Here is a 56,057-nt window from a genome sequence, read left to right as displayed (position 1 = left end):
GGATGATCAGGCCCCTGCGCCTGTTCGCTCTCGGCAAGGGTTCGCTCGAACAGGGGGATCGCCCGCTCCAGGTCACCCGCGGCCTTGTAGGCGACAGCGAGATCGTTGCGGGAGCGCAGAATGGCGGGGTGGTCGGGGTCCAGCACCCGTTCACTGGCGGCGAGAGTCTGCTCGTGCAAGAGGATCGCCTTCCCCAGGTCACCCGCGAGCCGATAAGCGATGGCGAGACTGTTGCGGGAACGCAGGGTGAGGGGATGATCGGCGCCCTGCACTCGCTCCCTGTCGATGACGGTGCGCTCAAACAGAACGATCGCCTGTTCCAGATCGCCCGCGTCTCGATAGGCGACGGCGAGGTTGTGCTGGATGGCCAACGTGGCGGGGTGATCGCTACTTAGATCCCGTTCGTTGAAGGCGAGAGTCTGCTCGAACAGACGGATCGCCTGGCCGATGTCACCCGCAGATCGGTAGGCAGTGGCGAGCCAGCTTCGGGAGGCCAGCGTTACGGGGTGGTCGGTACCCAGCGCCCGTTCGCTGGCGGCGAGGCTCTGCTCTATCAAGGGGATCGCCCGGTCCAGGTCCCCCGTGTGGAGGAACGCACCGGCGAGGCTCGTTCGAGAGATCAGAGTGTCGGGATGATCGGTGCCCCGGACCCGCTCGCTGGCGGCGAGAGTCTGTTCGTACAAGGAGATCGCCTGGGCCAGATCACCTGCCTCTTGGTAGGTGCCGGCAAGGTGGTTGCGACACGTCAAGGTGTCGGGGTGGTGGTCGCCATGCAGGCGTTGAGTTGAGGCTATTGCGCGTTGACGGTAGATGATGGCGCGGGCCAGGGCTCCCTGGTCTTCCAGGAAGTCGGCAGTGTGGGTCAGCAACTCGGCGGTTGTGTCGGTGTCGGTGCCGGGAGGTGCGTGGGCTGCCAGCGCGTCGACGAGGGGCAGCAGCCGACGCCAGTTCGGCCAGCTTGCCGGATCGTACGCATTGGCGGGACGGGCCCGGTTCAGCAGGTGGGTGGCGGTGTCGCGGGCATCGTCAACGTCGACGCGCTGCCGATGGGGGTCGGCGGGGTCGGGCGTGCGGGCAAGGGCTTGGACCAGTCGGTGCACGGAGATCGCGCCGTCGTCGTGCAGAGTGATCATGTTGTAGGCGGCGAGCGAGCCCAGTGCCTGCTGTAGCTGCGCAGGCTCTACGGGATTGCTTGCCGGGGCGTGGCGATGTCGTCGTCGCGTCCAGCCCGATGGCCGTGCTCGACGTCCGGCGGAAGGAGCGGCGATGTGGAGGCCCTCCGGCAGGGAGCGGGGGATGGTGTCGGGGGCGTACCACGCCAGGATCCGCAGTAACCGCCCGGCCAGCGGGGTGGCGGTGAGTTGGTCCAGGGTGGTGCGCCAGATCCGGGCGATGGTCCGGGCGGCGTCCCCGCCTGTGGCGGGCAGGTCGAACATCTGGACGGGCGAGTCCGCAAGAAGGTCCAGGTAGGCGCGAGGGGACAGCCGATTCTGGTGGAGGAACGCAGCCGCCTGCTCGACCGCCAGCGGCAGGTACCCAAGCTCGGCGGCCAGATCCTCGGCGCCGTCCAGGTCGGCGCCGTCGCGGCAGGGGCGGGCGATTCGAGTGAGCAGTTCCACCGCCTGCGCGGGGGTGAGCACCTCCAGCCGCACCACCTCGGCCCCGAACCGGTGCCAGCCCTCCCCTAAGCGGCTGGTGATCAGCACCCTGCCCCTGGCCGCGCGGTCCATCACGCTCGCGATGTCGGCGGGGTCTTCGACGTTGTCCAGGACCAGGAGCCAGCCCTCGTGGCAGCTCAGCCAGTCCAGCGCCCACCCGGCCAGCTCTTCCAGCGGCAGCACTCTCGTCAGTACCGGCTGTAGCGCGGTGGCCAGGGCCGCCAGGCCCGCCTGCACCCCCTCCGGGTTCTCGGCGGTGATCCACCACACCGGCCCGAACCCGTCGGTTCGTTCAGCGTGATGGGCAGCGTAGCGGGCGGCCAGGGTGGACTTGCCGACGCCGCCCAGCCCGTGCACCGCCGCGACCACCACCCCGCCCGACGCCTCCAACGCCGCGTCCAACTCCCCCAGCTCATCGTGACGGCCGACGAAAATGTGTTGATGCCCTGGCACGTTCATCAGCCCCGGCGGGGCGGGCACCTCAGCGGCCGGACGCACCGCGCCCTCGCCCAGCACCGTCTGCCGGTCGATGTGCTGCTGGTGAATGTCCCTGCCCGCTTGCTGCAGGCGGCTGTGGCCCGAGGCCGTGCCCTCTAGGTGGGGGCCTGGCGGTTCGGGCGGGTCGGTCACCGGTCCTCGCCGATGTGCTGGTCGCGTCCGGCCTGATAGACCCGGCCCCGTCCGGACGCCTTGGCCTTCATCTGCACGCCCGCCGTGCGGCCGGAGGTTCTACGGGACGTGGCCATCCCGTAGACCGCCAGCGCAAGCCCGGTGATCCCGACCACCGCGCCGATCGTGCCGATGACATCGGCCCGGCGAAATCCCTCTACCGCGAAGTACACGGCCAGTACGGCCGCCGACGCCACTGCGGTCAGGCCGCCGATCCAGATCAGTGCTCGACCCGTCATGGCCGCATTATCGGCCCGCTCGTCCGCCGCCAAGACGGAGTTCGCCACACATGGCCGCATCGGGCATGGCCGGGACGATTAATTCGGCTCCGCCTGGAGGGCCTTACGAAGTTTATCTAGTTCGGCGTGCCATTCTTTGAGGCTGTCGCCGCTTTCGGCCCAGAGCTCCTGCGATTCGGAGTTCGGGCCTGCCACCCGGTCGAGGGCGGCCAGCGCCAGGGGTCGGAGGTCGTCGGGCAGGTCCGGCACGGGCTGGTCCGGGCCATAGATGGGGTGCGCGGGCGGGCCGCCGGGGCATTGCGCCGCCACCAGGGCGGCTGCTGCGACCGCTATGTCGCCGTCCGAGCGGTCCAGGTAGTCCGTCTCGTGGAGCACGGCTTCCAAGGCCGCTCGGATGGCGGCCGGACGCTCGTCCAAGGCCAGGTCATCGAGGTCGCCCGCGAAATCGGCGGCGGTGTCGTTGCCGAATGGGGTCACGTCCCAGGTTCCCATTTGCACCTCCAGGGGTCCCCGCACTCTAGACAATTCCGGCAGCCGCCACGGCCCGGCGGCCGGTTCGTGGCAAAGTGGCGGTATGCCTGGCGCGCGGTACGGGATGGATGCGCCCTACGGGTTCGGCTTCATGGGCCTGCTCGTGCTGGGGTTCTGGGTGACCGGGCTGGTGCTGGCGGCCACCGCCGATCTGGCCGCCGCGCTGCCAGCGCTGGTCTCCGGCACCCTGCTGGCGGGATGCCTGGCCCTGAGCCTGCACACCACGCTGCGCGGCAAGTTCCTGGTCTGGCGGGACGTGCTGGACGAGCTGGACCTGCGTGGCGACGAACGGCTGCTCGACCTCGGCTGCGGACGCGGCGCCGTCCTGTTAGCCGCCGCCCGGCGCCTCCCGCGGGGCCGGGCGGTCGGCGTGGACCTGTGGCGCGGGCTGCACCAGTCCGGCAACACCCCGGCGGCGACCTTACGCAACGCCCGCGCCGAAGGCGTCGCCGACCGCGTCCACGTGCAAGGGGGCGACCTGCGCAGGCTCCCGTACGCGGAGGCGAGCTTCGACCTGGTCGTGTCCAGCCTGACGGTGCACACCATCTTCGGCGCGGAGGCCCGCGCCCAAGCGATCGCCGAGGCGTACCGGGTGCTGCGGCCGGGCGGCCGCCTGCTGATCGCCGACCTGGCGCGGACACCCCGCCAGTACGCCGCGGTGCTGGCCCGGCTGAACGCCCAGGACATCCGCGTGCGCGACCTCGGCTGGCGCGCCTGGTGGGGCAGCCCGTGGGTCCGGACCCGCCTGCTCACCGCCCGCAAACCAGCAACCCCCTGAACAGCGGCCCGAACGCTCCGGCGCACAGCAGCCCGAGTAAGGCGGACGGCGTCCCTAAGCCGATCCGCTGGGTCGGGTCGGAAGCCTACGGAATTTGTCCCTGGGCCGAAATGGGGGATGCGCGAAAATGCGTAGCGGCGGCGAGGCGAATCAACTGGAGCTGTGGTGCGGGTTCTTACCTGGAATGTGTGGTGGCGGTTCGGGCCTTGGGAGGCGCGCAGGGAGGCGATCGCGACGACGCTCGCGGAGCTCGACTGCGACATCGTCGGGCTGCAGGAGGTCTGGGGCGAGGGCGACGAGAACCTCGCCGGCTGGCTCGCCGACCGGCTCGGCATGCACTGGACGTGGGCGGTCTCCGACCGGCCCGGCCGCTGGCACGCCCGCCTCGACGGCTCGACGGCCGACGTGGGGGACGCCGTCCTCAGCCGATGGCCGATCATCGACCGGGACGTCCTGCGCCTGCCCACCGAAGGCGGGCGCGACGACGGCCATCGGGCCCTGTTCGCGCTGGTGGACGTCCCCGTCCACCCGGTGCCGTTCTTCACCACGCATCTGAATTCGGAGCCGCACGGGTCTGCCGTGCGCTGCGCCCAGGTGGCGGCCCTGGCGGGGTTCGTCGCGTCCCACCTAGACCGCAGCCCGTTCCCGCCCGTGGTCACCGGCGACTACAACGCCCATCCCGACTCCGACGAGATGCGCCTGTTCGGCGGGTACCGGACGGCGCCCGCCGTCCCCGGCCAGGTTCTGGTGGACGCCTGGGAGTACGCCGACCCGGCCGCGCCCGCCGTGACCTGGGACCCGGTCAACCCCTACGCGGCACAGACCCTCGAACCGCCGGGGCGCATCGACTACATCCACGTGGGGCTGCCGGGGCCGAATGGGGTCGGGCACGTCCGGTCCGTCTGCCGCGTTGGTGACCGGCCCGTCGGCGGGGTGTGGCCCTCCGATCACGCGGCCGTCCTCGCCGAACTCGCCGGGCCGTAGGCCGCCGCCTCCGCTGTCGTGCGAAGCGCTCGGCCGGCAGGTCCCGGCCGAGCGCTTCGACGTGCGGATCAGCGGACGCTTCGTCCCGTCCGCTTACGGGTCACAGGGGCCCTCCTCCCACCACCAGAACCCGGTCGGGCGGTCGTAGGTGAGCGAGCAGATGATGCGGTCGCCGCGCTCGTCGCCGTAGCGTTCCTTGATCTCGGCGCGCAGATCGCTCCACTGGCGCCGGGTGTCGTTGATCGCGGACGTGACGGCGAGCTGCTCGTTGTCGCCGATCTTGCCGCGCGGCGTCGGGTTGTCCAGCGTCACCTTGCCGTTGGCGTCGATGATCGCCGAGTCCTTGTTCAGGTCCTCGTCGTGCCGGACGCGGCCCTCGCACTCATCCGAGGGATAGCAGCCGGTCGTCAGGGACTCCGGGATATCGCGGGGGTCGGGCTCCGCCCATCGCATGCCGAGCAGCGGGGACACGCCGGTGCGCAGCATTCCCGGCGGGTTGTTCCGGCTGAACGGCTCGCCGATCTTGCTCTGGTCGGCCCAGTTGGAGTGGGAGGCGAAGTCCTGCACGCCGTGCAGGAGGCGGCCGAACAGGTCGGCGACGCGGCACTTGGCGTAGCGCTGGTCGCCGGGCCGGACGTTGTCCTCACAGCTTCCGGCGGTTTGGGAGTAGGAGATTTCACCGTCCGCGTGCAGGATTCCGTTCCCCGCCTGTTTCGCGGCCGAATCGAACCTGTCACGCAGATGTCTGATGCACTTGAGCAGTTCCTCGGAAGCCTGCGCGCGAGTGCGTGGGTAGGGTTTGTCGCCATTGTGCTCGGGCTGGAGGTAGTCGGCGTTGTCGCAGTGCGCGGCCGGGTTCTCCAGTTCGCTGCCGGTGAGGAAGTTCGGCCGGTCGGGACGTCCGACACCGCCGAAGAAGCCGCGGGAACCGGCGATCTGCGTGATCGACCAGCTCTCGAAGCATTCGTAGTTGGTGCTCTTGGGCGTCTGCCCGTCCTTGCAGGCCAGGGCGGCCCGCGTCACCTTCTCGTGTTCGGCGTGGCTCTCACTGAACCAGTAGTACGTGCGGAACGCCTCGGCCTTTGGCGGCGCGAGCGCGGTTGCCAGTCCCGCGATGACGACGAGCGCGGCGCCGATGGCCCCCATCCGGCGAAGCGCCACAGTGAGAGGAGATCTCGAAATCCCCCGTGACATGAGCGTCCTTTCGTAGGCCGTCAATCCTCTCGTGGCGGGGTAAGGATCGGCCGCAGACTATACATATGCGGTCACGCCGTGTGAAGAGAAGTTGGCTCATGGTCGCCGTGCGTCATATCCGCCAATGGAGATCATGACCTGCTCGCAAACGCCCCATCTTCACGATCATCTTGTCCGGGTCCGGCCACAGATTTCGAGATCAAACTTGGCCGGCAGCAGGGACTGCCAGGGACCTCCCGACTGGACAAACGCGTAACACGTGGGTTACATGTCCCCATGGACGTCTTCGCCGCCGTGGCCGATCCGGTGCGCCGCCGCATCGTGGTACTGCTCGGCGACGGGCCGCTGACGGCCGGTGCGCTGGCCGCCGCGTTCCCGGAGATCAGCCGCCCGGCGGTGAGCCGCCACCTGCGGGTGCTGCGCGAGGCGGGGCTGGTCGCGGCCGAGACCGTGGGACGCGAGCGGTACTACCGGGCCGACCACGGCGCGCTGCGGGAGATCGACCGGTGGCTGGCCACGGTCCGCAGGCAGGCCTGGGACCAGCGCCTGGACGCCCTCGGCACGGAGGTCCACCGCACGCGCCGGGAACGTCCGGCGGAACCGCGGACGACCGGCGAGGAACGACCCACCGATTCGAGGAGGAGCGCGGGATGAAACCGACACCCACCGGCAGGCTGCTCGCCACGGCGACCGGCACCGACCTGCAACTGACCCGCCTGTACAAGGCCACGATCGAGGACGTCTGGGCGAGCATCACCGAGCCGGAGCGGACGGCCCGGTGGTTCGCGCACTGGAGCGGCGAGGGCAGGCCGGGCGCCACCGTCCGGCTCACGCTGGTGCACGAGGACGGGCAGCCCGAGAGCGACATGACGATCATCGCCTGCGAGCCGCCCCGGCGGCTGGAGGTCGAGACCGTCGACGAGTACGGGCGCTGGCATCTGGAGGCGCGCCTCGACGAGGCCGGCGGCGTGACGACGCTGACCTTCCTGCATCACCTGGACCCCGACACCGACGTGACCACGACCGGGCCGGGCTGGGAGTACTACCTCGACCGCCTTTCCACGTCCAGGGAGGGAACGCCCCCGCCGGACTTCGACGACTACTATCCGGCCCAAGTGGAGTACTACCGGAACCTTACGACCGGCTGATTTCCGTGAGTGGGCGAGAAATGGTTCGGGGCCTCCAGGAAAGGGCGGCCCGGGCCCTTCCGGCGGAGCTGGTCCGCGACGTCGACGGATGGTGGCTGCGCCATGCTCCCGGCTGTTCCTGGTGGGTTGGGACCGTGCTTCCACACGGTGCAGCCGCGCCGGGTGAATTGGTGCGCAGGGTCGTCCAGGCCGAGGCTTTCTACGCCGGGCACGGAGCGGACGCGCGGTTCCAGATCACGCCCGGTGCGTGCCCGGACGGGCTCGACGCCGTCCTGGAGGGGCGCGGGTACCGGCGGGAGAGCACTGTTTCGTTGCAGGTGGCACCTGCCAGGCGCGTCCTGGAGCGGACGCCCGGCTCGTTACGGGTCCGGCTGGACGATCGTCCGACCCGCGCGTGGTTGGACGCCTGGCGCGCCGTGCACGGCGGCGACCTCGACTCCGAGCGGAAAATGCTCGCTCGGGTGAAAGGAACGTCCGCCTATGTCTGCGCGATGGTCGGCGACGATGTCGCCGCCGTCGGACGCGCGGTCGCCGACACCGGATGGACCGGCGTGTTCAACATGGCCACCATTCCCGAAGCGCGCGGAAAGGGCGCCGGACGGGCCGTCCTCGCCGCGTTGGCAGGGTGGGCTGAACGACAGAAAGCCGACCGCATGTACCTCCAGGTGGAGCACGGCAATGGTCCGGCTCTACGCCTTTACGAGCGCTCGGGATTCAGCGAGATCAGCCCCTACCACTACCGGACCGCTACGGCGTCCGGCCGGTGATGGCGACCACGCGGTCGATCAGCGGGGCGCCGGCGGGGACCTCGACGGCCGGGCCCCACAGGGCCGGGACGGGGGCGTTCGGGACGAACGTCGCCACGTGATCGAGGCAGTGCCGTACCGCCTCCTCGGGCATGGCGGCGGGCTGGCCGGTGGCCTTGGCGAGGTCCCAGCCGTGCACCACGATCTCGGTCAGCGCGACCTTGCCCCACACGTCGTTCGCCAGCTCCACTCCCCCGCCGACGTCGGTGCCGCCCTCCCACGCGGCCGGGTCGTCCCAGGCCGCGCCGAGTGCCCGCAGACGCCCGGCGACGACATCCCGCCAGCCGGTCCCCAGGTTCGCCGCGCTCGGCTCGCGGTCGGCGGACTCGCTGGTCTTCTTCAGCGCCAGCGCGGTGAACCCGTCCGCGACGACGTCGACGTGATCTATCAGGTCGCCGACGCTGTAGTCGGCGCAGGGCGTGGCGTCGGGCAGCCGCGTGTCGTCGACGCCCGCCAGGATCTCGATCATGCGGTGGCAGGCGGGCTTCAGGTCGATCATCGAACCCTCTCTCTGGGTGGACGTCCGGGCCAGTGCGGCCTCAGACATACCGACCGGTGCGGCGGACGAAAGTCATCGGGCGCGGCCGCCATGGGCCCGATGTCTGAGATCTGCAAAGGGTGGCGTCCGTCACGGGAAAGACGGGGGCGGTGAGCAGGGGGTTCACTCACGGCAACACCCCGTGAGAGGAGCGTTCACATGCCGGATACCCCTGGTTCGGAGTTCTGGAAGGACCTCAAGCCGATCGAGAACTCGTTCAAGCCGGACGCGCTGCCGGAGGTGTACCTGTCCAAGGTCGCCACCGACGACGACCGGTACTACGTGCCGTTCACCGAGACGGTCGGGTCCCGCCCGCTGTGGATCAACGTGAAGGACAACACGTGGTCCGACATCCTGCGGTCCAAGGAGGCCGGGCTCGTCAACCGGCACTACCACCCGCACGAGGTGTTCGCCTACACGATCTCCGGCAAGTGGGGCTACCTGGAGCGTCCCTGGACGGCCACCGCCGGCGACTTCGTCTACGAGGCGCCGGGCGAGGGCCACACGCTCGTCGCCTACGAGCACGAGGAGCCGATGAAGACGCTGTTCATCGTCAAGGGCCCGCTCATCTGGCTGGACGAGAACGGCGACACCGCTGGGTTCTTCGACGTCCACGACTACATCGACATGTGCCGTAAGCACTACGACAAGGTCGGCCTGGGCGCCGACTATGTCAACGCGCTGTTCCGCTAAGCCATGACGACCCTGCTCAAGCGAACCGCACCCGTCGTCACCGCCGACCGGTACGAGAACCGGCTGCTGGTCATCCTGTTCCTGGCCTTCGGCTTCGTGTTCTTCGACCGGCAGGCCCTGGCCTTCCTCGCCCCCTACATGGACGACGACTTCGGGCTGTCGAACTCGCAGCTCGGCGTCCTGTCCGGGGTCCTCGCGCTGACCTGGGCGCTGGCGGGGATGTTCGCCGGGAGCCTGTCGGACCGGCTGGGACGGCGCAAACCCATCCTCATCGCCGCCGTGCTGCTGTTCTCGCTCTTCTCCTCGGCGTCCGGGCTGATGACCGGGTTCGTCGGGCTGCTCGCGGCGCGCGCGCTGATGGGCACGGCGGAGGGCGCGGTGCTGCCGATGTCGCAGTCGCTGATGGTGGAGGCGTCCCGGGAGTCGCGGCGCGGGCTGAACATGGGTCTGCTGCAGGGGTCGTCGGCGGGGCTGCTGGGCGGGATCGTCGCCCCGGTCGTGGTGGTCTGGATGGCGGACAGCTTCGGGTGGCGGACGGCGTTCTTCGTCACCATCGTCCCCGGGCTGATCGTCGCGGGGCTGATCGCGAAGTTCGTCCTCGAACGGCCACCGCTGGCCCGGCGGGAGGAAACGGTCCCGGAGAAGGCGCCGAAGGTGCCGGTCAAGGACGTGCTGCGGCTGCGCAACGTCGTGATCTGCATGCTGATCGCGCCCTGCTACCTGACCTGGTTCGTCACGATGATCACGTTCACGCCCAAGTACCTCACGGACGAGAAGGACTGGGGTTCGGGGACGATGAGCGCCGTCATGACGTGCCTGGGCGTCGCGTGGGTGCTGTGGGGGTTCGCGACACCGGGGATCTCCGACCGGATCGGGCGGCGCAAGGCGCTGATCGGCTTCACCGCGGTCGCCGTGTGCTGCCCGATCGCCGTCGTGTACGTGGACAGCCCGGTGCTGCTCGGCACCCTGATGATCCTCACGTACACGGGCCTCGGCTGCTTCACGCTGTTCATGGCGACGATCCCGGCCGAGACCGTGCCGCGCGCCGCGCTCGCCACCGCGCTCGGGGTGATCATGGGCGTGGGCGAGCTGGCGGGCGGGTTCCTCGGGCCGCTCGTCGCGGGCCGCGCGTCCGACATCTGGGGGTTGCAGGCGGCGATGTTCATCGCGGCCGGGGGTGCCGCGCTGGTCGTGGCGCTATCGTTCGGGCTCCGTGAGACGGCCCCCGCCGTCCTGCGGCGGAGAGGGGTCGAGGTATGAGAGCGGCGGTCTGGTACGGGGCGCGGGATGTCCGCGTCGAGGACGTGGCAGTGGGCGCCCCGGGGCGCGGGGAGGTCGCGGTCACCGTCGCGTACTGCGGGATCTGCGGCAGCGACCTGCACGAATACGCGGACGGGCCGCACGGGATCCCGGTCGGGGAACCGCATCCGGAGTCGGGACGGGCCGCGCCGCTGACGCTCGGGCACGAGTTCAGCGGGACGGTCGCCGAGGTCGGCCCGGACGTGACGGGGTTCCGTCCGGGCGACCGGGTCGCGGTCGAGCCGCACTACCGCTGCGGTGACTGCGCCCGCTGCCTGGCGGGCGAGTACAACCTGTGCCGCCATTTCGGGTTCGCCGGGCTGATGGGCGACGGCGGGCTCGCCGAACGGGCCGTCGTGCCGTCCTACATGCTGCACCGGCTGCCGGACGGCATCTCGCTGAAGCAGGCGGCCGTGTTCGAGCCCGCGGCGGTCGCGCTGCACGGCATCCGCCGGTCAGGGCTCCGGGACGGGGAGACGGTCGCGGTCGTCGGGCTCGGGCCGATCGGGCTCCTCGTGGTGCAGCTCGCCGTCCGGTACGGGGCGGGACGGGTGATCGCGTGCGACCCGTCGCCGACCCGCCGCGCGCTGGCGAGCCGTCTCGGCGCGGCCGAGGCCGTGGACGCCGGGCAGCTGCCGCCCGGAACCGCGGACGTGGCGTTCGAGGCGGTCGGCGCCGAGCGGACGGTGCACGACTGCCTGGACGCGACCCGTCGCGGGGGCCGGGTCGTGCTGCTCGGCCTCGGCGGCATCACCGCCGTGGACGCGTTCGCCATGGTCAAGAACGAGCACTCGATCATCGGGTCGGTCGGGTACCGGGACTGCCATCCCGAGCTGATCCGGCTCGCCGCCGAGGAGGGCATGGACTTCACCTCCATCGTCACCTCGGTCGTCCCGCTGGACGACGTCGTCCGCGGCGGGTTCGAGACGCTGATGAACACCATGGAGGAGATCAAGGTGCTGGTGCGGCCATGACCGAGGGGTTCGAGCCCGACCTGTTTCACGGGCGGCGCGCGTTCGTGACGGGTGGCACGTCCGGGATCGGGTCCGCGACCGCCGTGCTGTTCGCCGAGCTCGGCGCCGAGGTGATCGCGCTCGGGCTGCGGCCGTCCGACGCGGGCGAGCTGCCGGACCATCCCGGCGTCCGCGTGGTGGAGCACGACGTGCTGGACGGCGGCGGCCTCACCGCGCTGATCGCGGACGCCGGGCCGCTGGACGCATTGGTGAACTGTGCCGGGGTCAGCCACGACCGTGACGAGTACGACCTCGATCTCTGGCGCCGCGTCCTGGAGATCAACCTGACCGCCACGATGGTGGCCTGCCAGGCCGCCCGCCCCGGCCTTTCCCGCGCCGCCGGCGCCGGCTCGATCGTCAACGTGTCGTCGATGTTCGCCTTCTCCGGCAGCCGGGACCGGCCCGCCTACAGCGCCAGCAAGGGCGGGATCTCGCAGCTCACGCGGTCCCTCGCCGCCGAGTACGCGGCCGACGGCGTCCGGGTGAACGCGGTCGCGCCCGGGTTCGTCGTGACGCCGCTGGCGCGCGGGCTGATGGACGATCCGGCCGCGGCGGAGGCCGTCCGGGCCCGGATCCCGGTGGGGCGGTACGGGCGGCCGCGGGAGATCGCGTCCGTCGCGGCGTTCCTGTGCTCGCCCGCCGCGTCCTACATCACCGGCGCGATCCTTCCGGTCGACGGGGGTTACCTGGCGGTTTAATGCGATTCACCACATAGGCTCCACCAGGAGGACCCGCCGACCCGGGGAGGAGCGCACCATGCCGGCACCAGCACAGATGATCTCCCAGGCCAGCACGGAGGACGTCGACCCGCGCGAGCGCATCGAGTTCTGGGAGGACTACAACCGGAGGGCGCTGGTCGGGCTGGCCTGTTCCTCCTACTCCGAGCGGGGGCTGCTCGCCCGGCAGGCGAACTTCCGGCTCGGGGACGTCCGGCTGGCCGACATCAGCGGCAACGCGCACGCCGTCGAGCGCACCCCGCAGGTGGCGAGGTCCACGCCGAAGGACTCGGTGTTCGCGACGCTCCTGGTCAAGGGCGACGCGGTGTTCCTGCACGAGAACGGCTGCCTCGCCGCCACCGCCGGGGACCTCGTCGTCTACGACACGCGCCGCCCCTACCTGTTCGGGTTCTCGTCGTCCATGCGGCAGTTCCTGGTCGACATCCCGCGTGACCGGTTCGTCGAGGAATGCATGGCGGGCGGCGTCCAGGCGCCGATGCTGTTCGGACGCGGGACGGCCCGCGAGGGCGAGCTGGTCGTGGCGCTGCGGTCGGTCCTGGAGAACCCGGGCGCGGCGGGGCCGGACAGCGCGCGCGGCACCGTCCTCGACCTGATCCGGCTGCTGGCCACCGAGCGCTCCGGCGGACGCGCCGCGCCCGCCGCCTACCAGACGCAGCTCATCGTCGCCGAGGAGTACATCGAGCGGCATCTGCACGACTCCTGCCTCACGCCGGGGCAGGTCGCCGGGGTGATGGGCGTGTCCGTGCGGCATCTGGGGCGGATCTTCGAGTCGGCGGGGACGACGCCGTCGCGGCACATCCTCGAACGCCGGCTCCAGCGCGCCCACGACGACCTCACCGCCCCCGGCGCCGCGGCGACGACCATCGCCGACATCGCCTACCGCTGGGGCTTTTCCAGCCAGGCCCATTTCGCCCGCCATTTCCGCGCCCGCTTCGGCCGCACCCCGACCGAGACCCGCGCCGCCGCCCGCTGACCTGCGCGCGAAGGGCTTGCGCGGCGACGTGCAGCGCTGAATGATGATCCCCCCGCGCTGGACGAGAAAATTGGATAGGGCGAAGTGGATATCGGCGACAATGGATTCACGGTCGGTTATGAACCGACACCCGACGAGGCGGTACGCGTGTTCGCCCGTGGCCTCAGGGGACAGCTCATGGTCACCTACGTGGCGCTCGTGGTGTTGCTGACCGGTGGCGCGGGTCTCTGCTTCTACGTCGGGAAGACGTGGCTGGGCATCGCCCTGCTGATCTCGGCGGTCGCGGCCCCGATTGCTGCGGATTGGGCGGTCCGGCAGCGCCTCCGCGAGGCGCTCGCGCACATGTGCGTGCCCACGACAATGCGGCTGACCGCCGACGAATACGAAAGCCGGACCGAGCAGGCGACCATCAAATACCGCTGGTCCATGTTCTCCAAGGTCGTGAACACCAAGGACTACTGGATGCTCTACGTGGACGGGCAGCCCGCGGCGTTCCTCCCGAAGGGCGCCTTCGACGCCGGCCAACTGGCGCAGATCGAGGGATTCCTCGCCACCCGAGAGCAAGCGAAGACCCGCTGAGGGCGAAATGAATATCGGCGACGGTGGAATCACGGTCAGTTACGAACCCACACCCGACGAGGCTCTACGCGCGCACTTTTATGGCCTCAAGGAAGGGTTGCTGAGCACCTACATCGTGGTGGCGGGGGCGCTGGTCATCGCCGCGTTCTACTGCTTCTACATCGAGCGGCCAGAAGCGGTCGTCGTCACGCTGGCGCTCGCGGTCGCGGTCCCGATCGCCGCGATCTCATCGGCTCGGGGGAACCTCCGCAGCGCAACCGCGCACATGTGCGTGCCCACGACACTACGCCTGACCGCCGACGGGCTCGAATGCCGAACCGACAGGTTCACGATCACAATGTTGTGGTCCGCATACTCCAACGTCGAGAACGCCCGGGAATTCTGGGTGCTCTACGTGGGCGGGTTTCCCTCGGGGTTCATTCTGAAGCGCGCGTACAACGCCGAGCAGCTGGCGCAGATCGAGGGACTCCTCGCCCCCTACGAACAGGCCGTGATCCCCGAATGGCGGCGCCGGGGTCAGCGGCCTTGAAAGTTCGGGGGACGGTTCTCCAGAAAAGCCGTGATTCCCTCCTTCGCGTCCTCGGTCGCGGCCAGCTCGACCAGTTCCGACAGCAGGTGGGCGACCTGGTCCTCCAGGGGGCGGCCCTCGATGGCGAAGAACGCGTCGCGGCCGCGGCGCAGGCCGAGCGGGCTTTTCGACGCGATCACGCGGGCCAGCTCGTCCACGCGGGCGTCCAGGTGGGCGCGCGGGACGACCTCGGTGACCAGGCCGATCTCGCGTCCCTCGGCGGCGGTGATGCGGGCGCCGGTGTAGTACAGCTTGAACGCGTGCTTCGGCGCGACGTTCCGGTTGATGATCGCCATGATCATCATGGGCCAGAGGCCGACGTTGACCTCGGGGGTGGCGAGCTTGACGTCGTCCGCCGCGATCACCAGGTCGCAGGCGGCGGCGAGGCCCAGCCCGCCTGCGACGGCGTGCCCTGCCAGCCGCGCGATGATCGGCTTGCCGAGCTTCGGGAAGGCCGTGAACAGGCGGAACGGGGCGCTCTCGCGGATCTCGCCGGCGTCCAGGCCGTCGCGGTCGAGCCCGCCCAGGTCGGCCCCGGCGCAGAACGCCCGGTCGCCCGCCCCGGTCAGCACGATCACCCGCACGCCGTCGTCGGCCTTCGCCCGCTCGAACGCGCCGAGCAGCTCGCCGATCATCTGGTCGTTGAGCGCGTTGCGCGCGTCGGGCCTGTTCAGCGTGATGCGCGCGATCCCGGCGTCCACCGAGTAGAGCGTCGTCCCGTCCATCCCCAGCCCGTTCCCGGCCGCAGCGAGCCCGCAACCCGTCCCGTCACACGACCGAAGCCGAGCGGCGGGACGGGCGCGGCGCCCGCTACAGCCGCTCGATGATCGTCGCGTTTGCCTGGCCGCCGCCCTCGCACATGGTCTGCAGGCCGTAGCGGCCGCCGGTGCGCTCCAGCTCGTGGAGCAGCTTGGTCATCAGGACGCCGCCGGTGGCGCCGAGCGGGTGGCCGAGCGCGATGGCGCCGCCGTTGGGGTTGGTCTTCTCCAGGGACGCGCCGGTGTCGTGCGCCCACGCCATCGGGACCGGCGCGAACGCCTCGTTGACCTCGAAGACGTCGATGTCGCCGATCTTCAGCCCGGCGCGGTCGAGGGCCTTCTCCGTCGCGGGGATGGGGCCGGTGAGCATGTAGACCGGGTCGGAGCCGCACACCGCGAGGGTGTGGATGCGGGCGCGCGGGGTGAGCCCGTGCCGCTTGACGGCCTCCTCGGAGGCGATCAGCAGCGCGGCCGAGCCGACCGAGATCTGCGAGGCCACGGCGGCGGTCATCCGGCCGCCCTCGCGCAGCGCCTTCAGGCCCGCCATCTTCTCCATGGTGGTGTCGGGGCGGGCGCCCTCGTCCTTCGTCACGCCGGCGATGGGCGCGATCTCCCGGTCGAAGTACCCGGCCTCGATGGCCTTGGCGGCGCGCTGGTGGCTCTCCAGCGCGAACCTCTCCAGGTCCTCACGGGTGTAGCCCCACTTCTCCGCCATCATTTCGGCGCCGCGGAACTGCGAGATCTCCTGCATGCCGTACCGCTCGACCCAGCCCTCGCCGAACGGGAACGGCATGCCCTTCTCCAGGGCCATGGCGACGGACGAGCCCATCGGGACGATAGCCATCTGCTCGACACCGGCCGCCACGACGAGGTCCTGGGTGCCGGACAGCACGCCCTGCGCGGCGAAGTGGATCGCCTGCTGCGACGACCCGCACTGCCGGTCGATGGTCACGCCGGGCACCGACTCCGGCAGCCCTGCCGACAGCCACGCCGTGCGGGCGATGTCGAGGGACTGCGGGCCGACCTGCATGACACAGCCCATGATCACGTCTTCGACCGCGGACGGGTCGACGCCGGTGCGGTTGACGAGTTCCTTGAGCACGTGGGCCCCGAGGTCGGCGGGGTGGACGTCCTTCAGGCCGCCCTTCTTGGTGCCGACGGGGGTACGGACCGCGCCGACGATGTACGCCTCGGCCACTGCGCCTCCAATTTCTGGGTTCCGTCCCGAAACCGAGCGAGATTCGGTTAGTCGGTTACGAGGTTACATCGCCTGACGTCCGAAGCGATATGAGGCACGACACCCTACGTTCGCCTCTCGGCGGCCCCTGGTCAGGGCTTGGCTTCGGGCTTCGGGTCGGGACGCAGGAGGTGCCCGCCGTCCGCCTCGTCGCCGAGCGACGCCTCCGTAAGTTTCCGCAGCACGTCCGTCAGCTCGGGGTGGTCTTCGGGCGACCATCCGTCCAGGTGACGGGCCAGGCCCGCGCTGCGGGCGGCGAAGAGGCGCTCGGCGGCGGCCTGCCCGGAGCCGGTGATGGCGAGGGTCCCGTCGACGCGGCGCACGTAACCGGAGTCCACCAGCCGGTCGACGAACGGGCGGCCGTGCTCGACGGTGACGCCCGCGCGTTCGGCGAGGTCCGCGCCGGTGACCGTCCCGTCCTTGGCGATCCGGCACAGCGCCCAGACGCTGCCCGCCGGAAGCGCGACACCCGAGTGCGCACCGAGCCGGTCGTAGAGTTCGCGGGCCTTCGGGTCCTTCCGCATGAGTTCGCTAAGCGCGCGCTCTATCTCGTGCCTGGACGACCGCACGGTCGGCGCGGCGCCGAACCCTTCCCCGTAGTCGGGTGTCTGCGAAGTGGCCCGCAGCGGAACCTCGCGCAAGAACCACGTCAGCAAGAACGCAACGGACGCCACAGGGACGGCCCACAAGAACACGGAATCGATCGACTGCGCGTAGGCGTGCAGGACGCCGTCCTTCACGTCGGCCGGATACCGGTCGAGCAGACTCGGGTTCCCCTGGACGGCCGACGCGTCGAACCCCGGCGGCAGCACCGGCGCCAGATCCTCGATATGGCTCGCGAGCTGGTTGCTGAACACCGAGCCGAACACCGCGACGCCGAACGACCCGCCGATCTGCCGGAAGAACGTCACCCCGGACGTCGCCGCCCCGAGATCCTGGTACGACACCGAATTCTGGACGGCGATGACGAGCACCTGCAGCACCAGCCCGAGCCCGAAGCCGAGCAGGGCGAACCGCAGGCTCATCGTCAGCGTGGACGAGTCCTCGTCCAGCCGCGAGCACAGGAACAGGGCCAGCGCGATCAGCGGCGTCCCGACCACCGGAAAGATCTTGTAGCGGCCGGTATGGCTGATCAGCTGCCCGGATCCGATCGAGGCGACCAGCATCCCGAGCATCATCGGCAGCAGGTGCACGCCGGACAGCGTCGGCGACACCCCGTGCACCACCTGAAGGAAGATCGGCAGGAACGTCAGCGCGCCGAACATCGCGAAGCCGACCGCGAAGCTGATCGCCGCGCCCAGCGAGAACACCGAGTTCGCCAGCAGCTTCGGCGGCATGATCGGCTCGGCGGCGCGCCGCTCCACCAGCAGCCACACCGCGATCAGCACGACCGACCCGGCGGCGAGCCCGATGATCGGCGCCGACAGCCAGTCGTAGGTCGTCCCGCCCCACGTCGTCACCAGGACGAGCCCGACCGCCCAGCCGACGATCAGCAGCGTGCCGAGGTAGTCGATGCGGTGCCGCTCCCGCTCGCCGGCCGCGTGCAGCACCGCCGCGATCACCAGCAGCGCGACGATCCCGATCGGCACGTTGATGTAGAACACCCAGCGCCACGACAGGTTGTCGACGAACCAGCCGCCGAGCAGCGGGCCGCACACGCTCGCGACGCCGAACACCGCCCCGAACAGGCCCTGGTAGCGGCCGCGTTCGCGGGGCGGCACGACGTCCCCGACGATCGCGACGACCAGCACCATCAGCCCGCCGCCGCCGAGGCCCTGCAGCGCGCGGAAGACGATCAGCTCCGTCATGTCCCGCGCGAGGCCGCACAGCGCCGACCCGATCAGGAAGATGACGATGGACGTCTGGAACAGCCGCTTGCGCCCGTACTGGTCGCCGAGCTTGCCCCACAGGGGCGTCGACGCGGTCGCGGCGAGCAGGTACGCCGTCACGACCCACGACAGGTGGTTCAGCCCGCCGAGATCGCTGACGATCGTCGGCAGCGCCGTGGACACGATCGTCTGGTCCAGCGCGGCGAGCAGCATGGCCAGCATGAGCGCGCCGAGGATGACGTAGAGGTCCCTGCCCTTGGGCATGACCCGCTCGTCCGCCGCGCGCTCCGCTCCTGCCGTCATGCCGCAAACCTCCCGGTTGACCGCAGATGGGCGTACCCAGGAGCCCGAGAAGATCACCCGGCGGGCGGGGCCGGCCGGCCCGGTGTCAGCCCATGAGGTCGCGGGCGACCTTCGCGGCGCCGAGTCCCGCGCAGCCGCCCGCGATGCCCACGGTGGCCGCGGTGACCCACAGCGGGAGGCCGGGACGCGTCTTGGCGGCGCTCAGCGTGTCCAGGACGTCGATGCCGAGGCCGAGCCGCGTCCACAGGCGGCGGCCGGACTCGTCGCTGCTCAGCAGGTAGCCGGCGCCGAGCGCGACCTCGCGGGCGCCGAACGCCCGGACCAGGTAGTCGCGTCCAGCGTCGTTGCCGGATCCCATCTGCATGAGCCGGACGGTCAGCTTCGGGGCGGTCAGGGCGGCGAGGCCGAAGGCGATCCGGCCGCGCGCCAGATTCTTCATGGCTCCGTCGAGCCGGTCCCCGCCCTCGATTTTGCCCCGGTCGTCTATTTCCATCGCATCTGCCACAAGGGGAGGCTATCTGTGCCGTGCCGCGTTGCCGAGACCCGGGTAACCCCCGCCTTACACGTCTATCGTCTCAAGGAGGCGGCACCCCTCGGCACTCCCCCGGGCGCTCCCCCGGCGCCCCCGGACAGAAGGTCACCATGGAAGGCATCCTCGCCCTCGTCGTCGTGTCACTCCTCGCCACGTTCTGCGTGCGCTGGGTCGCGGTGCGGCTCCGCCTGCCCATGCCCACCAGGGTCGCGGTGCTCACCGTGTTCGTCCTGGTCGTGCTGACGATGTACGGCAATTACCTGCGCACTTGAGTGAACGATCAACGAATTCGTCGCGCGGTGTCCCGAACCAACCGCCCCGACAGCGAGTCATAACTGGCGAAACCGGCTTCACGCCCGTTCGCCGTCCCGCCGGACGGGAGCGGTACCCCGTCCGATGAGCCGGTCCGAACAAGGGAGTGCTCCAGTGCCGCTGCCGCATCCCGCGACCGCTAGCCAGGGGACCGGCGGCGCGATCGCCCCGCATCTGCGACGGCTGCTGGAGTTCGTCGAACCCGACCGGGACGACATCTGCCTGGACGTGGCACGCGGCCACGGCCCGATGCCCGCCGCGCTCGGCCCGCAGGTGCGCCACCTGACCGCCGTGGACGCGATGCCCGCGCCCGCCGACCCCGCGCCAGGCTCGTCGCGGCGGATGGCGACGGTCGAGTTCGGCACTGGACCGGTCCGCATCACCGACGGCGACACACCGCCGCCCGCCGCCCGCATGGCCGCCACCACCCGCGAGGACCCGCGGCCCCGCACGATCGACCCCGACCGTCCGACGATCAAGGCGGACGCCACCGCACTGCCGTACAGGGACAACACGTTCTCCCTGGTCACGGCCCGATTCTCGCTCTACAACCTGGGCGATCCCGATCATGTGCTGCGGGAGCTGCTGCGGGTGTGCCGGCCCGGCGGACGGGTGATCATCGCCGATCTGGTCCGCGGCAACCTCGCCGGGCCCGACCGGGACCGCATCGAGCGGCTCCGCGACCCCGACCATCCCGGCACCCCGTCCATCGCCCGGCTCACCGAGATGATCACTTCGGCGGGCGGGAGCATCCGCCGCCTGGACGTGTTCACCGTGGAGCGCCCGGTCGAGCCGTGGCTCGCGGGCGGCTGCGACGACGCGACCGCCGAGCGGATCCGCACGGCCCTGGTGGACGAAGTGGACGGCGGCCCGAAGACCGGCGCGAAACCCCGCATCATCGGCGGCGAGCTGTGGTTCACCCAGTCATGGGCCCACGTCGCGGCAGAGCCGATCCCCTAGCGAGCTAAGGCACCAGGACGGCGGCGCCGGTGAAGCGGTCGGCGGCCAGGTCGGCGAGGGCGCGGTCGGCGTCGTCCAGCGCGTATTCGTGGGTCGTGACGGCGACGCCGAGGCGGGCGGCCAGTGTCAGGAACTCCTCGCCGTCCGCGCGGGTGTTCGCCGTCACCGACCTGACCTGCCGCTCCTGGAACAGGTGCCGCTGGTAGTCCAGGGACGGGACGTCGCTCAGATGGATGCCCGCGACGGCGCACGTCCCGCCGCGGTCGAGGCGTTCCAGCGCGGCCGGGACCAGCTCCCCCGCGGGCGCGAAGATGATCGCCGAGTCGAGCGGGACGGGCGCGGCGTCGAACGAGTCGCCCGCCCAGGACGCGCCGAGCTCGCGGGCCAGCTCCCGCGCGGCCGGGCTGCGGGTGAAGACGTGCACGTCCGCGCCCTCCGCGATGGCGATCTGCGCGGCCAGATGCGCCGACCCGCCGAACCCCCAGATGCCGAGCCGCCCGCCGGGCGGGACGCAGGCACGGCGCAGCGCCCGGTAGCCGATGATGCCCGCGCACAGCAGCGGCGCGGCGCGGACGTCGTCCAGTTCGGGCGGCAGCGCGTAGGCGTAGGCGTCGACGGCCAGGGCGTATTCGGCGTATCCGCCGTGCGCGTCCCAGCCGGTGTAGACGGACGACGGGCACAGGTTCTCGGCGCCGCGGCGGCAGAAGCGGCAGGCGCCGCACGTCCCGCGCAGCCAGGCCACGCCGACGCGGTCCCCGGCCTCGTGCAGGGCACCGGCGCCCGCGGTGACGACCTCGCCGACGATCTCGTGGCCCGGTGTCACGCCGGGCAGGTGGACGGGGAGGTCACCTTCGGCGACGTGCAGGTCGGTCCGGCAGACGCCGCAGGCCAGGACCCGGACCAGCAGTTCGCCGGGGCCGGGCGACGGCACCTCGCGGTCGGCGCGCCGCAGCGGGCCCGCCGCGATCGGGGCCGGGCTCTCGACCGCCCAGGCGCGCACGGGTTCAGGGGGTCAGCGGGATCTCGAACCAGACGGCCTTGCCGTCGGCCGTCGGCCGGGCGCCCCAGCGGGTGGCGAGCTGGTCGACGAGGTAGAGGCCACGGCCGCCCTCGTCGGTCTCGCCGGCGCTGCGGATGCGCGGCAGCCGCATGTCGGAGTCGAACACCTCGACCCAGATCGCGTCGGCGCCGCGGCGCAGGCGGAGCCGGAACTCCTTGGTCGGCGGCTCGCGGCGGCCGAGATCGGCGCCGAGGTTCCAGTCGTCCTCGTCGAACGCACCGCCATCGAACGAGTTCCCGTCGAAAGAGCCGCCGTCGAAAGAGCTGCCGTCGTACGAGCCGGTGTCGAACGGGTCGCCGTCGAGCGTGCCCGTGCCGAACTCGGTGTTGAACTGCACGGCGGGCGGCGCGCCGAGCGGCTCCCCGCCGCGCCCCGGCTGCCCGGCCGGGACGGGGACGACCATCTCGCGGCGCGGCGCGGGCGTGGCGGTGGCGTGCAGGACGACGTTCGTCACGACCTCCGAGACGAGGAGGCAGGCGAGCTCGGACTGCTCGTCCAGCATCCCCCAGGCGGCGAACGCGTCGGCGGCCATCCGGCGGGCCTCCGACACCATGATCGGCTCGGCGGTGAAGGAGCGCTCCTCGACGGCCAGCTCGTCGCCCGCGGTGCGGATCACGACGATCGCGACGTCGTCGTCAATGTCGCCGGGGACGGCCTCGTAGGCGGCGTTCGCGATCGTCTCGACGCCGCTCCGCGCGACCTTCGCGACCGCCGCGCGCACCCGCTCCCGCGACTCCTCGCGGGTGTAGTAGTCGCCGTCGTCCTTGGGCCTGCGGTCGATGAGCCCGTCGGTGTAGAGGACGAGCGTGGAGCCCGGCTTCAGCTCCGTCGTCTCCTCGTTGAACAGGATCTCGCCGCCCATTCCGGGGGCACGGAGGCCGAGCATGCCGCCCTGGCTCTCGAACGTCAGCTCGCTGACCTCGCCGTCGACGATCAGCATCGGCGGGTCGTGCCCGGCGTTGGCGAACTCCAGCACCCGCGACCACGCGTCGTACACGAAGTAGGTGCAGGACACGAGCGGCGGGCGGACGAGGTCGTCGCTGTTCCAGCCGGACCGCATCCGCTCGGGCCGCGTCATCGTGCGGACCCACTCGTCGAGCTTGCGGAGGATGTCGGCGGGCGGCTTGTCGTCCTGCGCGAAGGCGCGGAGCGCGGCGCGGAGCTGGCCCATCACGGCGGCGGCGCGGGCGCCGCGGCCCTCGACGTCGCCGATGACGAGCCCGACGCGGCCCGCCGACAGCGGGATCACGTCGTACCAGTCGCCGCCGACCTGGGTCTGGATGCCGTGCCCGTGCGATTCGAGCGGCCGGGCGGGCTCGTAGCGCCAGGCGATCTGGAGGCCGTCGAGCCGGGGCGGGCGGTCGCCGGGGAGCAGGTGCTTCTGGAACGCGAGCGCGGTGTCGCGCTCCTCCTCGAACAGCAGCGCGTTGTCGACGGCGAGCGCGACACGGCTGGCGATGGCGCCGAGCAGGTCGCGGTCGAAGCCGTCGTAGTGCGGGTCGGGCCGCTTGGACAGGTTCGACAGCGCGAGGCTCATCACGCCGAGCAGCTCGCCGCGCACCAGCAGCGGCGCGGAGATCACGGAGGTGATGCCCATGGCGTCGCCGAGCCGCTGGGACGACTCGTTCGGCGCGGAGAACCGGTGCTGGAGCATGTCCTCGACGAGGACGGCGTCGCGGCGGCTCATCGCCTTCTCGCTGAAGTGCCCGGGCGGGTAGTGCACGGGCTCGCCGACCTCCGCCCACGTGCCGGGCGGCGGCTCCCAGTTGCCCGCGTGCCGGGACACGCGCCGGAAGAGCCGGTCGCCGCTGTAGAGGTCGATGAAGCAGTGGTCGGCGAACTGCGGGACGAGCGTGTCGGCGACGCGGCGGAGCGTGCTCTCCAGCTCCAGCGACCCGGCGAGCCGCTCCCCGATCCGCTCCATCAGGCCGTAGCGGTCCTGCTCGCGCTGGTTGGAGCGGAGCGCCTCGCGCGCGAAGATCACGACGCCGTCGACGGCGCCGGACGGGTGGCGCAGCGGCACGGCGTGGGCGCGGGTGTAGACGGTGGTGCCGTCCACGCGCAGGTTACAGAAGGTGCCCTCCCACACGCCGCCCTTGAGGACGTGCTTGGCGAGCTCGGTCGCCTGCTCGTGGTCTTCTTCGGCGATGCCCAGGGAGAGGATGGAGTGGCCGATGATCTCGTCGCCGCCGAAGCCGAACAGCTGGCGGGCGAACGCGTTGCCGTAGATGACGTTGCTGAAGCGGTCGCAGACGATGACCGCCATCTCCATCTGGTTGAGGACGGTCTCGGGTGGTAGATGCGCCTCGTCAGGCGCTTCCCCCCAGTGGTTCATCTCCCCATCCCGATACCAGTAGCGAGCCCGCCGGTGATCGCATTCTCCCGGCGCGGGCACCCGCCGCCCGTCCCGGCACGCACCGAATGGATGATCACCGGGCGTCGCGGCGCGGCTGCCGCGTGTACCTCTTCCGTCGTATTGAACGACGAAGACGCCGCCGGGATACGCCCGAAAGGCCCGCCGCTATGGAGATCTTCGGTATAAACCGTCGAGACGGCGCCCCGTACCGGGCCCCGTGCGCCGGCTCGCACGCCCGCCCGTGCGCCCGCAAGCACCCCCGCAGCAAGCACGCCCGTCGTGTCAGCGCCTGCTGACGAAGACGTGTTCGGCGATGTCGCGCGGCAGTTCCGTCGCGGGACCGTCGGCCTCGTCGTCACTGATCACCTGCACCCCGTCATCGGTCGCCCGAAGCGTCACCTCTCGTCCCGGTTGTATCCCTATTTGCTTGAGTCTAAGCATCAGGTCACTGTCGCTCTGCACCTGCTCGCTGATCCGCCGGATCACGGCGTCGGAGCCCCCGGGGCTGGCCACGGCGGTCATCACCGACAGCGGTGCGGAATCGGTGTCGTCGCCGTGTCCGCCCAGCTCATCGAGGCCGGGGATCGGGTTGCCGTGCGGGCAGGTGGTCGGGTTGTCGAGCAGGGAGACGAGGCGGCGCTCCACGTCCTCCGACATGACGTGCTCCCAGCGGCACGCCTCGATGTGGACGTCCTCCCAGGGCAGCCCGATCACGTTGACCAGCAGGCATTCGGCGAGCCTGTGCTTGCGCATCACACGGGTGGCGAGGCCGCGGCCGTTCTCGGTCAATTCGAGATGCCGATCGCCCTCGACCCGCAGCAGGCCGTCGCGCTCCATCCGCGCGACCGTCTGGCTCACCGTGGGGCCGCTCTGCGAGAGCCGCTCCGCGATGCGCGCACGAAGAGGGATGATGCCCTCTTCTTCGAGCTCGAAAACCGTCCGGAGATACATCTCCGTGGTATCGATCAGGCCGTGTGAGGTCACAGCTCCCTCCAGTCTTATGCGCAGGAGTCTACTTGCTCCGACCTCGCGTCGCCGTGCCCAGCGAATATCCCCCGGAGGCCGGGTATGGGGAACGCAAGATGACCACGAGAACTTCCCATGACGCGACACCCTTCCTGCCGGACACCGCGGAGGGGCGGTCGGATCTCGACGAGCTGCGCCGGGCGGCGGCAGGGTGCCAAGGCTGCGGCCTATACGAGAACGCCACGCAGACCGTCTTCGGCGAGGGCTCCCCTGGCGGACGGGTCATGTTCGTCGGCGAGCAGCCCGGCGACCAGGAGGACCGCAAGGGGCTTCCGTTCGTCGGCCCGGCCGGCCGCATCCTCGACCGCGCGCTCGCGGAGGCGGGGATCGAGCGCGGCGACGTCTACGTCACCAACGCCGTCAAGCACTTCAAGTTCAAGCAGAAGGAGGGCGGCGGGAAGCGGCGCATCCACGAGCCGCCGAGCGCGGCCGAGGTCCGCGCGTGCCGTCCCTGGCTGGACGCGGAGATGCGGCTCCTGGACCCGGACGTCGTTGTCGCCCTGGGCGCCACGGCGGGCAAGGCCCTGCTCGGGCCGTCGTTCCGCGTGACCAAGGAGCGCGGGCGGCTCCTCCCGCTTCCCGACCGGGAGGCGCAGGTCGTCGCGACGATCCACCCGTCCGCCGTGCTGCGCGCCGAGGACCGCGACGCGATGTACGCCGGTTTCCTCGACGATCTCAAGGTGGCCGCGTCAGCGCTCGGCTGAGCCGCGTCAGCGCTCGGCTGACACGCCCTCGGCCGTCCGGGTGTCGTAGCGGAGCAGGGCCGGGACGGCGAACGCGGCCACCACCACCAGGACGGCGCAGGCCAGCCCGCCGCCCACCCAGGACGCGGTGACCCCCGTGACGCTGGCGGTCGCGCCCGCGCGGACGTCCCCGAGCCGCGGCCCGCCCGCGACGACGACGGTGAAGACGCCCTGCAGCCGGCCGCGCATCTCGTCCGGCGCGTACGTCTGGAGCATCGACTGGCGGAAGACCGCCGACACCAGGTCGGCCGCCCCGCCGACGGCGAGGAGCGCGACGGCGAGCCACAGCCGTCCGGTCAGCCCCGCCGCGGCCACCGCGAGACCCCAGACCACGATGGACACCACGAGCGCGATGCCCTGCTTGCGGACGCGTCCGATCCAGCCGGACGACAGCCCCCCGATGAACGCGCCGATCGCGACCGCGGCGAACAGCCACCCGACCGCGCCCTCGCCGCCGAACCGCGTCTCGGCCACCTCGGGGAACAGGGCGCGCGGCATCGCGATCGCCATCGCGATGATGTCCACGACGAACGACATCATCAGCACCGGCTGCCCGGCCAGGTAGCGCAGCCCGTCGAACACCGACCGCAGGCCGGGCGTGCCGGCGACATCACGGAGCGGCGGCATCGGCGGCAGGCGCAGCGCCGCGTACAGCGCGACCGTGAACAGGACGGCGTCCAGCGCGTACGCGGCCCCGTAGCCCCAGCGGACGAGGATCATGCCCGCGAACAGCGGCCCCGCCAGCGCGCCGCCCATGAGGACCGTGTAGTTCAGCGTGTTGGCCGCCGGGACGAGCGGCGCGTCGATCAGCCTGGGGACGATCGCGCTGCGGGCCGGTGACGACACCGCGAACCCGATGGCCTGGACCGCCACCACCACCATGATCAGCCAGAGGCTGTCCGCGCCCGCCAGCGCCTGGAGGAACAGCAGCAGCGTCGCGACGAAGGTGATGCAGGACGAGACGAACAGCAGCCTGCGCCGGTCCATGTGGTCGGCGACCGCGCCGCCCCACAGCCCGAACACGACCAGCGGGACGAGGTTGACGACGCCGAGCACGCCGACCCAGAACGACGACCCGGTCATGTCGTACACCTGGACGGGGACGGCGACGGCGGTGACCTGGAACCCGACGAACGACACGCCCTGCCCGAGCCACAGCCGCCGGAACGCGGGATAGGCCAGCGGGCGGGTGTCGATCGCGAGGCTCCGCAGCCCGCCGCGCTGCTTCTTTCTGGGCGGTGGCGTCGCCGGTTCCTCGGTGGCCGGCTCCTCGGCGGCGGGGTCCCCGGCCGCCGGTTCTTCGGGCTCGGCGTCCGCGTCCTGGGGCGTCTCGGAGGTGTCAGGAGCGTGGGTGGGGGTTGGCTGCTGTTCCGGGGTCACGGAGACAGTCTCTCCACCACCCACTTTCCCTGCTCGTCCAGGGTTGCCCGGCGGTAGCGGATCCGGTCGTGGAGGCGGTCGCGGCGGCCCTGCCAGAACTCGATCGACTCGGGGACGACGCGGAAGCCGCCCCAGAAGTCCGGCAGCGGGATGGCGCCCTCCAGCGGCGCGGGCGCGTCCGGCGGCTCCTCGGGCCAGCGTTCGGCCAGCTCGGCGAAGCGCTGTTCCAGGACGTCCCGTCCCGGGATGACGCCCGACTGGCGCTCGCTCGCCCAGGCGCCGAGCCGCGAGCCGTGCGGGCGCGTCCTGAAGTAGGCGGCCGACTCCTCCCGCGACAGCTCCTCCACCGGGCCCGCGACGCGGACCTGCCTGTGCATCGCGTGCCAGGGGAACACGAGCGCCGCCCGCGGGTTCTCCGCCAGGTCACGGCCCTTGTGCGACGTCAGGTTCGTGAAGAAGCGGAAACCCTGCGGCCCGTACCCCTTCAGCAGGACGGTCCGCGCGCTCGGCATCCCGTCCCCCGACGCCGTGGCCAGCACCATCGCGTTCGGCTCGGGCAGCCCGAAGGCGTGCACGTCGGCGAACCAGCCGGCGAACAGGGCGAGCGGGTCGGCAGGGAGTGCCGACTCGGACAATTCGCCCCCCTCGTAGGATCTCCGGAGCCGGGCCGGATCGGGCGTTGGGTCATCCACAGCGTCAGAGCCTCTCACCTGGAGCTTGTGCAACTCGGACGACCCCTGGGTACTGGTCGGTAAAGCCGACAGGGTTCAATGGCACGGCACCGCCTTATCAGCTGAACACTCTTCATCCTCGGCCGGGCGGACCGGCCGCCCATCGCGGACAGGCCGGACGAAGAATGTTCACTCGTGGAGACGAAAGGCAGGACGAACATGTCCGACTTCAAACCCGGTCTCGAGGGGGTCGTGGCCTTCGAGACCGAGATCGCCGAACCGGACAAGGAGGGCGGGGCCCTCCGCTACCGGGGCGTCGACATCGAGGAACTCGTCGGCCGCGTCTCCTTCGGCGACGCCTGGGGACTCCTCGTCGACGACAGCTTCGACCCGGGGCTGACTCCCGCGGAACCGCACGTCCTGCCGGTCACCTCCGGCGACGTGCGGGTGGACGTGCAGAGCGCCCTCCCCACCCTCGCCCCCGCCTACGGGATGCGGCCGCTCCTGGACATCTCCGACGAGGAGGCCCGCGCCGACCTCGCCCGGGTCTCGGTGACGGCGCTGTCGTTCGTCGCCCAGTCGGCGCGCGGCATCGGCGTCCCGATGGTCCCGCAGGAGCGGATCAACGCCGCCGAGACGATCACCGAGCGGTTCATGGTCCGCTGGCGCGGTGAGCCCGATCCGAAGCACGTCCGGGCCATCGACGCGTACTGGGTCTCCGCCGCCGAGCACGGCATGAACGCCTCCACCTTCACCGCGCGGGTGATCGCCTCCACCGGCGCGGACGTCGCGGCCAGCATCTCCGGCGCGATCGGCGCCATGTCGGGCCCGCTGCACGGCGGCGCCCCGGCCCGGGTGCTGCCGATGATCGAGAAGGTGGAGCAGATCGGCGACGCCCGCAAGGTCGTCACCGACATCCTCGACTCCGGCGATCGGCTGATGGGCTTCGGCCACCGCGTCTACCGCGCCGAAGACCCGCGCGCCCGCGTGCTGCGCCGCACCGCCCGCGAGCTCGGCGCGCCGCGGTTCGAGGCCGCGAAGGCGCTGGAGGACGCCGCGCTGGACGTGCTGCGCGAGCGCCGTCCGGACCGTCCGATCGAGACGAACGTGGAGTTCTGGGCCGCGGTCGTCCTCGACTTCGCCGAGGTCCCGACCGCGATGATGCCCGCCATGTTCACCTGCGGCCGCACCGCGGGATGGGCCGCGCACATCATGGAGCAGAAGCGCACGGGGCGCCTCGTCCGGCCGAGCGCCCGGTACACCGGTCCGGGGACCCGTTCCATCGGCGAGGTCGCCGGGGCCGCCGAGCTCCTCCAGCGCCACGCCGGCTGACCTCCCGTTCCGCCGTCCCCCCGTCCCCTCGACCAGACTTGGAGGCCCCCGGATCCAGCGGCGGATCCGGGGGCCTCGCGCTCGGGTTCACCGCGGCGGGACGGCGGGCGGCGGATCCGCGGCCGGGCAGGCCGCCTTTCCCTGCGGGCCGGTGATCAGGCGGCCGCACAGCTGCGTGACCTCCGTCGTCCCGTCCGGGGTGATCCTCGCGAGGATGACCGGCTTGTCCAGCACCTGGTGGCCGGTGGAGCGCGGGCCGAAGCGGATGACGCCGCTGGCGCCGTTGCGCAGGACGTCGTCGGCCGGGTCGTCCAGCGCCGCGAACACCGACCCCGCCGACGGCAGCGCCTTCTCGCGCCAGTACACGGTCCGCGCCACGGTCGCCACCAGCGTGGCGGCGTCGTAGGCGACGGCGGCGCGGGTGATCGACGGCCGCTGGACCGAGTCGCCCTCCTGGACGGACATCTCCCGGACGAAGGGGTCGTAGTCCGAGTAGAACGTCTGCGGCGACTGGTCGCCGACCCACCGCCGGTCCCACGCCTCGCGCGCGGCCAGGGGCGTGAAGTACAGCTCGAAGGTGCCCTTGCGGCCCAGTTCCGCGGCGTTGTCGCTGACGTACTTGGCGATCTCGTCGTCGGTCAGGACGAGCCGGGGTTCCGGGCAGGACAGTTCGAGGACGTTGGCGAACGAGCGGAACTCGTCCGAACGTCCGGCGTAGTAGAACAGGTCGGGCTTGTTCCGGCACGCCTCCCGGACGGACTTGTTCAGGTCGCCCGGGTTCCGGTAGGGCCGCATGTGCGTCACGCCGGGACGGAACGCCTTCTGGAACTCGACGGCGAGGTCCTTGCTGTAGAGGTCGTTGGGATCGCCGTCGTAGATGACGACCGCGTCGTCCACCTTCCTGCCGCCGACATGCCCGTTGCGGGCCCAGTACGCGGCGTGCTTCGCGGTCCGCGCGTTCGGCGACGCCAGCCGGAAGTAGTAGGGCGAGTAGCCCGCGTCGCCGTCGAGGAGGGCGGTCCGGCCGTAGCTGTTGGCGGTGCTGACCAGCGGCAGCGCCGACTTGGCCAGCAGCTTGATCGCCTCCTGGGTCTGCGTGCGGCTCTGCTCGAAGCCGATCACCGCGACGATGCTGCGGTCGTCCAGCGCCCGCTCGCGGATCTGCCCGGCGACGTGCTCGGCGTAGCGGAACTTGGCGCCCGCGTTGGCGATCAGCACCCGGAGCCGCAGGTCGTCACCCTCGGCGGCGTCGTTGAACCGCTTCTGCGCGATCGCCAGCCCGATCAGCTCGCCCTGGACGCCCGCGAGCAGCTCGATCCGCCGGTTCTTGATCGACGGGTCGGCGGTCACCGGGCCGATGTAGACGACGGTCGCGTACGGCTTGCCGGACTCCTTGACGTGGTCGTTCTGCGATTCGATCTCGCCGAGCACGTCGCTGAGCCTGCCGTCGTTGTTCTTGCCGCCGGAGTTCTCCCCGAAGGAGAACGACCCGTCGGTGATGCCGACGCATTCGCCGTTGTCCATCCGCCGGATGTCGACCGGCGAGCAGTACATCCGCGCCTGCACGGAGATCACCGCGATGGACGCCGCCGCGACCGCGACCATCGCGATCCACGGCAGCGCCGGATGCGCGAACCGTGGGCGGCGCCGCACCGGCCGGACCGGCGGCAGGTCACCGCCCGGGTCGCGGGTGATGTCGACGCGCAGCTCGCGGCACGAGCCGAGCGCGCCGATGCGCCGCTGCTCGCGGGCGTACCGCTCCCAGAGCCCGCGCGCGGCGATGACGCTCTGCGGGTCGCCCGCCGACATGTCGACGCGCGCGGCCTGCGCGATCCGGTCGACGAGCTTGCGGCCCGCGGGCGCGGACGGGTCGTCCTCGGCGGGCGCGTCCGGGTCGACGCCCGCGACGACGACGAGCGGGTCGAAGCAGGGCAGCCGGTCCGCCCGGCCGTCGGCGCGGACCCGCTCGACCAGCTCCACGAACGCCACCCCGGGATGCCCGGCCGACAGCTGCTCGAAGATGAGCACCGGATAGCGGACCCGCGCCCACGCGGCCCGCCGGTGGTCGCGCCGGTAGCAGCGGCGCAGGTCCTCCAGGAACGCGGCGACCAGCAGGAGGTCGAGCTGCTCGCCATGGTCGTCCGGCTCGACGGGACGCGGGTCGAACACGCCGAGCGCGAAGCCGAGGAAACCGGTCGAATCGCGGTCGACGTACGGCTGTTCGAGGAACCAGCCGAACCGGAGGACCCCGAACCAGCCGCGCGTCCGCGCCACGATCTGGACGGTCACGAACGCCACCCCGATGATCGCCGCGAACACCGCCGCCGCGAGGTCGAGGGCCGCCGCCGTCCCCGCGCTGACCAGCGCGACCACGGCGATCCCGATCGGGGCGATCTGCTCCAGGAACGTCAGGAACGTCGCGGGCCGGCCGCGCGGCGCCTCCAGATCGCGCAGGACGTCCCGGCCGCGCCTGCGGATGACCTTGTTCAGCTCCCGGCGGCGCGCGTTCTCGTTGTCCCCGACCGGCGGATGCGTCAGCCGCCGTACCAGCTGGTGGTTCTCCCGCTCGGCGGGCGCGGCGCCGCGCGGCGCCGGGCGGTCCCCCGCCAGCCGGATCTCCCGCAGGTCGCGCAGCCACAGCGCCATCTCCAGCAGCGGGAACCGCAGCGCGGGCTCACCCCTCGCATGGCTGCTCGGCTGCGACAGCTCCCGCTTGGCCTCCCGCAGGACGCCCGCGACGTCGGTGGCGGGCGTCTCGGCGGCGATGTGCGACACCGGGGCGCGCTCGTCCTCGCACCGGGACTTCAGCAGCTCCGCGACGTGGGAGGTGGCGCGGCCGGGGCCGAGGAGCAGGAGCAGCGGCCGCAGCCGCGGGCGCCACCGCGGCCGTTCTCGCAGCCGTTCGAACAGGTCGAGCACCCCGCGCAGCCGATCCTCGGTCGGGAGCCGGTCGCCGTCGCCCGCCATGGGTCATGCCTCACTTCCGCGTCGTCCCTTGTTGGCGCTCCCGCAGTTCGGTTCTCCCCACCGCCCCTTATTGGCTTTGGACGCGGCGGAACGTGAAAAGGATCGAAAATTTCCGATCGTGACGCGTCCGTGCACGAAACTCGGCCACCTTGCCATCATTGGCCCATGGGTGAAGACCGCGACGAGCCGCTCGAAGGCGACATCGGCCCGGCCGCCGCGCCCGCGTCCCGTCCCGGCCCGCCGCCGGATGCGGCTGCGGAGTCGCGGCGGTACGAGGCGGAGCGCGAGGAGCGGCGCCGCCGCACGAACGCGGTGGCGGGACGGATCGCGGCCGTCCTCGCCGCGCTGTTCCTGGTGTTCCTGATTTACGACTCCGTCACCACGGCCGTAGCGGCCCATGACAAGGGCGATGACTGGATCTACCCGCCCGCGGTGATCGCCGCGCTTTGCGCGATCGCGCTGGTGACCCTGGTTGCCCGGGCCGTGCGGCGGGTGAAGTAGCCTCTGGTGAGTGACCGAAAGCGCGAACCCAGCCATTGACATTCCCGCCGATCTGAAGCCCGCGGACGGCCGCTTCGGATGCGGTCCGTCGAAGGTCCGCCCGGAGCAGCTCGCGGCGCTCGCCGCCTCCGGCTCGACCTACATGGGGACCTCGCACCGGCAGAAGCCGGTGAAGTCCCTCGCCGGCCGCGTCCGGGAGGGCCTCGGCGAGCTGTTCTCGCTGCCCGAGGGGTACGAGGTCCTGCTCGGCAACGGCGGCACCACCGCGTTCTGGGACGCGGCCGCGTTCGGGCTCGTCCGGCAGCGGTCGCAGCACCTGACGTTCGGCGAGTTCTCCAGCAAGTTCGCCAAGGTCACCACGAGCGCGCCCTGGCTGGGCGACCCGACCGTCATCTCCGCCCCGCCCGGAACGCACCCGGAGGCGTCGGCCGAGGAGGACGTGGACGTCTACGCCCTCACCCACAACGAGACCTCGACCGGCGTCGCGATGGAGATCCGGCGTCCGGCGGGCACCACCGCGCGCGACGGGCTCGTCCTCGTGGACGCCACGTCCGGCGCGGGCGGCCTGCCCGTGGACGTGACGCAGACGGACGTCTACTACTTCGCCCCGCAGAAGTGCTTCGCCGCGGACGGCGGCATCTGGGTGGCGCTCGCGTCCCCGGCCGCGCTGGAGCGGATCGACGAGATCGCCGCGTCCGACCGGTACATCCCCGAGTTCTTCAACCTGAAGACGGCCGTCGACAACTCCGCCAAGGACCAGACCTACAACACCCCCGCCGTGGCGACGCTCCTGCTCCTCGCCGAGCAGATCGAGTGGATGAACGGCCAGGGCGGCCTGGCGTGGACGACGTCCCGCACGGCCGACTCGTCCCAGCGGCTCTACACGTGGGCGGAGAAGACGTCGTACACGACGCCGTTCGTCGTGGACCCTGCGCAGCGCTCGCAGGTGGTCGGGACGATCGACTTCAGCGACGACGTGGACGCGGCGGCCGTCGCCAAGACGCTGCGCGCCAACGGCATCGTGGACACCGAGCCGTACCGCAAGCTCGGCCGCAACCAGCTCCGCATCGGCATGTTCCCGGCGATCGACCCGTCCGACGTGGAGGCCCTGACCGCCTGCGTCGACTACGTCGTCGAGCGCCTCTAGCCGGCAGCCCGCTTCACGCGACCGACAGCAGCCCGCCTGCACCGCCGAGCGGCTCCGCCACGCGGTGGCGCAGGCCGGCGCGGTCGCACTCCTCGTCGGCGGGGGTGAAGCCCGTCCAGACGCGGGGGTCCATGTCGGAGTCGCGGGCCGTCGGCACGAAGGTCGCCGTCGCGAGCACCTCGGGCAGGTCGCGGCGGCCGGGACGGCGCTCCATGCCGATCTTCAGGTAGGTGCCCTCGCGGAGCATGACCACGGTCGCGAACTCCACGCGCGTGTGCAGCTCGGCATCGCGGAACCAGCGCGGGTTGGACGCCCAGTAGATGTTCTGCTCGGTGTCCACGGCCACGGTCAGCGGGCTGAGCGCGGCGCGGGCCAGATGCACCTCGGTCGGGCGGTCGCGGTGGACCCAGACCAGCGCGGCCCGTCCGACCAGGGCCTCCAGGACGCCCGTCACGCCGGACGGTCCGTCGCGGCCCGCGAGGAGCTGGAAGATCGGTTCGCTGTCGGTCGTCCCGGACGCGAGCGGCAGCGCGAACCGCGACCGCAGCGCGGCGGCGTCGACGTCACCGTTGTGGGTGGCGACGATGCCCGCGGACGGGCCGCCCGCCGCGGCCGTCCCGGGGACGACCATCGGGCTGGCGTTGCCGGGCTCGGCCGGGGTGCCCTGCGTCGCCCAGCGGGTGTGCCCGAGGGCGACCGGCGCGCGGTCGAGCTCGGGAAGGAACTCGGGCCGCCAGATCCCCGAGAAGCGACCGCGGCCCTTCACGACACGGCAGCCCACCACGGCACCGGCCCCGGCCTCGGAACCGCCGGAACCGGGACAGCCCCCGAGGCCCGGCCAGCCGCCGAGCAGCGCCAGCCCCGCCGAGTCCGTGCCGCGCTCCTCCGCGAGCGCGCCCAGCGTGACGAACACGTCCGAGGCGAGCCCCGGGTCGCCGGCGAACGGCGAGCGCACCATCCCGAACAATCCGCACATGCCAGATGAGATGCAGATCATGGGCGGACGGTTCGAGTCGCTCATGGCGCCGAATAGGCTCGGAGCGTGAACCGCGCGCCCCGCTGGCTGCTTCCCACCGTGCTGACCGCGCTCGTCCTGGCCGTGGTCCTCGGTGCGCTGCTGAACTGACGCGGAACGTATGATCGTCGGGGCGCGGAACGGGGATGATCAGGGCATGTCACTCAGCCGCGTCGCCCGCGCCGGTGCCGCCGTCACCCTCGCCGCGACGCCCGTCTGCGTTTTCGCACCGCCGGCGTCGGGGTCGGCGCGGGGCGAGCAGATCGCGTTCACGATCGACGACCCGCGGATCACCGAGTCCAGCGGCCTCGCGGCCAGCACGCGGCACCCCGGCATCGTCTACACCCACAACGACTCGGGCGGCGTCCCGAAGATCTACGCGCTCGACGCGGGCGGCCGCGTCCGGGCCGTGCTGACGTTCGCCGGGGCGGGCGCCCGCGACTGGGAGGGCATCGCGCTCGGCAAGGACGAGCGCGGCCGTCCGGCGATCTTCGCGGCGGACATCGGCGACAATCTCGGCGGCGCGTGGCCGTACGTGACGGTGTACCGGATCAGGGAGCCGGCCCAGATCAGGAGCCAGACGCTCCGCGCCACCACCTTCAAGATCAAGTACGCGGACGGGCCGCGCAACGCCGAGACCTTCATGATCAACCCGCGGACGAACCGTGTCTACATCGCGAGCAAGCTGTTCGGCGGCAAGGTGTACGAGGGCCCGGCGAAGCTCCGCACCAGCGGATACAACGTGGTGCGCAAGGTCGCGGACGCGCCCGCCATGGCCACCGACGGCGCTTTCTCCCCCGATGGGCGCACCTGTGTCATCCGTTCCTACTTCGGTGCGCGTCTCTATTCCGTGGGCCCGGACGGCCGTCCGGGCAAATCCTTGAAATCGCTGGGCATCCCGATGCAGTCGCAAGGCGAATCACTGAGCTACACGGCGGACGGCAGGTCCCTCCTCTTGGGTTCCGAGGGCGAGAACCAGCCGGTCTACCGGCTGCCGCTGCCGGACGAGGCGCTGCCGTCACCGTCCGGCGGGAAGACACCGAAGAACGCGGGGGCGGGCGGCGATGCCGAGGGCGTCGCCGGCGACACCCGCAACACCAGGGTGGGGCTGCTCCTCGCGCTCGCCATCGCGGCGGCCGTCGGCTACGGGCTGCTGCGCGGGCGCGGAGGCTCGTCGGGAGGCGGATGAGAAGCGGCACGGCAGCCGGGGCAGGCGGCACGGAAAGGCGCACCTGACCGGCACGATGGAAGTCGGTTTCGGACGGCGACGGGATCGTGGAAGGAGGCGACGGGCCCGCAGGGGCCCGTGTGAGGATGCGGACTGTGGAGCATGAGCTCGTGGGCCTGGCGGGGCCCGGCGGCCGGTGGCGTCCCGTCGCCGCCGGGCCGTTCGCCCTGCTCGCGGTGGCGCTGGCGCTGCTGCCGATCCGTCCGGTGTGGCTGTGGGCCGCGCTGATCGGCGTCGTCGCCGCGATCCCGTGGCTGCTCGGCGCGGCCCCCGAGGCGCGGCGGCGCCGCCCGCGCCCGTACTGGCGGCTGTCGGCGGACGGGCTGGAGAAGGTCGGCCCGGGCGGGCTGAGCATGGTCTCCTACGAGCGGTCCCGGATCGACGGGCTGGCCATCACGACCGGCGACGGGATCCTGACCGTGTTCCACCGGTTCGGCCGTACCGCGGTGGGCGGGATGACCTCGATGGGCCTGGAGCCGCTCGCCGTCTTCGTGACGGCGCGGCGCCTCGGCATCCCCATGCACGTGCTGGACGGCGAGGCGACCGACCTCCTCGATCCCGCGCTCGACGACGCCCTGCGCATCCCCACGCTGGACGAGGACGTCCCAGGAGGCGGCCCTCTGCCCCGCGACCACGCGGCGGAGAAGCGGCTGCTCGACCAGGAGGCGGCCCTCCTGGCCGCCGCGCACGACCCGTCCTCCATCAAGCCCGATGAGGGCCCCGGCGAGGGCACGGCGGGCAAGGGGCCGGGCGGCAAGGAGCAGCGGCTGGACACGCCCGAGCCGCTGCCGAGCCGCCGCCGCGTCGTGCTGCTCGGCGGGCTCACCGCCCTGCTCGGCACCGTCATGATCGTCCGGATCGCGGTGGACGGCACCGCCGAGTTCGGCGCCCGGCTCGCGGCCGGCTGCTGGGCGCTCGCCGCGATCGCGGGCGTCCTCATGGCGCGCCGCCGGCTGCTGCGCGCCGCGCAGGTCCGCTGGACGATCAACGCGGAGCGGCTGCGGGTGCGGGCCCGTCCCGGCCGCCGCCGCGAGGCGCAGGACCTGCGGGCCCGGGACGTCGCCGCGGTCGTCGTCGGTCCCGGCCTGCGGCTCGACCCCGTGAGCGGCGAGCCGCGCCGCGCCGACCTCGCCGCGCTCGCGTTCGGGCACCGGCTGGAGCTCGTCGCCCGGCTGCCCGCGCACGGCCTGGACGGCTTCCAGCTCGCGCACGCCCTCGACGACCACGGCTACCGGGTGATCACGCCCGGCGCGCGGGCGCCGCGCGGCCCGCAGTACGGCCTGGAGGGGCTGCCCGAGATCTTCGCGCAGGTCCCCGGCGGGCGGCTGGTCGTCGCGGACGGCGGGCTCGGCTGGGCGGACGCCGCCGGCGACGTCGTGCTGAAGATGCCGGAGGACCGCATCGGCGGCATCGAGCTGCTGACCATCGCCGGGCACGCCTGGGTCCGGCTCTACGACACCGACGGCGACGAGTTCTTCGCCGCGCCGCTGTCGGCGCTGCGGATCTCCCGCACCGACCTGCGGGACGCGGCCCGCCGCGCCGGGCTGCCGGTCAACGACGCCGAGTACGACGCCTACCTCAGCGCCGCGTTCCACTCCGCCGTCTCCACGCTGACCGACTCCGAACCGGCGCCTGCGTCCGTGTCCTCGCAGCACACCGCCGGGGAGGCGGCCACGGCCCAGCCCCCGCCGCCGGGCCCGCTGGACGAGCACGACCTCACGTTCGCCCTCTCCGCGCCGCCCGACCCCACGACCGCGCCGGGAACGCTCCTGGACGCGACCCGCCGCTCCCGTGTCGGGACTTACGGGATGAGCGTCCTGCTATGCGAGGCCGTCGCCCTGCTGGGCGCGGTGTGGCTCGGGCCAGAGCTGGGCGGGTTCAACACGACGGCGTCCTGGTCGGTGCCCGCGGGGCTGGTCATCGGCCTCGTCGGCTACTGGCTGTACGACCGGAACCGCCCGCAGCTGCGGGTGTCGTCCGCCGGGCTCGCCGTCGTCACCCGGCGCGGCAAGGTCGAGTGGGACCTCGGCCGCGACCGCGTCGGCGGCGTCGGGATCGACGAGGCGACCGAGCGGATGCCGCGGCTGGTGGTGTGGAGCCCGTCCGGGCGGGTGCTGCGGCAGGTGACGTTCCCGCCCGACCTGGACGACCTGCGCCGCGCCTGCGAACGCTACGGCCTGCCCTGGGGGCCGCCGGACGCCGACCGTCCCGCGCCCCCGCCGCCCGAGCTCTGACGCAGCGACCACGTCTTCAGCGACTCGTACGTCAGCTGGCTGTAGTCCTTGCCGGGCAGGTGGCTGCGCATCAGCTGGACGGAACCGGCCGTCCACGGCGCCCCGGCGAACGCCGACAGCGACTCCATGAGCGGGCGCACGTCCACGGGGCTTCTGGACCGCGCCAGCGTGAGATGGGGGCGGAAACCGCGGTGCTTGTCCGGCAGCGTCCCGACGCGGCGCCCGGCGGCCGTGGTGGACGCGGCGAGGCGCGCCATCCCGCGGCGGTCGCCGTACAGGCCCGTCCACAGGACGCGGGCGTGGGTCCCGCTGCCGGGGAAGGCCCCCGCGCCCGCCAGCGACAGCGACATCCGCTCGTGCCGCCCGACGGCGCGCTCCAGCCTGGGGAGCAGCCGGTCGAGGGTGCGGTCGTCCACCTCGCCGAGGAACGTCAGCGTGACGTGGAGCAGCTCGCGCCGCACCCATTTCAGCTCGGGCATCGCATCACGGTGCGGCAGGACGGCCTCTTCGAGCTCGTCCAGAACGTCCGGTGGCGGCACGAGCGCCACGAAAAGCCTCATGGGAGCGTCCGTAGGGCCACCAAGCCAGCATTTCAGCAGATGGCACCCCTTGTCACGCCGTCAGGCGCAACCACCGGAACCGGACGCGGCGGCGGGGGCGGGACGCCGCCGGATCCGGTCGAGCGCGGGCCGGATCGCCCGCTCCTCGCTCGGCACGCCCCGCGCGGCCACCACGCCGACGGCGAACGCGGCGACGACGGAGATCAGCCCGCCGCCGACCAGGCCCGTCCGGGCGCCGAAGTTCTCCGAGAGCCAGCCGATCGCGGGCGCGCCCAGCGGGTTCGTCCCGAGGAACACGAACATGTAGAGGCCCATCACGCGCCCGCGCATCTCCGGCGCGACGCTGAGCTGCATGGTCGCGTTCGCCGCCGTCATGATCGTCATCATCGCGATGCCGGTCGGGACGAGCAGCGCCAGGAACGTCCAGTACGTCGGCATCAGGCCGGTGGCAACCTCCAGCGCGCCGAACACCAGGCCCACCGCCACCAGGAACCTGAGCCGCGGCTTGGCCACCCGCCGCGCGGCCAGCAGCGCGCCGCTGAGCGCGCCGAGCGCCAGCATGCTGGACGCGAGCCCGAACGCGGACGCGTCGGTGTTGAAGACTTCCTTGGCGACGAGCGCGACCGTGGTGGCGAAGTTCATCCCGAACATGGCGAGGAACCCGATGAGGATGAGGACCAGCATCAGGTCGCGGCGTCCGCGGACGTAGCGCAGGCCCTCGCGGAGCTGCCCCTTGGCGCGCTTGACGGTGTCGGCGGGGTGCAGCTCGTCCGCCCGCATCGCGTAGAGGCTGAACAGGACGGCGCCGAACGACGCCGCGTTCACCAGGAACACCGGCCCCGTGCCGATCAGCGCGATCAGCACACCGGCGACGGCGGGGCCGAGCAGCCGCGCCCCGTTGAAGGTGGCACTGTTCAGCGCGATCGCGTTGGGCAGGTCGCGCCGCCCCACCATCTCGACGACGAACGACTGGCGGGTCGGGTTGTCGACGACGGTCGCGAGCCCGAGCCCGAACGCCAGCACGTACACGTGCCACACCTGCGCGGCGCCGGTCACGGTGAGCAGACCCAGAATGAGCGCGAGCACGCCCATCGACACCTGCGTGAGGATCAGGACGCGCCGCTTGGGATACCGGTCCGCGATGACACCGCCCCAGAGGCCGAACAGGAGCATCGGCAGGAACTGAAGGCCGGTGGTGATGCCGAGCGCGGTACCGCTGCCGTGGGCCAGCTCAAGGACGAGCCAGTCCTGCGCGATGCGCTGCATCCACGTCCCGGTATTGGAGACGACCTGGCCCGCCGCATAGAGCCGATAGTTCCGGTTACGCAGCGACCGGAACATGGCTCCCGTGCGCGGCTCATCGCCCTCGTCCTCCCCGTGCAGCCCATCGGGCTCGCCGGGAGCGCGGGGTTCGTCAGGGTCGTCGGGCTCGCTGTTCGCGCTGTTCGCGCTGTTCGCGCTGGTCTCGCTGGTCTCGCTGGTCTCGCGGGGCTCGTCGGCGTCCGCCCGCCCGGCCGCCGGGAGCACGGCGATCTTCTGCGGCGACGGCTCGGCGTCGGCGGGCCCGGGGGTGTGCGGGGGCGGGGACGGGGCGGCGGGCTTGGCGCGTCCGGCCGGGCGCGTGGTGAGGCGGCGGTGGAGTCGGCCTGTGGGGGTGCGCGCGCGGCGGTGGCCACGGGGGCCGCGCGTCGCGGTCGCCTCGGGGTCGCAGGGTCTGTCATTAGCAGAAGTCATTAACAGGGCTAACGATAATCGCGGGCGCGGTATTCCGGCAAATCCGCCGCGCGCGGGCCGGTCAGGACCGGCTGAGCCTGTCGATGATCGGGGCGGCCCGGCGGAGGATCTCCCGCTCGTCGTCGGTCAGCTCGCCGAGCCTCCTGGCGAGCCACGCCTCCTTGCGGCGCCGCTCGTCGGCCAGCAGCGCGGTGCCCGCCTCGGTCGCGTTCAGGACGACCTGGCGCCCGTCGGTCGGATGCGGGCTGCGCGCGACGAGGCCCTGCTCCTCCAGGTAGGCGATCACGCGCGTCATCGAGGGCGGCTGGACCTTCTCGTGGTCGGCGAGCTCGCGGGGCGTCATCGACCCGTGCCGCTCGATCGCGGCGAGCGCGGCGAACTGGGTGAGCGACAGCGGGCCCCGGCCGCCCCGCTCGCCCTCGGTGGCGGGACGCAGCGTGCGCAGCCGCCGCGACAGTCTCGCGATCGAGATGCGCAGCTCTTCGGCCAGCCCGGGGACGGACACGGCACGGCTCGGAGTGGGTGGCGTTGTCATCGTCATTGGTCTCCCATGCTGCCACGCCGTACCTTGACATCGCGGCTAGGCTTATTAGCCTCTGAGCTATCCAGATTAGTGGAGGAGCGTGGAATGCCTCGTGCCGGCCTGTCACCGGCCGCCGTCGTCGACGCCGCCGTCGCCATCGTGGACGCCGAGGGACCCGGCGCCCTGACGCTGGCCGCGGTGGCGGGAAGGGCCGGGGTCGCGACGCCCTCCCTGTACAAGCATGTCCGCAACCTGGCCGAGTTGCGACAGCTGATCACCGTACGCGTGCTCGAAGAACTTACAGAACGGCTCGGAGAGGCCGCATTGGGACGCTCCGGGGACGACGCCGTCCGCGCCCTGATGCGCGCCTACCGGTCGTACGTGGTGGAACATCCCGGCCGGTACGCGGCCATGGACCAGTCGGCGGACGCCCAGCCCGAGGACAACGCGGCGGGCGAGCGGCTCCTGGCCATCATCTACGCGGCGCTGCGCGGCTATGCCCTGGAGGGGTCGGAGCTGGTCCACGCGGCCCGCTGCCTGCGTTCGGCCGTGCACGGGTTCGCCGTCCTGGAGGCGGCGGGCGGCTTCGGCCTCCCCGAGGGCCTGGAGGCCAGCTATGAGCTGCTCATCGGCATGGTCGTCGGAGGGTTGCCCGGCGCCCGCGGCGTAACCTGATCGCATGACCCGACCGCGCCGCCCGGACCCGCCGCCCATGCAGACCAACGATGTCCGCATCGCGGCCGCCGGCGCGGCCGCCTGGGCGGTGGCGTTCGTCGTGCTGCTCATCGTCGGGCTGCCGTCCGAGGACCGGTGGTGGCTGTGGGTGTGCGCCACGGGCTTCGCCAGCGGCATGTTCGGGGTCTGGTACGTCCCGAGGTTGCAGGCGCGCCGCGCCAGCCAGGAGGCCGCCCGCGCCGCCCAGCGCAAGGCCGGCGCCGAGGCCAAGGCCGACAAACCTGCCGAGACGGCGGAGCACGGGCGCGCCGACTAGGGCTCCAGGTCCGCCTCTGCCAGGAGGTCTGGGAGCGTCTCAGGGGCGCGTAGCACCGCTTCGAGAATGAGCCGGTCGGCCCAATGGCCCGTTGACCACGCGAGCGCGCGGGCGAGGCCGTGCACGCTGCTCGCGCGCACTTCGCCGTCTCTCGTCCACCACGGCACGTCCTGGCCGTCCACGACCAGGCGGTCATGGGCGAGGTAGTCGGCGGGGGCATCCGGGAGGACGGCTCTCACGGAGTCCGGTACAGGACGTTTCTCGCCCTCCGATTGGACGACCCCCGGAACCTCATCTCCTGCCAGAGGCAGATCGAGGAGATCAGCCAGACGCTCGTCGCGACCTTGCGCGGCGATGACGAGCGGCTGGCTTCGGAGAAGCGGGAGGACGTCTGGAGCGTCCAGGACCAAGGCGTCGGCTGCGTCCACGACTTCGACGTCGCCGTTGACGACCGCCCGGACGTGGTCGGGTGGTTCGACCGCCGTTTCCGGGGTGTCGGCCAGGGCCGTCCACAGGGCGCCCAGCTGTGCTCGGGTGACGTGCCGTTCCGGGTCACCGAGGCGGTTGAGGAGCTCTTGGGCGCCTCCGGGTTCGTCCAGCAGATCGGCCAGCGACGTGCGGACGCCCAAGGCGAGCAGGAGCCGCTCGTCAAGGCCCGCCGGCGCGACGTCATAGAGCCCTGCCAGGGCCTCGTCCCCGCTCAGCCTGAACTCGCCGGGCCTGCGGCCGTTCAGGACGCGATGACGGCTCAGCCACCACGCCGTGTAGGACGGGACGGCGACCCGCCGACCGCCCTGCACCGCCACATGGACGGGATCGACGATCGCGGCCCGCCACGGTGGCTCCGCCAGGACGCGCAACGCGGCGGACCAGTCGTCCACCAGTTCAAGGTCTCGGACGGCCAGGAACTCCGGCACGAGCGGCGGAAGGTCTTGCGGGCCGATTCGCCGCAGCACGTCGTCCGCCCATAGGTCCTCGTCATCGAGGTCCAGGGTCTCTGCTTCGTCGGCGATGCCGGTGAGGTTCACGTCCTCGCCCTTCGCGAGGGCGAACCCGTCCAGGACGCCGATGGCCGTGAGCGTCTCCGCACCCCACCGTTCCAGCAGCTCGCCGTCGACCACCTCGAAGGGCGCGTCCTCGGCCATGAGAGCGCGCAGCGGGCTCTCCGGCAGAAGCAGCTCACCCGCCGGATAAAGCTCCCCGTCGGCGCCGGGCAGGGCAAGCTCTGCCAGCCAGGGCTCCTCGCCTGGGTCGAGCCTCGCGGCGGCGACGAGCCCCAGAACGGCTTCGGCGACCACATCGGGGTCGTCGGCCTCGAAGGACTCCTCGACGGCGGCACGCACGGCGGCGTCGGCGAGCACGGCCCGCGGCCCCGCCTCGACGGCCCCCAGCCGGGCCAGCAGCGGATGCACCGCCTCCGGATGGACGAACCGCAGGCCGAGCGCGTCCAGGCCGCCGGGATCGACGCCGTCCGCGATCAGCAGGCCCCGCGGGCCGCGCACGATCCGGCCGGTCCCGTCCGCCGCCGAGCCGGCCAGCGGCACCGGGACGGCCCCCAGCGCGTCTGTGGCGGCTCCGCCGAGCGTCCCGTACAACCGGTGCCACCACGCCGGTTCGCGGTCCACAGCGGCCAGCTCATCGATGACGTCCGCCAGCTCGACCCGCCGCACCCCGAGCGCGGCGAGCGCCGGGCTCCGCGCGGGCCACTCGGGCGGGAGCAGCCCGGTCGCGACGCCGTCCTCGCCGCCGAGGAGCTCGACGAACTCGGCGGGGGCGTCGACGGCGACCGTGTCGCGCCCGCGCGTCCGGTGCGGCAGCAGCGGCGCTTCGGGAAGGCGTTCGCGGATGCCGCGCCGCACCCGGGCGTCCAGTTCACCGGCTCCGACCGGCCCGGGCACCAGGCTCAGCACGCGCGGTGAAACGGGGAGGTCGCTCAGCAACCGCACATAGGTCTCGGCGGCCCGGTCCACGAGGAAGTCGGTCAGCGGGCCGGGCGCGACGTGCCGCCGGTCAGGTGCGAGCGGGAACGACGCGATGAGCAGCGCGGGCAGATCCAGCCGTTCGTCGCTGGGCGTTGGCGCATGCACGACCGCAGGGGTGTCTTCCGGTAGGCCCTCCTCTGGCAGAGCCCACTGCACATGCCAGAACGGCCGTCCTCGCTCCTCCACCGGACGGTCTTCCAGAAGCGCCATCGGGATTTCCCCACGCGCCTCGGCCGTCCGCCACACCGCCCCGTTGATGACGACCTCGCCCGGCGGACGACGCTCAGCGGTCAGCTCACGGACGTCCCCGTCCACATCGATCTCGACGCTGCCCAGGGCGGGCAGGGCCAGCATCAACGCCGCTCCAGCACGCTCAAGCTGCCGCCGGACGGTCTCGACCGCCTCCGCGCGCAACGGCAGCCGCACGACCGTGTCGAACCCCGCCGGAACCTCAGGCGGCTCGTCCATGGCGAACGGCAACCGGAGCAGCGGAACATGCCCGCCGCGCCGCTCCAGCTCCGCCGCGAGCGCCGGTACTTCTTCAACCAGCCCCTGAGAACGGGCCCGCGACCACACAACGCCCGCCCCGCCAGACACAATGGCGGGCTCGTCGCTGACGGCCACGACGGCGGCGAACCCCACACCGAACCGTCCCGCAGTACCCGCGTCGTCCCGCTTGGACGACGCCCGCAGCGTCGACAGCGCCTCCACACCTGCCGCGTCCAACGGCGCCCCGGTGTTGGCCGCGCTCAGCACGGCGGCCCCCGGCGGCGACGTCCGGAGAGCCAGCCGAAGACGCCCAGGGACGGGGGGCCGGCCGCGCAGCGCGGCATCTGCGGCGTTCTGCGCCAGCTCGATCACGACACGGTCGCGATAGCCGCCGAGGGCGAAATCCTCTTCGGTGTTGGCGTCCTCGCGGAACCGGGCGGGTGACTCGCTCCAGGCGCGCAGCACCCGCTGCCGCAGGGCCCGCGTCCCGAAATCCGGCATCGTCAGCTGTGGCCCAGGGCCTCTTCGTCCAGGGTCGCCGCGTCCTCGACCTCGGACACCGCGACCTCGACCTCCGCCGCGTCCTCCTCCGCCGGTGCCGCGTCCTCCACCCTGGCCGGGGACGGCAGGACCTCGTAGCCCAGCTCGTCGATGATCGGCGGGCCGTGCTCGGACACGGCGGGCAGCGAGACCGCCTCCGAGTGCGCGCCGCAGCCATGGTCGGCGGAGACGACACGTCCGTCATCGGGCGCGTACTCGTTGGCGCACACCCCGAACATCTTCCGCAGCTCACCCGCCAGCGCCACATAGAAGCCGCAGGTGGAACACTGCGCGGGCGCGGACGCGGCGATCGGTGCGCGCGGCCCCCCGACGCCCTCGTACCAGCGCGTGGCGGCCTCGTCGCGTCCCTCCTGAGACAGGACCCGTACGCGGCCCAGCCCCGGCTCCCACTGCGCCTCGCGTTCGGCGGACTCGTCGTCCACCTGCGTGTAACCGGGCGCGAGCCGGGCGTCGTCGGGCGCGGTGGGCAGCAGGTCACCGGGACCGAGGTCACCGGGACGCAGCCGCTCCAGCCACGGCACCCACGGCGGCGCGAGCAGCGCGTCGTCGCCGGGCAGCAGCACGCACTCGCTGACCGTGACGACCTTGGCGCGGGACGCCCGCGTCACGGTCACGGCCCACTGCCAGCCCGCGTAGGCGGGGTCGAGGCACTCGAAATAGTGCGTGACCACGCGGTCGCCCTCGGCGCGCAGGCCGAGATGCTCTCCCACCTGGCCGGGACCGGCCGTGTCCTGTGCGGCCTCGCGGGCGAGGTCTACGGCCTCGGCGCAGGCGGTGTCGACGACGGGGGTGCGGGGCCTGCGGGCGGACCCGGCGGCACCCTGCGTGGACGCGCTGTGCGTGGACGCGGAACGCGTGGGGCTGGACTGCGGCAGTGAGCTCACATGCCAATTCTCGCCCATGGAACGGCGTGGCCGGGCACCTCGCCCTGCCATCGCATGGAAAACAACCACCGGCGCCCCGTTGGTGAGCAGGTTCCCCAGCGGGGAACGTACCCTCAATCGAGGGGTCGTGCCTCAGCGGAGAACCCGGACGACGCAGGGGAGAGATCAGGGCGCATGGGTGACCGGACACGGTTCGGGCGATCCGTACGCGCCGCTACGGGAGGTGTGGCGCGAGCGCTGCGCGGCGCACGCTCCGCCATGGCGGGCACGGGCCGGCTGACCCGCCGCGCCACCCACGCCCAGGGCGCGGGACGCAGCGGCCTCGGCAGCCTGATCGAGGCGTCCGCGGTCAACTCCGCCGGCGACGCGCTGGTGACCGTCGCCCTCGCCGGGACGCTGTTCTTCGGCCTGGACGTCAACCAGGCGCGCGGTCAGGTCGCCCTCTACCTCGTCGTCACGATGGCGCCGTTCGCGCTGGTCGCGCCGCTGATCGGCCCGGTGCTCGACCGGGCGCGGCACGTCCGCCGGTACGCGATCTCCAGCACGTTCGTGATGCGCGCGCTGCTGTGCTGGGCGATGGCGAGCGCGCTGCCGCACGGCGACCAGGTCACGTTCCTGCCCGCCGCGTTCGGCGTGCTCGTGCTGTCCAAGGCGTTCGGGGTGCTGCGCGCCGCGGTGACGCCCCGCGTCCTGCCGGACGAGATCACGCTCGTGACCGCGAACGCGCGCTCCGCGTTCGCGGGCCTGATCGCCGCGTCGATCACCGCGCCGATCGGCGCGGGCCTGGTGTGGCTCATCGGCGCCGACTGGGTTCTGCGCATCGGCACCCTCGTGTTCCTGCTGGGCGTCGTGTTCAGCATGCGGCTTCCGCAGAACGTCGACGTCCCGGACGCGGAGCCCTCACCGGAATCCGGCGACCCCGACGAAACCGCGCGGCCGCAGGCCAGGCACTGGCGGACGCTGCCGCGCGTCGGCCCGGTCGTCGCGGAGGCGATGCAGGCCAACGCCGTGCTGCGCGCGTTCTCCGGCTTCCTGATCATCTATCTGGCGTTCCTGCTGCGCCAGGAGCGGTTCGACCCGGTGTCCAACAACGTCGCGCTCGGGCTGCTGGCGGCGTCCGCCGGGGCAGGCGGCCTGATCGGCACGGCGCTCGGCGCGTGGATGAAGGCGCGGGCGCCGCGGCTGATCGTCTCGGCGACGCTGGCGTCCGTGACCGCCGTCGCCGCCGTGAGCGCCGCGTTCTTCGGCCTGTGGGCGGCGCTGGCGGTGGCGCTCGCGGCGGGCCTCGGCCAGGTGCTCGGCAAGCTGTCGATGGACGCGGTCGTGCAACAGGAGGTCGGCGAGGAGATGCGGTCGTCCACCTTCGCCGTCTCGGAGACGCTGCACCAGCTCGTGTGGGTCGCCGGCGGGCTGGCGGGCCTCGGCATGTCGATCGTCGCGGACGGACGCGTCGCGCTCGCGATCGTGTCCGCCGCGCTCGCCGTCTCGCTGGGCCTGCTGCTGACGCGCCGCGCCGGAACCCGCCGCCGAACGCGCCGCCGCCGTCGCCCCGCGCGATCCCAGACGACGCTCAAGGACGCGCACCCGGAAATGCACACCTGAGCGCCAGAGACGCCCGCGCTAGGACGGACGCGCTAGGATGCGGCCAGGTCGTCCGCGACGGCCCGCAGCACGGTGGCGATCTTCTTGGCCTCCGCCGGGGCCGGATGCTTGCCGCGCCGGTAGGTGTTGGAGATCCCGTCCAGCAGCTTGATCAGGTCTTCGGTGATGACGACCATCTCGTCGGGCTTCTTGCGCCGCTGCTTGGCGATCGTCTTCTCGACCGACGGCAGCGTGTCCAGCACCTTGACCTGGAGCGCCTGCTGCCCCCGCCGCCCCTCGACCACGCCGAACTCGATGCGCTGACCTGGTCTCAGCGTCGTGACCCCGCCCGGCAACGCCGATGAGTGCACGAAGACCTCACCGCCGTCGTCGCGCGTGAGGAAGCCGAACCCCTTGTCGGAGTCGTACCACTTGACCTTGCCAGTCGGCACCGGAGACCTCGTTCGGTAATCGTCCTGAATCGACCTCAAGATTAGTGCCTCGCCAAGGACTGGTGTACACACCGGCACCCTCCGCGACGCCCGCACGGGCCGACGATCAGAAGCTATCCCGCACGCCCGGCAACGGCATCCGAATATCGCGCCGCAGCTCAGGATGCGGACTCGCGGTTCAGGGCGTCCGGAACCCGCCGAGCCATTCCGGGAAAGCGAGAAGATCGGGCAGGACGACGTCCGCCCCATACGCCGCGAGGGCCGCCGAATCGTAGGCGCCCGTCGCGACCGCCACCGCGACCGCCGACGCCGCCCGCGCCGCGTCCACGTCACCGGTGTGGTCGCCGATATAGGCGCCCGCCCCGTGCTCGCGCAGCACGGCGCCCTTATCCGCGCCGAACAGGCCGCCAGCCACGACGTCCACCTCAAGGCCAAGGAACCGGACGGTCCGTTCGGTGTCGGCCTGGTTCTTGCCCGAGACGACGATCACCCGCCCGCCACGCCCCCGGACCGCGTCCACCGCCGCCGCCGCCCCGGGCATGAGGACGGTCGCCGGGACCGCGATGTCCGCGTAGATGGCCCGGTAGCGCGCCGCCATCACGGGGACCTCGTCGGGCGGGAACCAGTAGGCGAGTTCCTCTTCCAGCGGGGGCCCGATGCGTCCGATGACGACGTCGGTGTCGATGGCGACGCCGCTCTCCGCCGCGAGGGCCGCGTACACGGCGCTGATCCCGGCGCGCGTGTCGGCCAGCGTCAGGTCGAGGTCGAAGCCGAGGGCGAGTCCGGAACCGGGGCCGGGGGAATCTAGATCGGGCACGTCCCACAGGTTAAGGGGGCTGGACACATGCGAGTACCCGCGCTCTCCTGGTAGTGGCGATGCGACGGGATCCGAGTAGGAGAGCGCGGGAACTTTCGCGCGGGTGACCGTTCAGTTGGACCGGAACTCGCGTCCCGGTTCACCGGGAACGGCCGCCCGTGCTGGCGATATACCCGGGCCCCCGACCACAAACCACCTGACCAGGGAAAACACAGGACTCGAACAAGCCACCCCGAGCAAAAGGACGATCAGCCCCGGCGAGGTCATTCGGTGAACGGGCCGCTGAAGGAGGCCGCAATGGCAGACATCCCCGACCCCGGACGGACGACCGAGCCCGCACCGGCGCCCGCGCAGGAGCTCGCGATGACCCGCATCGAGCCCGGCGGCGACCGCGACCAGCACGAACGGGGTGAACGGGGTGATCGGCGGTCGTTCACGGCCGGCGTCACCGCCGTCCGCCGCGGCGCCACCGCCGCCCGGCGCCGCGCCTTCGGCATCGCCGCCACGTCGGTGTCGGCCGTCACCACGGTCGTCGTGGTGATCCTGGCCGTGCACATCGTGTTCGTCGCGTTCGAGGCGAACACGGCGAACGGCCTCGTCCGCTGGTTCGGCGACCGTGCCACCGAGCTGTGCTGGCAGTTCGAGGACGTCTTCCAGCCCGAGAACCCCAAGACCGAGGTGGCCGTCAACTACGGCCTGGCCGCCGCCGTCTACCTGATCGCGGGCAGGCTCCTCACCGCCCTGATCCGCCGCCGCTCCTGACCCCTAATCCCGCCCCGGGAAGCGGACGGAGTCGAACGGCCAGGCGGTCGTGACCCACTCGCGGACGAATTCCTCCAGCTCCTTCTCCAGGGCGGAGTTCTCCTCGTCGGCGCGGACCCAGAACACCACGACGGCGTCCGCGCCGGGGTCGTCGGAAGGGGCCACGTGGATGCGGCCGAGCTGGCGGTCCCCGTCCGGGGTGATCACGACGTAGCTGAACGAGCGCCGCAACTGCCCCTGCTTCTGCAGCCACGCGACGTCGATCAGGGCCTGCTCGAAGGTGAACTCGCTGTCCGGCCAGCCCCACTCGGGCCCGAACCGGCCGGCCAGCCGGTCCAGGCTGCCGATCACGGCGCCGTAGTCCTTGACCACGTCGTGCACGGTGATCGGACGGATCTGGAAACGGGAGCCGGCCACCAGCGTGGGCACCACGAAGTCCTCGGGCAGGAAGGCCCCGTCGGCCGCCTTCCGCGGAGACTTGAACATCGCCGACCTTTCCGACGACGCCCCTTTCGGCGACGGGGCGCGGGCACCGAAACTCTAGCGGCCCCGGGCACCGCGGCAAGGCGTAACACACTGTGTCCGCGCCATGCCCACGGCCGGTCCTACCGAACGACACGACGAATGTCGTCTTCGCGATATTTCTGCTTCACAGCCGACCGCATTTTCCCTTCACAGGCCACCGCCGGCCTGACCGAACTGCGGGCAACGAAGTACCCGATCACTTGCTGGCGCGGCTCCGCGGGCCGCATTTCGCGCCGCCCCGGCGGTAGGCTCGATCAGCGCGGTTCCCGCCGAACGGGCACCCGTGTCCGAGCACGTACGTACGGAGCGTGCGGCGGGTCCAGGAGGTTGATCAGATGGCGATGTCCACGCGCGAGCGGATCGTGGCCGAGTCGCTCCGGCTGTTCGCCGACCGGGGCTACACGGCGACGTCGGTGGCGGAGATCGAGGCGGCCGCCGGTCTCTCGCCGGGCGCGGGCGGCCTGTACCGGCACTTCCGCTCCAAGGAGGAGGTCCTCGCCTCCGCCATCCGCGAGCACATCGACAAGACCCGCAAGCAGATCGACGACGTCCTCGACCAGGCGACCGTCTACGAGGAGCGCCCGCTGGAGACGCGGCTGCGGATGACGTGCCAGACCGGGCTGGCGAAGATGCGCGAGGAGCAGGACCTCATCCGGGTGCTGTTCCGCGACCTCGACCAGTTCCCGAGCCTCGTCGCCGAGATGCGCGAGGGCATCGTCAACCCCCTCTACGACGGCATCGCCACCTGGCTGGCGGCGCAGCCCGAGTTCGAGGGCGCCGACGAGGACTGGCCGGCGATCGCGGCGATCCTCGGCGGCGCGGTCGTGAACTACTGGCTGGCGAACGAGTCGATGTACGAGCCGCCGACCCGCATCGACGAGAAACGGTTCGTGGAGAGCTGGGCCCGGCTCGGCCTCGGGCTCGTCCACCTGGAGCGAGCCTCCGCCTCCGCCCCCGAACCCACCACGACGTCCCCCTGACGAACCGCGCCCCCGACGGCGCCTTGCACGCGTTCTTCGCCGCCCGGCACGCGTTTCTCCAGCACACGGCATGTTCGTCCTACAGGGCACACCGCGCGGGCTCCTACTCTTGAGGGACCGGGCTCAGGCGGCGCGCACCCCGTCCCTCCCCCAGCCACCCAGGCATCTACAGTTGAGGAAAGGCATGGAAACGTACGCGGACTGGTTGCGCGCGCGAGGCGACGACGAGCTTCGCGCGCTCCTGTCCGCGCGTCCCGAACTGCTCGCGCCCGTCCCCGCCGACCTGACCGCGCTCGCCGCCCGCGCCGCGACGCCCGCCGCGATCTCCCGCGCCCTCGACCGGCTCGACCGGTTCACGCTCGCCGTCCTGGAGGCCCTGCTCGTCCTGCCCGCCCCGGCGCCGACCGGCCCCGAAGAGCTCGCCGCCGCGCTCGACGCCACGCCCGCGCAGGTCGAGGACGCTGTCGGAACGTTGCACCGCTACGGCCTCGTCTGGGGAAACGGCACGCTGAACCCGGCGCCCGGCGTCCGGCAGGCGCTGCCGCACCCGGCCGGGCTCGGCCCGCCCGTCCAGGAGGTCTTCGCCGGCTACTCCCGCGAGCGGCTCACCGACCTGGTCACCGACCTGGACGGCGAGGCCCCGCGCGGCTTCGCCGACTCGGCACGCCTGATACGGCGCCTCGCCGAGCTGCTGAGCGCGCCCGGCCCGCTGATCGACGACGCCGGTCCCGAGGCGCTCGCCGCCCTCGACCATCTGACCTGGGGCCCGCCGGTCGGGCGGGTCGCCGACGCGCGCCGTCCCGTCCGGGTCGGCACCGCCGCCACCCCGATCGAGCGGCTCCTCGCCCGCGGCCTCCTCGCCGCCGAGGACGACCGCACCGTCACCCTCCCGCGCGAGGTCGCGCTGCACCTGCGCGGCGGGCGCCTCTTCCGGGACGTCCCCGCGGAGCCGCCGCCGCTCACGCCGCCGCCCGGCGAGCCCCGCGCCGAGGACGTCGTGATCCGCGCCGCGGCGGGCGAGGCGTACAACGCGGTCCGGCTCGTCGAGGAGCTGCTCGAACGCTGGGGGCTGGACCCGCCGCCCGTCCTGCGCAGCGGCGGCCTCGCCGTCCGCGACCTGCGCGCCGCCGCCGTGCTGCTGGACGTCCCCGAATGGAAGGCCGCGCTGCTCGTCGAGGTCGCGTACGCGGCCGGGCTGCTGACCCGCAGCGGCGACCTCGACGGCGAATGGCTCCCGACCCCCGCCTACGACCTGTGGCTCATGCGCGACACCGCCGGCCGCTGGACGGAACTGGCCCGCGGCTGGCTGAAGTCCGACCGGGCCGCCGGCCTCGCCGGGGAACGCGACGACCGCGACCGGCTGATCAACGCGCTCAGCGAGGCGATGGTGCGCGGCAGCGCCCCGGCCACCCGCCGCGCGACCCTGGAGGTCCTCGTGGACGCCGGACGCGGCGCCGTCGGCGAGGACGCGCTCCGCGACCGGCTCGCCTGGCTGCGCCCCCGCCGCGGCGGCCGGACCCGCGACCGGATCATCGGCTGGACGCTCCGCGAGGCCGCCGTCCTCGGCCTCACCGGGTTCGGCGAACCGGCCCCGTTCGCCCGCGACCTGCTCGCCGGAGCCGACCCCGAGCCCGCCCTGGAGAAGCACCTGCCCGCCCCGGTCGAGGAGATCCTCATCCAGGCCGACCTCACCGCGATCGCGCCCGGCCCGCTGGTCACCGAACTCGCCCGGGAACTCGCCCTCGCCGCGGACGTCGAGTCCACCGGCGGCGCGACCGTCTACCGCTTCACGCCCGAGTCGGTCCGCCGCGCCCTCGACGCCGGCCGGACCGCCGCCGACATCACCGGCCTGCTGACCCGCCACTCGGCGACGCCGCTCCCGCAGCCGCTCACCTACCTGATCGACGACGTCGCCCGCCGCCATGGCCGCCTGCGGGTCGGCGCCCTCGCCTCCTACGTCCGGACCGACGCGCCCGCCACGCTCGACGAGATCCTCGCCGACCGCCGCTCCGCGCCGCTGAGGCTGCACCGCCTCGCGCCGACCGTCCTCGCGTCCGGGCTCCAGCGCGCCGACCTCCTCGACGGCCTGCGCGCCATGGGCCTCGCCCCGGTCGCCGAGTCCCCGGGCGGCGGCGTGATCGTGACCCGCCCGGACGCGCAGCGCGCCGACCCGCCGCCGACCGCCGAGATCGTCCGGTTGCGGCCGGAGGAGCGCACCGACGCCTCGATGATCTCCGCCGCGGTGCGGGCACTGCGGGCGGGCGACGAGGCGTCCATGCACGGCGCCGAGCAGGCCCGGCTGCGGGCGGACGCCCCGTCCGGCGAACCGCCCCGCTCCCCCGCGATGGCCACCGTCGACCGCCTCCGCACCGCGGTCGACCGCGGCGGCCGCGTCTGGATCGGCTACCTCGACCAGCAGGGCCAGGCGTCCAGCCGCATCGTGGAGCCCGTCCGCGTCGAGGGCGGCTTCCTCACCGGCTACGACGCGACGCGCGCCGCCGTGCACCGCTTCGCGCTGCACCGCATCACCGGCGTCGCCGAGCTCACCGACGACCCGGCCCCCTGAGCGATCTGCGTCCGCCCCGGCTCGCTGAGTGATCTACACCGTTCCATCGAGCGTCGGAACCGACGAACCTCACATATGGTCCAACCAGTGACCCATCGGACCGATAGCGTGTTCACGCGAACGTGAGGAGGCTCCCGATGAGCGGGTACGGAGGGGCGCCGCCGTCGGGCTGGGAGGACCCCTACGGCGGCGGATCAAAAGGCTGGGACCCGGGCGGCGCCTACGGGCCGCAGTACGGCGCCGGGCAGGGTCACGCACCCCCCGGCTACGGGCAGGGCGCCGGCTACGGGCAGGGCTACGGGCAGGGCTACGACTACGGACCTCCCGGAGTGCCGTACAGGACGCAGAGCAACGGCTCCACCATCGCCGCCCTCGTCTGCAACTGCATCGCCGTCGTGATGTGCTGCAACATCGTCGCCATCCCCGGCATCATCACCGCCGCGATCGCGCTGGGACGCAACGCCACCGACCCCAACTCGGCCCGCAAACTGACGATCTGGAGCTGGTCGCTCTTCGCCGCCGCCGTCGTGCTCGGGATCATCTTCATCGTGATCTACGTGGTCGCCATCGCCGCCACCGACTCCGACTACGACCCCTACGGCGGGGTCTGACGCGCCCGTCCCGAAGCGGACGACCGAGACACCGGGAAGACCCGGCGGCCCACAGCCGTTGAACCATCGGGCCGGCCACGCGCCCGCTTCCCCCAGGACGAGCCGAGACGCCGCCGCAGGCGTCCTCGGGTACCGTGCACCAGCGGGGATTCCCGACTCCGAACACCGATTCCCAACGGGGGCTGCTTTCCGTGACCGACGGTCCGCTCATCGTCCAGTCCGACAAGACGCTGCTCCTGGAGGTCGACCACGAGCTGGCCGGCGCCTGCCGCAAGGAGATAGCGCCGTTCGCCGAGCTCGAACGGGCGCCCGAGCACGTCCACACCTACCGGGTGACGCCGCTCGCGCTCTGGAACGCCCGCGCCGCCGGGCACGACGCCGAACAGGTCGTCGACACGCTGCTCAGGTTCTCGCGCTATCCCGTCCCGCACGCGCTGCTCGTCGACGTCGCCGACACGATGGCGCGGTACGGGCGGCTGCGGCTGGAGAAGGACCCCGTGCACGGGCTGGTGCTGGCGTCGTCCGACCGGTCCGTGCTGGAGGAGGTCCTCCGCGCCAAGAAGATCAAGGGGATGATCGGCGCCCGGGTCGGGGACGACGTCGTCGCCGTCCACCCGAGCGAGCGCGGCGCCCTCAAGCAGGCCCTGCTGAAGCTCGGCTGGCCCGCCGAAGACCTCGCCGGCTACGTCGACGGTGAGGCCCACGCGATCTCCCTCGCCGAGGACGGCTGGGAACTCCGCACCTACCAGCGCGACGCCGCCGAGGCGTTCTGGCACGGCGGCTCCGGCGTCGTCGTCCTCCCCTGCGGCGCAGGCAAGACCATCGTCGGCGCCGCGGCCATGGCCCGCGCCGGGGCGACCACGCTGATCCTCGTCACCAACACCGTGTCGGCGCACCAGTGGAAACAGGAGCTCCTCCGGCGGACGTCCCTCACCGAGGACGAGATCGGCGAGTACACGGGCGCGAAGAAGGAGATCCGCCCCGTCACGATCGCGACCTACCAGATCATGACGACGCGCCGGAAGGGCGTCTACATGCACCTCGAACTGTTCGACGCCCGCGACTGGGGCCTCGTCGTCTACGACGAGGTGCACCTCCTGCCCGCACCCATCTTCCGCATGACCGCCGACCTCCAGGCCCGCCGCCGCCTCGGCCTCACCGCCACCCTCGTCCGGGAGGACGGCCGCGAGGGCGACGTGTTCTCCCTCATCGGCCCGAAACGCTACGACGCGCCCTGGAAGGACATGGAGGCACAGGGCTGGATCGCACCCGCCGACTGCGTCGAGGTGCGCGTCACCCTCACCGACGCGGAACGCCTCGCCTACGCCACCGCCGAACCCGAAGAGCGCTACCGCTTCTGCGCCACGACTGACACCAAGACCAAGCTCATCCAGGCGCTGGTCGACCGGCACAAGGGCGAACAGACCCTGGTCATCGGCCAATACATCGACCAGCTCGACGAACTCGGCGCTCTACTGGACGCACCCGTCATCAAGGGCGAGACCCGCGTCCGCGAACGGGAACGCCTTTTCGACGCCTTCCGCTCAGGCGAGCTCAACGTGCTGGTGGTGTCGAAGGTCGCGAACTTCTCGATCGACCTGCCCGAGGCGTCGGTCGCCGTCCAGGTCTCGGGCGCCTACGGCTCGCGTCAGGAAGAGGCCCAACGCCTGGGTCGCCTCCTGCGTCCGAAGGCGTCCGGCCATGGTGCACGCTTCTACGCCGTCGTGGCCCGCGACACCCTCGACCAGGACTACGCCGCCCACCGCCAGCGCTTCCTAGCCGAACAGGGCTACGCCTACCGCATCGTGGACGCCGACACAGTCCTGGCAGGCGACGAGATCTAACCCGGCCGCCAAGAACAGAAGCCTAGAAATAGGAAAGGCCCCGCCGTTGTCGGCGGGGCCTTCCCCATAGGAAATGTCCGGCGGTGTCCTACTCTCCCACACAGTCTCCCATGCAGTACCATCGGCGCTGAAGGGCTTAACTTCCGGGTTCGGGATGGGACCGGGTGTTTCCCCTTCGCCAAAACCACCGAACGCCC

52 protein-coding genes and 1 rRNA gene (1 of these 53 running past the window's edge) are annotated in these 56,057 nt (G+C 72.0%); 28 read left to right on the top strand and 25 right to left on the bottom strand.

Translation table 11 applies throughout. The features are described 5' to 3' along the window. From ACH34S_RS28725 to ACH34S_RS28715, 3 genes are all read right to left on the bottom strand, one after another. A protein-coding gene (locus ACH34S_RS28725) for a tetratricopeptide repeat protein (RefSeq protein ID WP_395955938.1) crosses the window boundary here: on the bottom strand, positions 1-2,288 show its 5' portion. Its footprint begins 64 nt before the window's first position; the window shows 2,288 of its 2,352 coding nt (coding positions 1-2,288); it begins with the start codon at positions 2,286-2,288; its stop codon lies off the left edge, out of view. Continuing rightward, a complete protein-coding gene (locus tag ACH34S_RS28720) occupies positions 2,285-2,566 on the bottom strand; it encodes a hypothetical protein (protein WP_395955937.1) in 282 nt (93 codons plus the stop codon). The genes ACH34S_RS28725 and ACH34S_RS28720 overlap by 4 nt, the downstream gene beginning before the upstream one ends. 78 nt (positions 2,567-2,644) lie before the next feature. Beyond that, a complete protein-coding gene (locus ACH34S_RS28715; protein ID WP_395955936.1) occupies positions 2,645-3,058 on the bottom strand; it encodes a DUF4259 domain-containing protein in 414 nt (137 codons plus the stop codon). 82 nt (positions 3,059-3,140) lie between these two features. On the opposite strand from ACH34S_RS28715, the gene ACH34S_RS28710 reads away from it, so the two are divergent. Then, complete coding sequence (locus ACH34S_RS28710) at positions 3,141-3,875, top strand: class I SAM-dependent methyltransferase (RefSeq protein ID WP_395955935.1); 735 nt, start codon at positions 3,141-3,143, stop codon at positions 3,873-3,875. A 165-nt stretch (positions 3,876-4,040) separates the two neighbouring features. Further along, entirely contained in the window at positions 4,041-4,859 is an 819-nt protein-coding gene (locus ACH34S_RS28705; protein ID WP_395955934.1) for an endonuclease/exonuclease/phosphatase family protein, read from the top strand. A 93-nt stretch (positions 4,860-4,952) separates the two neighbouring features. Here ACH34S_RS28705 and ACH34S_RS28700 read toward each other — a convergent pair whose 3' ends face one another. Then, positions 4,953-6,005 (bottom strand): hypothetical protein, encoded by a 1,053-nt coding sequence (locus ACH34S_RS28700; protein WP_395955933.1) that lies wholly within the window; start codon positions 6,003-6,005, stop codon positions 4,953-4,955. Positions 6,006-6,329: 324 nt separating this feature from the next. Here ACH34S_RS28700 and ACH34S_RS28695 point away from each other — a divergent pair, with 324 nt between their 5' ends. The 3 genes from ACH34S_RS28695 (at position 6,330) to ACH34S_RS28685 (ending at position 7,968) form a co-directional block, all read left to right on the top strand. Next, positions 6,330-6,707, top strand: a complete 378-nt coding sequence (locus tag ACH34S_RS28695) for an ArsR/SmtB family transcription factor (protein ID WP_395955931.1) — start codon at positions 6,330-6,332, stop codon at positions 6,705-6,707. Further along, on the top strand, positions 6,704-7,201 hold the full coding sequence (locus ACH34S_RS28690) for an SRPBCC family protein (RefSeq protein ID WP_395955930.1): 498 nt from the start codon (positions 6,704-6,706) through the stop codon (positions 7,199-7,201). The genes ACH34S_RS28695 and ACH34S_RS28690 overlap by 4 nt, the downstream gene beginning before the upstream one ends. A gap of 170 nt (positions 7,202-7,371) precedes the next feature. After that, positions 7,372-7,968, top strand: coding sequence for a GNAT family N-acetyltransferase (locus ACH34S_RS28685; RefSeq protein ID WP_395955929.1), 597 nt, complete (start codon positions 7,372-7,374; stop codon positions 7,966-7,968). Here ACH34S_RS28685 and ACH34S_RS28680 read toward each other — a convergent pair. After that, positions 7,949-8,506 carry a TIGR03086 family metal-binding protein gene (locus ACH34S_RS28680; RefSeq protein WP_395955928.1) on the bottom strand — a complete coding sequence of 186 codons (558 nt, stop codon included), beginning with the start codon at positions 8,504-8,506 and terminating at the stop codon, positions 7,949-7,951. The two genes, ACH34S_RS28685 and ACH34S_RS28680, sit on opposite strands and share 20 nt — an antisense overlap. A 198-nt stretch (positions 8,507-8,704) precedes the next feature. Between ACH34S_RS28680 and ACH34S_RS28675 the strand changes: the two genes are divergently transcribed. From ACH34S_RS28675 to ACH34S_RS28645, 7 genes are all read left to right on the top strand, one after another. Further along, positions 8,705-9,238 carry a 2,4'-dihydroxyacetophenone dioxygenase family protein gene (locus tag ACH34S_RS28675; protein ID WP_395955927.1) on the top strand — a complete coding sequence of 178 codons (534 nt, stop codon included), beginning with the start codon at positions 8,705-8,707 and terminating at the stop codon, positions 9,236-9,238. 3 nt (positions 9,239-9,241) lie between these two features. Further along, a complete protein-coding gene (locus tag ACH34S_RS28670; protein ID WP_395955926.1) occupies positions 9,242-10,498 on the top strand; it encodes an MFS transporter in 1,257 nt (418 codons plus the stop codon). Then, positions 10,495-11,511 (top strand): 2,3-butanediol dehydrogenase, encoded by a 1,017-nt coding sequence (locus tag ACH34S_RS28665; protein ID WP_395955925.1) that lies wholly within the window; start codon positions 10,495-10,497, stop codon positions 11,509-11,511. Before ACH34S_RS28670 ends, ACH34S_RS28665 begins: the two co-directional genes overlap by 4 nt. Further along, entirely contained in the window at positions 11,508-12,248 is a 741-nt protein-coding gene (locus ACH34S_RS28660) for an SDR family NAD(P)-dependent oxidoreductase (protein ID WP_395955924.1), read from the top strand. Before ACH34S_RS28665 ends, ACH34S_RS28660 begins: the two co-directional genes overlap by 4 nt. Positions 12,249-12,306: 58 nt before the next feature. Further along, positions 12,307-13,260, top strand: coding sequence for a helix-turn-helix domain-containing protein (locus ACH34S_RS28655; RefSeq protein ID WP_395955923.1), 954 nt, complete (start codon positions 12,307-12,309; stop codon positions 13,258-13,260). 84 nt (positions 13,261-13,344) lie between these two features. After that, positions 13,345-13,839 carry a YcxB family protein gene (locus ACH34S_RS28650; RefSeq protein ID WP_395955922.1) on the top strand — a complete coding sequence of 165 codons (495 nt, stop codon included), beginning with the start codon at positions 13,345-13,347 and terminating at the stop codon, positions 13,837-13,839. Between the two features lie 7 nt (positions 13,840-13,846). Further along, on the top strand, positions 13,847-14,368 hold the full coding sequence (locus ACH34S_RS28645) for a YcxB family protein (protein WP_395955921.1): 522 nt from the start codon (positions 13,847-13,849) through the stop codon (positions 14,366-14,368). Here the strand turns inward: ACH34S_RS28645 and ACH34S_RS28640 are convergent. From ACH34S_RS28640 to ACH34S_RS28625, 4 genes are all read right to left on the bottom strand, one after another. After that, a complete protein-coding gene (locus tag ACH34S_RS28640) occupies positions 14,356-15,132 on the bottom strand; it encodes an enoyl-CoA hydratase/isomerase family protein (RefSeq protein WP_395955920.1) in 777 nt (258 codons plus the stop codon). The genes ACH34S_RS28645 and ACH34S_RS28640 overlap by 13 nt on opposite strands. Before the next feature lie 85 nt (positions 15,133-15,217). Beyond that, positions 15,218-16,363 carry an acetyl-CoA C-acetyltransferase gene (locus ACH34S_RS28635; protein WP_395955919.1) on the bottom strand — a complete coding sequence of 382 codons (1,146 nt, stop codon included), beginning with the start codon at positions 16,361-16,363 and terminating at the stop codon, positions 15,218-15,220. Positions 16,364-16,494: 131 nt separating this feature from the next. Further along, entirely contained in the window at positions 16,495-18,534 is a 2,040-nt protein-coding gene (locus ACH34S_RS28630) for a DHA2 family efflux MFS transporter permease subunit (RefSeq protein ID WP_395955918.1), read from the bottom strand. Positions 18,535-18,619: 85 nt separating this feature from the next. After that, positions 18,620-19,039, bottom strand: a complete 420-nt coding sequence (locus ACH34S_RS28625; protein WP_395955917.1) for a hypothetical protein — start codon at positions 19,037-19,039, stop codon at positions 18,620-18,622. Between the two features lie 137 nt (positions 19,040-19,176). On the opposite strand from ACH34S_RS28625, the gene ACH34S_RS28620 reads away from it, so the two are divergent. Then, on the top strand, positions 19,177-19,338 hold the full coding sequence (locus tag ACH34S_RS28620; protein WP_165964158.1) for a hypothetical protein: 162 nt from the start codon (positions 19,177-19,179) through the stop codon (positions 19,336-19,338). Between the two features lie 154 nt (positions 19,339-19,492). Then, on the top strand, positions 19,493-20,338 hold the full coding sequence (locus ACH34S_RS28615) for a class I SAM-dependent methyltransferase (RefSeq protein ID WP_395955916.1): 846 nt from the start codon (positions 19,493-19,495) through the stop codon (positions 20,336-20,338). A 4-nt stretch (positions 20,339-20,342) separates the two neighbouring features. Here the strand turns inward: ACH34S_RS28615 and ACH34S_RS28610 are convergent, their stop codons facing one another. The 3 genes from ACH34S_RS28610 to ACH34S_RS28600 form a co-directional block, all read right to left on the bottom strand. Then, the gene (locus tag ACH34S_RS28610) at positions 20,343-21,338 is read right to left on the bottom strand and encodes a zinc-dependent alcohol dehydrogenase family protein (RefSeq protein ID WP_395955915.1); all 996 of its coding nucleotides are present in this window, start codon (positions 21,336-21,338) and stop codon (positions 20,343-20,345) included. A 4-nt stretch (positions 21,339-21,342) separates the two neighbouring features. Beyond that, positions 21,343-23,733, bottom strand: coding sequence for a SpoIIE family protein phosphatase (locus ACH34S_RS28605; RefSeq protein ID WP_395955914.1), 2,391 nt, complete (start codon positions 23,731-23,733; stop codon positions 21,343-21,345). A 303-nt stretch (positions 23,734-24,036) separates the two neighbouring features. After that, complete coding sequence (locus ACH34S_RS28600; RefSeq protein WP_395955913.1) at positions 24,037-24,738, bottom strand: metal-dependent transcriptional regulator; 702 nt, start codon at positions 24,736-24,738, stop codon at positions 24,037-24,039. A gap of 98 nt (positions 24,739-24,836) precedes the next feature. Between ACH34S_RS28600 and ACH34S_RS28595 the strand changes: the two genes are divergently transcribed. Next, positions 24,837-25,484 carry a UdgX family uracil-DNA binding protein gene (locus ACH34S_RS28595; protein ID WP_395955912.1) on the top strand — a complete coding sequence of 216 codons (648 nt, stop codon included), beginning with the start codon at positions 24,837-24,839 and terminating at the stop codon, positions 25,482-25,484. Between the two features lie 6 nt (positions 25,485-25,490). Here the strand turns inward: ACH34S_RS28595 and ACH34S_RS28590 are convergent, their stop codons facing one another. Beyond that, positions 25,491-26,903 (bottom strand): MFS transporter, encoded by a 1,413-nt coding sequence (locus ACH34S_RS28590; RefSeq protein ID WP_395955911.1) that lies wholly within the window; start codon positions 26,901-26,903, stop codon positions 25,491-25,493. Beyond that, the gene (gene pdxH, locus ACH34S_RS28585; protein ID WP_395955910.1) at positions 26,900-27,538 is read right to left on the bottom strand and encodes a pyridoxamine 5'-phosphate oxidase; all 639 of its coding nucleotides are present in this window, start codon (positions 27,536-27,538) and stop codon (positions 26,900-26,902) included. The genes ACH34S_RS28590 and pdxH overlap by 4 nt, the downstream gene beginning before the upstream one ends. Positions 27,539-27,793: 255 nt before the next feature. Between pdxH and ACH34S_RS28580 the strand changes: the two genes are divergently transcribed. Next, complete coding sequence (locus ACH34S_RS28580) at positions 27,794-28,906, top strand: citrate synthase 2 (protein WP_395955909.1); 1,113 nt, start codon at positions 27,794-27,796, stop codon at positions 28,904-28,906. A gap of 87 nt (positions 28,907-28,993) precedes the next feature. Here ACH34S_RS28580 and ACH34S_RS28575 read toward each other — a convergent pair whose 3' ends face one another. Then, positions 28,994-31,873: an ABC transporter substrate-binding protein gene (locus tag ACH34S_RS28575; RefSeq protein ID WP_395955908.1), complete on the bottom strand. Its 2,880-nt coding sequence runs from the start codon at positions 31,871-31,873 to the stop codon at positions 28,994-28,996. A gap of 165 nt (positions 31,874-32,038) precedes the next feature. Here ACH34S_RS28575 and ACH34S_RS28570 point away from each other — a divergent pair, with 165 nt between their 5' ends. Both ACH34S_RS28570 and serC read left to right on the top strand, forming a co-directional pair. Continuing rightward, positions 32,039-32,374 carry a hypothetical protein gene (locus ACH34S_RS28570; protein WP_395955907.1) on the top strand — a complete coding sequence of 112 codons (336 nt, stop codon included), beginning with the start codon at positions 32,039-32,041 and terminating at the stop codon, positions 32,372-32,374. Positions 32,375-32,384: 10 nt separating this feature from the next. Continuing rightward, the gene (serC, locus tag ACH34S_RS28565) at positions 32,385-33,521 is read left to right on the top strand and encodes a phosphoserine transaminase (RefSeq protein WP_395955906.1); all 1,137 of its coding nucleotides are present in this window, start codon (positions 32,385-32,387) and stop codon (positions 33,519-33,521) included. Between the two features lie 13 nt (positions 33,522-33,534). Here the strand turns inward: serC and ACH34S_RS28560 are convergent, their stop codons facing one another. Further along, on the bottom strand, positions 33,535-34,542 hold the full coding sequence (locus tag ACH34S_RS28560; RefSeq protein WP_395955905.1) for a hypothetical protein: 1,008 nt from the start codon (positions 34,540-34,542) through the stop codon (positions 33,535-33,537). 151 nt (positions 34,543-34,693) lie between these two features. Between ACH34S_RS28560 and ACH34S_RS28555 the strand changes: the two genes are divergently transcribed. Together ACH34S_RS28555 and ACH34S_RS28550 are read left to right on the top strand one after the other, a co-directional pair. Further along, complete coding sequence (locus ACH34S_RS28555; protein ID WP_395955904.1) at positions 34,694-35,725, top strand: hypothetical protein; 1,032 nt, start codon at positions 34,694-34,696, stop codon at positions 35,723-35,725. 134 nt (positions 35,726-35,859) lie between these two features. Further along, positions 35,860-37,998 (top strand): hypothetical protein, encoded by a 2,139-nt coding sequence (locus ACH34S_RS28550; RefSeq protein WP_395955903.1) that lies wholly within the window; start codon positions 35,860-35,862, stop codon positions 37,996-37,998. Here ACH34S_RS28550 and thpR read toward each other — a convergent pair. The 3 genes from thpR to ACH34S_RS28535 all read right to left on the bottom strand — a co-directional run bounded on the left by thpR (position 37,935) and on the right by ACH34S_RS28535 (position 40,833). Then, a complete protein-coding gene (gene thpR, locus ACH34S_RS28545; RefSeq protein WP_395955902.1) occupies positions 37,935-38,558 on the bottom strand; it encodes an RNA 2',3'-cyclic phosphodiesterase in 624 nt (207 codons plus the stop codon). The two genes, ACH34S_RS28550 and thpR, sit on opposite strands and share 64 nt — an antisense overlap. Before the next feature lie 60 nt (positions 38,559-38,618). Then, entirely contained in the window at positions 38,619-39,899 is a 1,281-nt protein-coding gene (locus tag ACH34S_RS28540) for an MFS transporter (RefSeq protein ID WP_395956236.1), read from the bottom strand. A gap of 454 nt (positions 39,900-40,353) precedes the next feature. Continuing rightward, entirely contained in the window at positions 40,354-40,833 is a 480-nt protein-coding gene (locus tag ACH34S_RS28535; protein WP_395955901.1) for a MarR family transcriptional regulator, read from the bottom strand. 87 nt (positions 40,834-40,920) lie between these two features. On the opposite strand from ACH34S_RS28535, the gene ACH34S_RS28530 reads away from it, so the two are divergent. Together ACH34S_RS28530 and ACH34S_RS28525 are read left to right on the top strand one after the other, a co-directional pair. Then, positions 40,921-41,490: a TetR-like C-terminal domain-containing protein gene (locus ACH34S_RS28530; protein WP_395955900.1), complete on the top strand. Its 570-nt coding sequence runs from the start codon at positions 40,921-40,923 to the stop codon at positions 41,488-41,490. A gap of 4 nt (positions 41,491-41,494) precedes the next feature. Further along, positions 41,495-41,806, top strand: a complete 312-nt coding sequence (locus ACH34S_RS28525) for a DUF2530 domain-containing protein (RefSeq protein WP_395955899.1) — start codon at positions 41,495-41,497, stop codon at positions 41,804-41,806. Here ACH34S_RS28525 and ACH34S_RS28520 read toward each other — a convergent pair. Both ACH34S_RS28520 and ACH34S_RS28515 read right to left on the bottom strand, forming a co-directional pair. Next, complete coding sequence (locus ACH34S_RS28520; protein ID WP_395955898.1) at positions 41,803-44,778, bottom strand: sacsin N-terminal ATP-binding-like domain-containing protein; 2,976 nt, start codon at positions 44,776-44,778, stop codon at positions 41,803-41,805. The genes ACH34S_RS28525 and ACH34S_RS28520 overlap by 4 nt on opposite strands. 2 nt (positions 44,779-44,780) lie before the next feature. Continuing rightward, positions 44,781-45,722 (bottom strand): DUF3027 domain-containing protein, encoded by a 942-nt coding sequence (locus ACH34S_RS28515; RefSeq protein ID WP_395955897.1) that lies wholly within the window; start codon positions 45,720-45,722, stop codon positions 44,781-44,783. Between the two features lie 225 nt (positions 45,723-45,947). On the opposite strand from ACH34S_RS28515, the gene ACH34S_RS28510 reads away from it, so the two are divergent. After that, on the top strand, positions 45,948-47,324 hold the full coding sequence (locus ACH34S_RS28510; protein WP_395955896.1) for an MFS transporter: 1,377 nt from the start codon (positions 45,948-45,950) through the stop codon (positions 47,322-47,324). Between the two features lie 32 nt (positions 47,325-47,356). Here the strand turns inward: ACH34S_RS28510 and ACH34S_RS28505 are convergent, their stop codons facing one another. Both ACH34S_RS28505 and ACH34S_RS28500 read right to left on the bottom strand, forming a co-directional pair. Next, positions 47,357-47,755 (bottom strand): cold-shock protein, encoded by a 399-nt coding sequence (locus ACH34S_RS28505; protein WP_132178345.1) that lies wholly within the window; start codon positions 47,753-47,755, stop codon positions 47,357-47,359. 178 nt (positions 47,756-47,933) lie between these two features. Then, positions 47,934-48,572: an HAD family hydrolase gene (locus ACH34S_RS28500; protein ID WP_395955895.1), complete on the bottom strand. Its 639-nt coding sequence runs from the start codon at positions 48,570-48,572 to the stop codon at positions 47,934-47,936. Positions 48,573-48,869: 297 nt separating this feature from the next. Here ACH34S_RS28500 and ACH34S_RS28495 point away from each other — a divergent pair, with 297 nt between their 5' ends. Continuing rightward, positions 48,870-49,334, top strand: a complete 465-nt coding sequence (locus tag ACH34S_RS28495; protein ID WP_395955894.1) for a hypothetical protein — start codon at positions 48,870-48,872, stop codon at positions 49,332-49,334. Positions 49,335-49,337: 3 nt separating this feature from the next. On the opposite strand, the gene ACH34S_RS28490 is transcribed toward ACH34S_RS28495, so the two are convergent. Beyond that, positions 49,338-49,820, bottom strand: a complete 483-nt coding sequence (locus ACH34S_RS28490; RefSeq protein ID WP_395955893.1) for a GNAT family N-acetyltransferase — start codon at positions 49,818-49,820, stop codon at positions 49,338-49,340. Positions 49,821-50,194: 374 nt separating this feature from the next. On the opposite strand from ACH34S_RS28490, the gene ACH34S_RS28485 reads away from it, so the two are divergent. The 4 genes from ACH34S_RS28485 to ACH34S_RS28470 all read left to right on the top strand — a co-directional run bounded on the left by ACH34S_RS28485 (position 50,195) and on the right by ACH34S_RS28470 (position 55,860). After that, positions 50,195-50,839: a TetR/AcrR family transcriptional regulator gene (locus tag ACH34S_RS28485; RefSeq protein WP_395955892.1), complete on the top strand. Its 645-nt coding sequence runs from the start codon at positions 50,195-50,197 to the stop codon at positions 50,837-50,839. Positions 50,840-51,023: 184 nt separating this feature from the next. Continuing rightward, positions 51,024-53,405 carry a helicase-associated domain-containing protein gene (locus ACH34S_RS28480; protein WP_395955891.1) on the top strand — a complete coding sequence of 794 codons (2,382 nt, stop codon included), beginning with the start codon at positions 51,024-51,026 and terminating at the stop codon, positions 53,403-53,405. A 137-nt stretch (positions 53,406-53,542) separates the two neighbouring features. Next, positions 53,543-54,016: a hypothetical protein gene (locus tag ACH34S_RS28475; RefSeq protein ID WP_395955890.1), complete on the top strand. Its 474-nt coding sequence runs from the start codon at positions 53,543-53,545 to the stop codon at positions 54,014-54,016. Positions 54,017-54,207: 191 nt separating this feature from the next. Beyond that, entirely contained in the window at positions 54,208-55,860 is a 1,653-nt protein-coding gene (locus ACH34S_RS28470) for a DNA repair helicase XPB (protein ID WP_395955889.1), read from the top strand. Between the two features lie 75 nt (positions 55,861-55,935). Here the strand turns inward: ACH34S_RS28470 and rrf are convergent. Further along, a 5S ribosomal RNA gene (gene rrf / locus ACH34S_RS28465) occupies positions 55,936-56,052 on the bottom strand. Positions 56,053-56,057 lie beyond the last annotated feature (5 nt).

This window comes from Actinomadura sp. 3N508 (genome assembly GCF_044326375.1).
Lineage (GTDB): Bacteria > Actinomycetota > Actinomycetes > Streptosporangiales > Streptosporangiaceae > Spirillospora.
Note: the sequence above shows the minus strand (reverse complement) of the source record. Positions and strands in the feature narration are given on the sequence as shown.

Excerpts from the sequence above, each read along its gene's own strand:
- ACH34S_RS28720 (WP_395955937.1), bottom strand. The coding sequence starts at position 2,566 with ATGACGGGTCGAGCACTGATCTGGATCGGCGGCCTGACCGCAGTGGCG.
- ACH34S_RS28715 (WP_395955936.1), bottom strand. The coding sequence starts at position 3,058 with ATGGGAACCTGGGACGTGACCCCATTCGGCAACGACACCGCCGCCGAT.
- ACH34S_RS28710 (WP_395955935.1), top strand. The coding sequence starts at position 3,141 with ATGCCTGGCGCGCGGTACGGGATGGATGCGCCCTACGGGTTCGGCTTC.
- ACH34S_RS28700 (WP_395955933.1), bottom strand. The coding sequence starts at position 6,005 with ATGGGGGCCATCGGCGCCGCGCTCGTCGTCATCGCGGGACTGGCAACC.
- ACH34S_RS28695 (WP_395955931.1), top strand. The coding sequence starts at position 6,330 with ATGGACGTCTTCGCCGCCGTGGCCGATCCGGTGCGCCGCCGCATCGTG.
- ACH34S_RS28690 (WP_395955930.1), top strand. The coding sequence starts at position 6,704 with ATGAAACCGACACCCACCGGCAGGCTGCTCGCCACGGCGACCGGCACC.
- ACH34S_RS28680 (WP_395955928.1), bottom strand. The coding sequence starts at position 8,506 with ATGATCGACCTGAAGCCCGCCTGCCACCGCATGATCGAGATCCTGGCG.
- ACH34S_RS28675 (WP_395955927.1), top strand. The coding sequence starts at position 8,705 with ATGCCGGATACCCCTGGTTCGGAGTTCTGGAAGGACCTCAAGCCGATC.
- ACH34S_RS28670 (WP_395955926.1), top strand. The coding sequence starts at position 9,242 with ATGACGACCCTGCTCAAGCGAACCGCACCCGTCGTCACCGCCGACCGG.
- ACH34S_RS28665 (WP_395955925.1), top strand. The coding sequence starts at position 10,495 with ATGAGAGCGGCGGTCTGGTACGGGGCGCGGGATGTCCGCGTCGAGGAC.
- ACH34S_RS28660 (WP_395955924.1), top strand. The coding sequence starts at position 11,508 with ATGACCGAGGGGTTCGAGCCCGACCTGTTTCACGGGCGGCGCGCGTTC.
- ACH34S_RS28655 (WP_395955923.1), top strand. The coding sequence starts at position 12,307 with ATGCCGGCACCAGCACAGATGATCTCCCAGGCCAGCACGGAGGACGTC.
- ACH34S_RS28645 (WP_395955921.1), top strand. The coding sequence starts at position 13,847 with ATGAATATCGGCGACGGTGGAATCACGGTCAGTTACGAACCCACACCC.
- ACH34S_RS28640 (WP_395955920.1), bottom strand. The coding sequence starts at position 15,132 with ATGGACGGGACGACGCTCTACTCGGTGGACGCCGGGATCGCGCGCATC.
- ACH34S_RS28630 (WP_395955918.1), bottom strand. The coding sequence starts at position 18,534 with ATGACGGCAGGAGCGGAGCGCGCGGCGGACGAGCGGGTCATGCCCAAG.
- ACH34S_RS28620 (WP_165964158.1), top strand. The coding sequence starts at position 19,177 with ATGGAAGGCATCCTCGCCCTCGTCGTCGTGTCACTCCTCGCCACGTTC.
- ACH34S_RS28605 (WP_395955914.1), bottom strand. The coding sequence starts at position 23,733 with ATGAACCACTGGGGGGAAGCGCCTGACGAGGCGCATCTACCACCCGAG.
- ACH34S_RS28595 (WP_395955912.1), top strand. The coding sequence starts at position 24,837 with ATGACCACGAGAACTTCCCATGACGCGACACCCTTCCTGCCGGACACC.
- ACH34S_RS28580 (WP_395955909.1), top strand. The coding sequence starts at position 27,794 with ATGTCCGACTTCAAACCCGGTCTCGAGGGGGTCGTGGCCTTCGAGACC.
- ACH34S_RS28575 (WP_395955908.1), bottom strand. The coding sequence starts at position 31,873 with ATGGCGGGCGACGGCGACCGGCTCCCGACCGAGGATCGGCTGCGCGGG.
- ACH34S_RS28570 (WP_395955907.1), top strand. The coding sequence starts at position 32,039 with ATGGGTGAAGACCGCGACGAGCCGCTCGAAGGCGACATCGGCCCGGCC.
- ACH34S_RS28560 (WP_395955905.1), bottom strand. The coding sequence starts at position 34,542 with ATGAGCGACTCGAACCGTCCGCCCATGATCTGCATCTCATCTGGCATG.
- ACH34S_RS28555 (WP_395955904.1), top strand. The coding sequence starts at position 34,694 with ATGTCACTCAGCCGCGTCGCCCGCGCCGGTGCCGCCGTCACCCTCGCC.
- thpR (WP_395955902.1), bottom strand. The coding sequence starts at position 38,558 with ATGAGGCTTTTCGTGGCGCTCGTGCCGCCACCGGACGTTCTGGACGAG.
- ACH34S_RS28540 (WP_395956236.1), bottom strand. The coding sequence starts at position 39,899 with ATGTTCCGGTCGCTGCGTAACCGGAACTATCGGCTCTATGCGGCGGGC.
- ACH34S_RS28535 (WP_395955901.1), bottom strand. The coding sequence starts at position 40,833 with ATGACGATGACAACGCCACCCACTCCGAGCCGTGCCGTGTCCGTCCCC.
- ACH34S_RS28530 (WP_395955900.1), top strand. The coding sequence starts at position 40,921 with ATGCCTCGTGCCGGCCTGTCACCGGCCGCCGTCGTCGACGCCGCCGTC.
- ACH34S_RS28525 (WP_395955899.1), top strand. The coding sequence starts at position 41,495 with ATGACCCGACCGCGCCGCCCGGACCCGCCGCCCATGCAGACCAACGAT.
- ACH34S_RS28520 (WP_395955898.1), bottom strand. The coding sequence starts at position 44,778 with ATGCCGGATTTCGGGACGCGGGCCCTGCGGCAGCGGGTGCTGCGCGCC.
- ACH34S_RS28495 (WP_395955894.1), top strand. The coding sequence starts at position 48,870 with ATGGCAGACATCCCCGACCCCGGACGGACGACCGAGCCCGCACCGGCG.
- ACH34S_RS28490 (WP_395955893.1), bottom strand. The coding sequence starts at position 49,820 with ATGTTCAAGTCTCCGCGGAAGGCGGCCGACGGGGCCTTCCTGCCCGAG.
- ACH34S_RS28485 (WP_395955892.1), top strand. The coding sequence starts at position 50,195 with ATGGCGATGTCCACGCGCGAGCGGATCGTGGCCGAGTCGCTCCGGCTG.
- ACH34S_RS28480 (WP_395955891.1), top strand. The coding sequence starts at position 51,024 with ATGGAAACGTACGCGGACTGGTTGCGCGCGCGAGGCGACGACGAGCTT.
- ACH34S_RS28475 (WP_395955890.1), top strand. The coding sequence starts at position 53,543 with ATGAGCGGGTACGGAGGGGCGCCGCCGTCGGGCTGGGAGGACCCCTAC.